Source organism: Pseudomonas agarici (assembly GCF_001543125.1).
Classification (GTDB): Bacteria; Pseudomonadota; Gammaproteobacteria; order Pseudomonadales; family Pseudomonadaceae; genus Aquipseudomonas; species Aquipseudomonas agarici.
The window spans coordinates 224,414-280,008 of the sequence record NZ_CP014135.1 but is presented as its reverse complement, the minus strand read 5'-3'; the positions used below and the strand labels follow the sequence as shown (position 1 = coordinate 280,008).

Sequence of the window (55,595 nt, the reverse complement as noted above, 5' to 3'; positions counted from 1 at the left end):
GATACCTGGGCCAGGCCCTTGGTGCACTCGCCAGCGACGTATTCGAAGTGCGGAGTGCCACCACGAATGACCGCGCCGAGGGCAATGATTGCCGAGAAATCGCCTTTCTGCGCGACTTTCTGCGCAACCAGCGGGATTTCGAAGGCGCCAGGCGCACGGATGAGGGTGATGTCGCTTTCGCTCACACCGTGACGAACCAGGGCGTCAACGGCACCGCTCACCAGGCTTTCGACAACAAAGCTGTTGAAGCGGCCGACCACCAGGGCATAGCGGCCTTTAGGGGCGATGAAGGTACCTTCGATGGTCTTCAGGGTCATTCGACAAATCTCTTAAAGAGCCGGGACACGCCAAAGTACGCGCCCCTCAGTGATATTTGAACCGCGAATAAAAAGCCGGCGCCAGCCAGGCTTTTATTCGGAGGGCACGTATTCTACTACTTCCAGGTCGAAACCGGATATCGCGTTGAACTTCATCGGCGCACTCATCAGGCGCATCTGCCGCACACCGAGGTCACGCAATATCTGCGAACCCGCCCCCACCGTGCTATAGGTGGTGGGGTTTTTCGTCGGCACAGAGTCGGCGCTTTCACGGATATGCGCCAGCAGCACATCGCCATCCAACGGATGTCCAAGCAGCAGCACCACGCCACTACCCGCCTCGGCCACGGCGGCCATAGCGGCCCGCAAACTCCAGCGGCCCGGTTGCTTGACCATCAACAGGTCGCGCAACGGGTCCATGTTGTGCACGCGCACCAGGGTCGGGACTTCGGCGCAGACATTGCCCAGAGTCAGAGCCAAGTGCACATCGCCTTCGACCGAATCACGATAGGTCACCAGGGTGAAATGGCCCAGCTCGCTGTCCAACGGTTGCTCGGCAATCCGCTGAACGGTACGTTCGTGGATCATCCGATAGTGGATCAAGTCGGCGATAGTACCGATCTTGATGTGGTGTTCAGCGGCAAAGGTTTCGAGTTCGGCGCGACGGGACATGGTGCCGTCGTCGTTCATCACTTCGCAGATCACGCCGCTGGGCTCGAAACCGGCCATGCGCGCCAGGTCGCAGGCAGCTTCGGTGTGGCCGGCGCGAGCCAGGGTGCCGCCCGGCTGGGCCATCAGCGGAAAGATGTGGCCAGGGCTGACGATGTCCTCGGCCTTGGCATCCTTGGCGGCCGCCGCTTGCACGGTACGGGCGCGGTCGGCGGCGGAAATGCCGGTTGTGACGCCTTCGCTGGCCTCGATCGACACGGTGAACTTGGTGCCAAAGCCCGAACCGTTGCGCGGCGCCATCAGCGGTAGCTTGAGCAATTCGCAACGCTCGCGGCTCATCGGCATACAGATCAGGCCACGGGCGTGCTTGGCCATAAAGTTGATGTGTGCAGGCGTGCAGCATTCGGCGGCCATGATCAGGTCGCCTTCGTTCTCGCGATCTTCATCATCCATGAGGATGACCATCTTGCCCTGGCGGATGTCTTCGACCAGTTCTTCAATCGTGTTGAGTCCCACGCGGCACCCCCTTTTCTTTCAAGACTTGAGATAGCCGTTGGCGGCCAGGAAACTTTCGCTGATGCCGCCGCTCGACGGCTCCGCAGCCTTGTTACCGAGCAACAGACGCTCCAGATAACGGGCCAGCAGATCGACTTCGAGGTTGACCCGACGTCCAGGACGATAGTCGGCCATGATCGTTTCGGCCAGGGTATGCGGGACGATGGTCAACTCGAACTCGGCGCCATTGACCGCGTTGACCGTCAGGCTGGTGCCGTCGACGGTGATCGAGCCTTTGTGGGCGATGTACTTGGCCAGGTCTTTCGGAGCACGGATGCGGAACTGGATCGCCCGGGCGTTTTCTTCACGGGCAACGACTTCGCCGACACCATCGACATGACCACTGACCAGATGACCACCCAGGCGGCTGGTTGGGGTCAGGGCCTTTTCCAGGTTGACCCGGCTACCGGCCTTCAATTCGTTGAATGCAGTGCAGTCCAGGGTTTCACGGCTGACGTCAGCCCAGAAACCGTCGCCCGGAAGCTCCACGGCGGTCAGGCACACACCGTTGACCGCGATGCTGTCACCGAGCTTGACGTCGCCCAGGTCGAGCTGGCCGGTTTCTACATAGACCCGCACATCGCCGCCTTTTGGGCTCAGCGCACGGATACTGCCGATGGATTCGATAATGCCGGTGAACATGAAATCCTCCTCGAGAACGAGCCAGCGCAGGGGCGCAAGGCGTGAATTATACGCCGGATGCCGGGTCAGGTATTGCGGTGACTCGCCAGTCATTGCCCACCGCGCGCATTTCAGTGATCTTCAACTGCGGGGCCTCGCTCATCTGCTCCAGCGGCCAATCCAGCAGCGGGCGCGCACGGGAACCGAGGAACTTTGCCGCGACAAATATCTGGTATTCGTCCACCAAGCCCTGGCGAGCAAAGGCTCCGGCCAAGCGCGGACCGGCCTCGACCAACAGTTCATTGACGCCACGGGCTGCCAATTGGCTCAGCAACTGGGGCAGGTCAACCTGGCCGTCGCTGCCCGGCACGCTCAGGACCTCGTGCCCTGCGGCCTGGTAGTCGGCGCTGACGGTCGCCGCGCACGTCACCACCAGCGCCGGACCTGCCTGGAAGAAAGCCGCGTCGAGCGGCACCCGCAGGCGCCCGTCGATCAGTACCCGCAACGGCGGCCGACGCTCGGCCAAGGCCGTCAGTTCGGGGTCCAGCCCCAGTTCGGCGGCACGCACGGTCAGCCGGGCATTATCGGCCAATACCGTATCGGCGCCGGTGAGCACCGCGCTGGCCTGAGCCCGAAGTCGTTGCACGGCGGAGCGCGCGGCAGGCCCGGTGATCCACTGGCTTTCACCACTGGCCATGGCGGTGCGACCGTCCAGGCTCATCGCCAGCTTGACTCGCACCCACGGCAGACCATGTTCCATACGCTTGAGGAAGCCCTGGTTGATCGCCCGCGCCTCGCCTTCGAGCACGCCGCTGAGCACCGTGACCCCGGCATCGGCCAGGTGCTTGAGACCACGTCCGGCGACCTGCGGATTGGGGTCCTGCATGGCCGCGACCACCCGGCCCACGCCAGCCTTGACCAGTGCGTCGGCGCACGGCGGTGTACGACCGAAGTGACTGCACGGCTCCAGCGTCACGTATGCCGTCGCGCCACGGGCGTTTTCGCCCGCCTCGCGCAAAGCGTGGACTTCGGCATGGGGCTCGCCGGCTCGCACGTGCCAACCTTCGCCGACCACTTCGCCGTCGCGCACAATCACGCAACCCACCCGTGGGTTAGGGTGCGTCGAGTAGCGCCCCTTACGGGCCAGCTCCAGGGCCCGGGCCATGTAGTGGGCATCGAGAATCGCCTGTTCGGTGGCAAGGCTCATTGATGGACGGGCTCCCGGGCGAGACGGTCGATCTCTTCACGGAACTCGTTGAGATCCTGGAAACGACGATAGACCGAAGCAAAGCGGATATAGGCGACTTCGTCGAGTTTCTGCAACTCGCTCATCACCAGCTCGCCGACGATCAACGACTTGACCTCGCGCTCGCCGGTCGCCCGCAGCTTGTGCTTGATATGCGCCAGCGCCGCTTCCAGGCGCTCGACACTCACCGGGCGTTTTTCCAAGGCCCGCTGCATACCGGCGCGCAGTTTTTCTTCGTCGAAGGGTTGGCGACTGCCGTCCTGCTTGATCAGGCGCGGCAAAACCAGTTCGGCGGTTTCAAAGGTAGTGAAACGCTCACCGCAGGCCAGGCATTCACGCCGGCGGCGCACCTGTTCGCCCTCGGCGACCAGACGCGAATCGATGACTTTGGTGTCGTTGGCACCACAGAAGGGACAGTGCATGGTGGCAGGCAACAAAAAATGGGAGGGTCATGGTAGCGCATCCCCGTGGCAAGACAAGCCATAGGGTTTGCGGTATACAGTCGGCGGACTAACGTTATTCCATCAGAACCACCGCTTTGCGCCTCAGTTGGAGTTGTAGATGTCAGTACGACCGCTTGTTTTGCTCAGCCTCGCCGGCCTGCTTGTCGCTTGCAGCGGCGCCCCCAAGCCCGAGCCGGCCCCGCCCCACCAGGTTCAGACAAAAAAACCGCTAAGTCCCTACGAAGAACTCGGCCCGCTGCCGGCTTTCCAACGCGAACTGAGCGGCACCCTGCTCGGCGTGCCGGCCAATGCCGAGGTCGAACTGGCGCTGCTGGTGATCGATGAGCGCGGTCGCCCGCAACAACTGCTGGCCAGCAGCAAGATCAACGGCACCGGCCAGGTGCTGCCGTTCCGCCTGCGCTTCAATCCGGAGGTGTTTCCGCCGGACAGTCGCGTCGAACTGCGCGGGCGCGCCAGCCAGTCCGGGCAACTGATCCTGCACCTGCCTTCGGTGTCGGTGGACCAGCCGACCACTCAGGCCATGGGTGAATTGCAATTCGTCAGCGCGCCTTGAATCCAGCACTCGACCCACTAGCGGCCTGTGTGGCTCAACCGCCGCTTTCGGCCCACCCGCCCCAGGCCTTATAGTTGCACCATCCCCCCCGCTCTTCGAGATTCCCGATGACTCAGGACACGCCCTACATCTTCGACGCCACCGCTCTGAACTTCGACCAGGCGGTGATCCAGAACTCGTTCCACAAGCCAGTGCTGGTGGATTTCTGGGCGCAATGGTGTGCGCCCTGCAAGGCCCTGATGCCGATGCTGCAACAGGTCGCCGAAAGCTATCAGGGCGAACTGCTGCTAGCCAAGGTCGACTGTGATGCCGAGCAGGACATCGTCGCCCGTTTCGGTATCCGCAGCCTGCCGACCGTGCTGTTGTTCAAGGACGGCCAGCCGGTAGACGGCTTCGCCGGTGCCCAGCCGGAGTCGGCGGTGCGCACCATGCTCGAACCCCATGTACAGCTGCCCGCGCCGGCCGCAGCCGATCCTTTCGAGCAGGCCCAGGCGCTGTTCGGGGAAGGCCGGATCGCCGACGCCGAAGCGACCCTGGTGGCGCTACTGAACGAAGACAACAGTAACCCTCAGGCATTGATCCTCTACGCTCGCTGCCTCGCCGAACGCGGTGCACTGGACGAAGCGCAGGCCGTACTCGATGCGGTCAAGGGTGACGAACATAAAGCTGCCCTGGCCGGTGCCAAGGCCCAGTTGACCTTCCTGCGCCAGGCCGCCGACCTGCCGGATACCGCCGACCTCAAAGCCCGCCTGGCCCAGGATCCACTGGACGACGAGGCCATCTATCAACTGGCAATCCAGCAACTGGCCCGCCAACAGTACGACGCCGCGTTGGATGCCTTGCTCAAACTGTTTACCCGTAATCGCGGCTACAGCGAAGGCCTACCCCACAAGACCCTGCTGCAAGTATTCGACCTGCTGGGCAACGACCATCCGCTGGTGACCACCTACCGACGCAAGTTGTTCGCGGCACTTTACTGAGCCACTTCACCCGATCTCGAACAGACAGATGCTGACGGCCCCGACGCTCAGGCGATCGCGAACCACGCGAGTGCGGGCGGGGTTCGTCGGTCGCCGCTGGGGGCCCCGCTCTTGAGGCCTGCCAAAAGCATCATCCATAAACATGTAACAAGACCGCCCCCAATAATACAAGACTGACTCCACCGACTTGAATTAAGGACAACCTCTCTCGATAGAAAAAATATCCCAGGATCGCGGCAATACCACCCGACAATGTACTTATTACAGTAACAATGGAAACAGAGCCACTCATAGCGCCCCAGGAAAAAGCGGAAAACCCGCCCAAATTCAAAAGACTTGCTCCGCACAACGTACCGAATGTTTTTAGTCTGATCGCTGCACGATCCCGCAAGAACTTCATAGCTTCCGGCAAGAGAAAAATGAAACCTACCGTGTAGCCAAGTGCGAGCATGTTGACCGGACCTAAAGAGGGCAATACGAACTTGCCTTGGATCCAGAAACTGGCGCCATAAAGCATTGCCGCCAGCAGTGCGTACCCCACCGACAACTTACTGTTCGACATGCGCTCAAACCCGGCCCCGTTAGCATTGCTACTGGCGAGCAATACACCGAAAAAGCAGGTTAGAATGCCAACAAACTGCCAGACTGATAGTGCATCGCCACCCAGCCAGGCCAACACTGTGGTGAAGACGCCGTAAGATGTCACCAGTGGTGCAACGACAGCGGTCTTGCCGATGGCGAAGGCCTTGGAAAGCGAAAGTGCCCCAATGACGGTGCATAACGAAGCCACACCCCCCAACAATACGACTATTGCGGAGGCAGAGATGATCTTTTCCCAATGATTGGAAAATGCAAGAATAATGATCGTCATCAGCAGCAACCCCAGCAGTTGGCCGAAAAGAACCGCTCGTTTGACCCCAACCGCTCGCGCGTTCATGCCAACCAAAAAATCCGTTCCGCCCCAAAAGACAGCCGCTAATAACCCTGCGAATACCTCCAAAGCAATAATCCTTTATTTTATTTTTTATTGCGCCAAACAGTAATTCATATGAGATCAAAAATCAAACATCTATAAAAGATGAAAACCGCCCTCTTTCCCTCCTTATTCAAGCAAGAACGTCAAGGAAACAGTTAATATTGCTAAAACAAAAGCAAAAATAACTCCACAGGTAATCTCCTACAACGCTCCAGCTAATTTCTCACAATAATCAACATTAACTTTAAAATTTTTTTTATAATAAAAATCCAAATTTCTATCGAGATTCTTGACTCAAGACTCGATATTTTTGCTGCGTGCGGCCTCTCGACACTTCATCAGGTCATGAAGGCTCTTGTTCTTGGAAAGGCGCCAGTGAACCGCGGCGTTCGCCGAACAGCTGGGGACGGCTGTTGCGCCGTGCCGAGGCGGCCTGCAGGGCCTGAAGGTCCTGGGGGGTAAGGCTGGACTTGCGGCTGGGGGCCGGGCTCGGTTCATTGCTGCGTGTGCTGAGATCACTGGCGCGCCGGCCCACATGGCCCGAGAGCTGGTTCCAAGCGGTATTACGGACCATTGGATATTGCCCACCATGTTGCTGGATGAACGCATTCAACGCTCCTGGGTCGCGCAGGATTGTAACCGGCCCATGCTCGCCTAGTTGCCGTGGCAAAATCAGCGTGGCGGGAAAGTTGTCTTTCAGATCACTTTGGGGGTTTCCCTGATCGGCACCATGGTGCACCAAGCGCCAAGCGGCGTTGCCTGGTTGGTCGAAATCGATGTCGGGACGCAGCCGTTCATTGATCTGATTAGCGATGCGCCGCTCCAGGGCCGTGATGTGGTCGGTCCCGCCATCCTTCGGGCCACCGGGCATGACGCCCGACAAGGGATCGCGTAGACCCGGTTGCGACAAGCGCCGGTTGGTTTGCTCGCCCACTTGCCCCCAATTGGGCATGATTACGAACAGGTCATAATCGGCCGTCAGCGGTTTGTCCTGGAGAGGATCGTCTGGTTGTCTCATGGGTGCCAGCACTTGCACCGCCTCTCCTCCATGCAGAATTTCGAACGATTTGCCGTTATCGGCGAGTCGGGCGGTGAACTCGGTAGAGTCGCCGGGGAGCGTGATCTTACGTGTGCCATCGCTCAACGGTGCATGCAGCCGGATCAAACCCTCGTCCTGCAGTAGCCCCAGACGCTCTTGCGGTAGCCGCAGCGCAATGGCCCTGGCGTGTTGCTTTTCCAGCACCGCCTTGATGTCTTGGTCTGCCTTTGCGATCGCTTCCGGTCCGCGGCCACGCACCTTGCTGAGCGCCTGTTGTACCGGAATGAAGCCGTAAAGCGGCCCCAGGTCGGAACTCTTACCCTTGATCTGTTGGCTCTTGGTCGGATGACCCTGTTCGACCAACGACCTGTTCAGTGGATCGAAAGGCCTGAAGGCGATCACGCAGTCATTTTCACGAGCAATGTGATGCAGCTTACGCAGGTGTTCGGCGGGAATGCCGGTATTGCCACCGACCTGTTGGATGCTGTGCTCAAGTACCTGTGTCGCGTCCATGGCTTGCGCCGGCGCGTGGACGTCCTCCGTGCCGCTGGAGCCAAAGGAGAAATTGGGGTTGAAAAGAGAATGATCGATCGGATTCATGAGCTGTCCTGAAAGCGTAGCCCCCCCGCAGAATAGGCAGCGGCTTTGCGGCCTTTGTCTGCGGCGCAGGTTTTAGCGAGCGTTTGACAGTAGATTCAGCAGGCTGGCCCGACCCATAGGAACGCCAGCCCTGCGGTCCGCCTACTTTTGAGTGGCGTCGTGAGGCTACTGGGTTCCAGCCATGCGTGATTGGTATTTCCTATCTGCGAGGGTAGTGAAGCTCCCCATTGATTTCGGTCGACCATTGGGGGTCAACATCGGCACACCCTCCGCTACAGCTTTTGCTAGCGCCTCAACGCTTTCAGCGGCCGCCCTGGTTTTGAATGTGCTCGCTTCGGTTAGGCGGTAGGTGCCTCCAAAGCCGAGGTCTTCGTCGCCAGCCAGGAAATAATCTTGGGGATGTAAACGCAGTCGACGGGTGGTCATGAGCATGGCGAGCCGACTTTCAACACCACATGGGCGAGCGCGGATACATTTCGTACAGAGCCTGATAGGGTTTGCGCACAACACTCCATACCCAGCTTCTTCGCAAAGCCAGAACCGGCGCTGTCGGCCTGCGCAACAAACCGCCCCACCTAACAGATGCCGTCCGTGAAGTCAGCAATACACCTGCTTAAGCATCGCTCCAACTATAGAGCGGCGAATCCGTCCCACTCACCACCTTGACCTCACCACAGTGGCGCAAGCGCACCAATAAGCGTTTGCCCGCCGCCACACTCCCGGTCAAGCCCTCCAATTGCCCCAGCAGTTGTGGACCGTCGATCTGCCCGGCTTGGCGCACCAAGTCCTTGGCCATCTGCCACACGGCATCGTCCTGGCTCATCGGCCTGGCCATCACCACTGGCTCCTGCCGTTTCTCCACCTGCAATTGCGCACCCAGCCGGGCCCAATCGCCGTCATCCAGCTCCACTGTCAAATCTACCGGCCACTCGCCGATGGTTCCGCGAATCCGCACCATAAACTTTCCTCAAAATCCTTGACCGAATAGCCCAGCAGGCATGCTCCCACGCGTCAGCCGGATCGCCAAGCAGGTGGTTGAAAGCGTAATAAATTGTTATAAGATCACATAACAAAATACCTTTTGTGGTTTCTGGAGAAACACTATGCGCCGCCTGCTTCTTGCCCTGCCTTTTGCTTTACTACCCTTGGTTGCCGCCCAGGCCGATGAAAAAGAACATGGCAGCCTTGGCGCTCACGAACATGGCGTCGCCCGCCTGAATGCGGCTCTGGACGCGCAAACCCTGGAACTGGAAGTGCAAAGCCCCGCGATGAATCTGCTGGGCTTCGAACACGCGGCTACCAGCGATGCTGACAAGGCCAAGGTCGCCGCCGTGCGCGCCCTGCTCGACAACCCGTTGGCGCTGTTCCAACTGCCCAAGGAGGCCGGTTGCGTAGTTGCCAACCAGGAACTGGAAAGCCCGTTGTTCGGTGATCCAGCCCCGGAAGACGCCCACCACGATGAAGAGGAGGATGACCACGCCAAGGGCACCGATGAACACCCGCATCATCACGACCACAGCGAAATTCACGCGCACTACCAATTCAACTGCGCCACACCGGCAGCGCTCAAGCAGCTCGACCTGACCCAGGTTTTCAAGACCTTCCCCGCCACACAAAAAATTCAGGTACAACTCATCTCGCCAGGCGGTCAGCAGGGTGTGGATGCGACGCCCAAGGCCGCTACCTTGCAGTTCTGATCCCTCTCCATTCCCGTTGGAATGGGCTTATGTGCGTCTGTGGGGGCGGTACCGGCTTGGGGCGGCGTTACGACGAAGTTTTTCGCGATCTCAAGGTCCCTTTCGCGGGCAAACACTGCTCCCACCACCCGTTCCACCTCCACCAAGAGCACACCATTTGTGAATCGGCCCCAATGACCCAAGCACTTATCGAACTGTCCGACCTGGGCTTCAATTGGCCCGGCCACCCGCCGTTGCTGGACATTCCCGCGTTCCGCCTGGAGCCCGGCGAAACCCTGTTTCTCAAGGGTCCCAGCGGCAGCGGCAAGACCACCCTGCTCGGCCTGCTGGGCGGCGTGCAGAAACCCAGCCGGGGCAGCATCCGCCTGCTCGGCCAGGAGCTGACCGAGCTCGGGGCCGGCGCCCGCGATCATTTTCGTGTCGATCACACTGGCTACATTTTCCAGCAGTTCAACCTGCTGCCGTTTCTCTCGGTGCGCGAGAATGTCGAACTGCCCTGTCGTTTTTCCAGGCTGCGCGCCAGCCGCGCCAGCCAGCGCCACGGCAGCATCGACCAGGCCGCCGCGACCCTGCTCGCCCATCTCGGTTTACAGGACCCCGCGCTGCTGGAACGGCGCGCCGACTCCCTGTCCATTGGCCAGCAGCAACGCGTCGCCGCTGCCCGCGCACTGATCGGCCAACCGGAGCTGGTAATCGCCGATGAGCCGACCTCGGCCCTTGATTACGACGCCCGCGAAGCTTTTATCCAATTGTTGTTCGCCGAATGCCGGGAAGCCGGCTCCAGTCTGCTGTTCGTCAGCCATGATCAAAGCCTGGCGCCACTGTTCGATCGTCACCTGTCCCTGGCCGACCTGAATCGCGCGACCGCGCCCGCGGAGGTTTGAGATGTATCTGTTACGACTGGCCCTGGCCAGCCTGGCTAACCGCCGCTTTACCGCCATTCTCACCGCCTTCGCCATCGCCCTTTCGGTCTGCCTGCTCCTGGCGGTGGAACGCGTGCGCACCGAAGCCCGCGCCAGCTTTGCCAGCACTATCAGCGGCACCGACCTGATCGTCGGCGCTCGCTCGGGCTCGGTTAACCTGCTGCTGTACTCGGTGTTTCGCATTGGTAACGCCACCAACAACATCCGCTGGGATAGCTTCGAGCACTTTGCCGGCAGCCCGCAGGTGAAGTGGGCCATCCCGATTTCCCTCGGCGACTCGCATCGCGGCTATCGGGTGATGGGCACCAACGAAGCCTACTTCGAGCATTATCAGTACGGTCACCAACAGCGCCTGGAACTGGCCGGCGGTCGCGCCTTCGCCAGCGATCCTTTCGAAGTGGTACTCGGCGCCGAAGTCGCCGATGCCTTGCACTACAAGCTCGGTGACCAACTGGTGCTGGCTCATGGCGTCGCGACAATCAGCCTGGTCAAGCACGACGACAAGCCGTTCACCGTGGTCGGTATCCTCAAGCGCACCGGAACCCCAGTGGACCGCACGCTGCATATCAGCCTCGGCGGCATGGAGGCGATCCATATCGACTGGCACAACGGCGTACCAGCCCACGGCGCCGGGCGGATCAGCGCCGACCAGGCGCGTAACATGGACCTCACGCCCCAGGCGATCACCGCCTTCATGCTCGGCCTCAAGAGCAAGATTGCGACTTTCGCCGTGCAGCGCGAGATCAACGAGTACCGGGGCGAGCCGATGCTGGCGATCCTTCCGGGGGTGGCCTTGCAGGAACTCTGGAGCCTGATGGGCACGGCGGAAAAAGCCCTGTTCGTAGTCTCGCTGTTTGTGGTGCTGACCGGCCTGATCGGCATGCTGACGGCGATTCTCACCAGCCTCAACGAGCGCCGCCGGGAGATGGCGATCCTGCGTTCGGTGGGTGCGCGGCCCTGGCATATCGCCAGTCTACTGGTGCTGGAAGCCTTTGCCCTGGCACTGTCCGGCGTGGTCGCCGGGCTGGGTCTGCTGTACCTGTGCATCGCCTTGGCCCAGGGTTATGTGCAGTCGAACTACGGGCTGTACCTGCCGTTGTCCTGGCCAAGCGAATATGAATGGAGGCTGCTTGGCGGTATCCTCGTCGCCGCCCTGTTGATGGGCAGCGTGCCGGCCTGGCGTGCCTATCGGCAATCCCTGAGCGATGGCCTGTCCATCCGTTTATGAGTGTTTGTGTGATGAAAAAACCTGTGTTGTCCCGCTTGCTGTTGGCGCTGCTGTTGTTGGCGGCTCTGCCGTCATGGGCCAAGGACGAACCGCGGGAGCTGGCCTGGCAGGAAATGATTCCGCCGGACGCGCCGCCGGAACTGCCGGATATGCGCCCGCTGCATGACTTGTCGCAGTTGGGCAACATGGACCCCGAGGCCGCTCCGGCGGCCAGGCAGAGCCTGCCGGACGCGCCGGTGGTCAAGGCCCTCGATGGCCAGCATGTGCGATTGCCCGGCTATATCGTGCCACTGGAGGTGAGCGAGGAAGGCCGCACCACCGAGTTCCTGCTGGTGCCGTATTTCGGTGCCTGCATCCATGTGCCGCCACCGCCGTCGAACCAGATCGTGCATGTGACCAGTGAGCTGGGGGTCAAGCTCGACGAGTTGTACCAGCCGTACTGGATCGAAGGCGAACTGCAGGTCAAGCCAAGCACCAGCGAGCTGGCGGATGCGGGGTACGGCATGGAGGCACAAAAGATCTATGTGTACGAGTTGCCGGAATAAGGCAATTGACCTTTCATTGAGCTGAGTCAAAGACTCGATCAGCTCGCTCTTTACCATTGACTCCAGTGAATTCGAAATGTCTTCTGGAGTCCTTCCATGCACAAATCCTTACTCAGCGCCGCCTTCGTTGCCCTCGCCTGCGCCGCCCCGCTTGCCCATGCCCATGAGGCTGGTGACATCATCGTTCGCGCCGGAGCGATCACGATCAATCCGAGCGCCGACAGCTCCAGCGTCAAGGTCGATCGCGGCCCGCTGGCCGGCGCCAATCTCGGTGGCAAGGCGACGATGGGCAGCGACACTCAGTTGGGCCTGAACTTCGCCTACATGGTCACCGATCACATCGGTCTCGAACTGCTGGCCGCGAGTCCGTTCGAACATGACGTGAAGCTCAAGAACACCGCGCTAGGCGCCGCCAACGGCAAACTCGGCACCCTCAAGCACCTGCCACCGACCCTCAGCGTGGTGTACTACCCGCTCGACCACAAGTCGGCGCTCCAGCCTTACCTCGGTGCTGGCATCAACTACACCTGGATCTACGACGAGCATGTCGGCAGCGAAGCCAGCGCCGCTGGTTTCGACAATTTCCGTGCGAAGAATTCTTGGGGGCTGTCCTGGCAGGTCGGTGCCGACTATATGCTCACCGACAAATTGATGCTCAACGCCCAGATCCGCTACATCGACATCGACACCACGGCCTACGTGGACAACAACGCAGTGGCGGGCGGCACCCGCGCCAAGGTCAATGTCGATGTGGACCCGATGGTTTACATGGTCGGCCTGGGCTACAAGTTCTAAGCGGTATCAGCGCCCCAGCAACCGCGCCAGTCCCACGCCGATCGGCGTCGGTTCGGGAAAGGCGAAGCGCTCCAGCAGACGCTGGTTGTTCGCCCGGGAATGACGGATATCGCCGCAGCGTGCCGGGGCATACGTCACGGGGGGCAACGGGCCGACGACTTCGCTCAGGACCTGCAGCATCTGCTTGAGGCTGGTGGAGCGGTTCAAACCAACGTTAATCGCACCTTCGTGCACCTGCGGCGCTTCGAGCGCCTGTACCAGGACGTTCACCAGGTCGCCGACGTAGATGAAATCGCGGGTCTGCTCGCCATCGCCAAACACGGTGATCGGCAGGCCTTTCTCGGCGCGTTCGCTGAAGATGCTGATGACCCCGGAATACGGCGAGGACGGATTCTGGCGCGGCCCGAAAACATTGAAAAAACGGAAGATCACCGGCTCCAGGGCATGCTGGCGTCGATAGAAATCGAAATAGTATTCGCTCGCCAGCTTGTCCACCGCATACGGTGTCAGCGGTGCCTTGGGCGTGTCTTCGACAATCGACTCACCTTCGCCGTTGTTACCATAGACCGCAGCGCTGGAGGCGAAGATTACCCGCTTCACCCCCGCCTCGCGCATGGCTTCGCAAACATTCAGGCTACCCACAAAATTGCTCCGGTGCGTGCGCACCGGATCATCCACCGAGGCTTGTACCGATGCCACCGCCGCCAGGTGCACCACGGCCTGACAACCGACCATGGCCCGGACAACCTGCGCGGCATCGGCGACATCGCCCTCGATCAGCTCGACTCGCGGGTTGTCCAGGGCGAGGTTGCTACGCTTGCCGGTGGACAGGTCGTCCAGCACACGAATCGAGTAACCTTTGGCTAACAGCAGCTCGGCCAGGTTGGAACCAATGAAACCGGCCCCGCCGGTGATCAGAATCGGCGTATCAGCCATGACGATAGAACCTGTCCAGTAAAGCCGGCAGCCCGGCGCGCCAGGCGCGCGGTTTGATGCCGAAGGTATGGAGGATTTTCTTGCACGCCAGCACCGCATGCTGCGGTTCTTCAACGGCATCCGGGCGAGCCGCGTGGGCCTGGGCGCTCGGCGCCTCGATCGCCAGCGGATGGAAATTGCGCGCCTCGCCGAGGATCGCCTGGCCCAATGCCAGTGGCGTCGTCGCCTCATGGCCGGCATAGTGATAGGTGCCCCACAGCGGCGCCGCACAGTCGAGTTGCTTGAGCACCGAAATAATCACTCGGGCGGCATCGTCCACCGGCGTCGGGTTGCCGCGCCGATCATCGGCCATCAGCAATTCTTCGGGACGCTCGGCGCGAGCCAGGAAACGTCCCAGCGTGCCGTCGATGCTATCGTCCAACAACCAGCCGAAACGCAGCAGCACATGTTGCGGACAGGTCGCGCGCACGCTCTGTTCGATGCGCCACAGCGCCTGGCCGCGCAGGCCGAGAGGAATCGGTTCGTCTTTTTCGCTGTAAGCGGTCGCCCGCGAACCATCGAACACCCGATAGCTGGACGGTTGCACCAGGACGATATTGTGATGCTGGCACAATTCGGCCAGACGCTCGATCGCGCGTTCCTGGCTGGACAGCCGTGTTTCGCTGACAGCCTCCGCCTGGAACCAGTCGAAATAGTAAGCAAGGTTGATCAACGCATTCGGGCGGGTGTCATCGAGCAATTGCGTCAGGCTCGCGGCATCCCAGCCGTCTTGCGGCGGGCGGGGGGCGAGGAAATCGATGTCTTCCTCCGCACCCAGGCGAATCAGCGCCTGCCCGAGGGCATTCCCGCCACCCAATAACATAAGGCGCATTCGCATAGAGTCAGCAGGCTCAGGTCTGTTCAGAACAATGGCGGTTTGTGGAAGAACCGAGGTTTTCCCGTTGGCAACCGCCACAATCGTTGCATTTTGCGGGTTTTGGATGCAGCCGTCACGGGGAAAGTGCCCGCAGAGTGCTTATCAGTGCAGAAAGATCACAGTGGCTGACTCAAATCCCCATTCAGCTTGCAACTTGTCCACGGCGCCCGCATAAAGTGAAGTATGAACCTTCCCGAACCGACCCCCGACGCTCTGGCGGCGTTTCATCCGGCCGTCAGTGCCTGGTTTCGCAACACCTTCCCGGACGTCACCGCCGCCCAGGCCCGTGCCTGGCCGTTGATACGCGAGCGCCAGTCGACGCTGATCGCCGCGCCCACGGGTTCGGGCAAGACCCTCACGGCCTTTCTCGCGGTCATTGATGAGCTGGTGCGACAGGGCCTGGATCAAGGCGGCAGGCTGCCGGCTGAAACCCTTATCGTCTATGTCTCGCCGCTCAAGGCGCTGTCCAACGATATTCGTATCAATCTGCAGGAGCCGTTGGCCGGCATCACCGCCGAACTCGAACACCAGGGCCTGCCCCCGTTGTCGATCAGCACGGCGGTGCGCACCGGCGATACGCCGCAGAAAGATCGCACGCAGATGCGCAAGAACGCGCCGCATATCCTGGTCACCACCCCCGAATCGCTCTATGTGCTGCTCGGCTCCGACTCGGGACGGCGCATGCTTGCCACCACCCGCACGGTCATCGTCGACGAAATCCATGCGATTGCCGCCAGCAAGCGCGGCAGTCACCTGGCCTTGAGCCTCGAACGCCTGCAGGCGCTGTGCCACGAGCCACTGCTGCGCATTGGCCTTTCCGCCACGCAAAAACCCATCGATGGGGTGTCGCGCTTCCTGGTGGGCAGCGAACGCCCCTGCGCGATCATCGATATTGGCCATGCCCGCCCACGGGACCTGGCCATCGAAGTACTGCCGGTGCCGCTGGGGCCGGTGATGGCCAACGACGTCTGGGAGCTGGTCTACAAGCGTCTCGCCGAACTGGCCCAGGCACATCGCACCACCCTGGTGTTCGTCAATACCCGGCGCCTGGCCGAACGGCTGGCCAAGCATGTGAGCGAACGCCTGGGCAAGGATGCGGTGGCCGCCCACCACGGTAGCCTGGCCAAGGAACAGCGCCTGGAGGCCGAACAACGACTCAAGCGCGGCGAGCTTCGGGTGCTGATTGCCACGGCTTCGCTGGAGCTGGGCATCGATATCGGCGAGGTCGAGCTGGTCTGCCAAATTGGCTCGCCAGGCTCTATTTCGGCGTTTTTGCAACGGGTCGGGCGCTCCGGCCACCAGATCGACGGAACGCCCAAGGGCCGCCTGTTCCCGACCTCGCGCGATGACCTGATCGAATGCGCCGCGCTGCTCGACTGCGTTCGCCGGGGCGAGCTGGACACCTTGCTGATTCCCCGAGCGCCGCTGGATGTACTGGCACAGCAGATCGTCGCCGAAGTCAGTTGTCAGGAGTGGCAGGAAGCCCCGCTGTTGGATCTGATCCGCCGTGCCAGCCCCTATGCCGGGCTCGACGAATCACATTATCAGGCCTTGCTGCGGATGCTCGCCGAGGGTTTCAACAGTCGCCAGGGGCTGCGCAGCGCCTATCTGCATCGGGATGCGATGACACGCACCTTGCGTGGCCGACGCGGCAGTCAACTAACGGCGCTCACCAGCGGCGGGACCATTCCGGACAACGCCGACTATGCCGTGCTGCTGGAACCCCAGGCCCTGAATATCGGCAGCGTCAACGAAGACTTCGCGATCGAAAGCATTCCCGGCGATGTGTTCCAGTTGGGCAACAGTTCCTATCGGATCCTGCGCGTCGAAACCGGCAAGGTACGGGTCGAGGACGCCCATGGTCAGCCGCCCAGCATTCCGTTCTGGCTGGGCGAAGCGCCAGGACGCAGTCACGAACTGTCTTTCGCCGTGGCACGCCTGCACGGTCAGCTCGATGAGCGACTGGCAGCCACGCCCGGCAACTTGCAGCCCAGCATCGACTGGTTGTGCGACAGCCTCGGTCTGGAACTGGCCTGTGCCGAACAGATCGTCGAATACCTCGCCCGTACCCGATTGGCCCTGGGTGCCCTGCCGTCCCAGGAGACCCTGGTGATGGAGCGGTTTTTCGACGAATCCGGCGGCACTCAATTGATCATCCACACGCTGTTCGGCAGCCGGATCAACCGTGCCTGGGGCCTGGCCTTGCGCAAGCGCTTCTGTCGCACTTTCAATTTCGAATTGCAGGCCGCCGCGAGCGAGAATGCCATTATTCTGTCGCTGTCCACCAGCCACAGCTTTGCCCTGGATGAGGTCTGGCGTTATCTGCGCAGCAACAGTGCCGAGCAGATCCTCGTCCAGGCGGTCCTCGACGCGCCACTGTTCGGCGTGCGTTGGCGCTGGAGTGCCGGGGTCGCGCTGGCATTGCCGCGCTTTGTCGGCGGGCGCAAGGTGCCACCACAAATCCAGCGGATGAAAGGCGAAGACCTGACAGCCTGCGTCTTCCCGGACCAGATCGCCTGCCTGGAAAACCTCGCTGGCGAGCGCGAGATTCCCGATCACCCGCTGGTGGAGCAGACGCTCGACGATTGCCTGCACGAAGCCATGGACTGTGACGGTTGGCTGGCCCTGCTGCGCCGGATGGAAGCCGGCGAGGTGCGGCTGATTGCTCGCGATCTGCCGGCGCCGTCGCCGCTGGCGGCGCAAATCCTCAACGCCAAACCCTATGCCTTTCTCGACGATGCGCCCCTGGAAGAACGGCGGACCCAGGCCGTGCTCAATCGGCGCTGGAGCGACCCGAGCAGCACCGACGACCTCGGCGCGCTGGATCATGAGGCCATCGTCGCAGTCGGCGCCGAAGCCTGGCCGCAACCCAACGGCACCGACGAAATGCATGAGGCGCTCATGAGCCTCGCCGTGATCAGCGATACCGAGGCGCACGCCAATGACCGCTGGCCGGACTGGCTCGAAGCCCTGGCCGCCAGCGGTCGCGCCACCTGCCTGTGGGTCGACGACCGGCGGTTTTGGGTCGCCCTGGAGCGCCTGACCTGCCTGCAAGCGCTTTATCCGCACGCCACGCCACAATCGCGGTTGCAGCCACCGACGGACTTCGCTCAAGCCTGGGAGGCCGACGTCGCCGCCGTCGAAGTGGTCCGCGCCCGTCTCAGCGGTTTTGGCCCGCTGTCACTGCGTGAGATCGCCAGCCCCCTGGGGTTGGCCGAGGGGCAATTGGCCCAGGCCCTGGCGAAACTGGAAAGCGAAGGCTATGTGCTGCGTGGGCAATTCAGTCCTGCGGCGACGTCGGAGCAATGGTGCGAACGGCATCTGTTGGCCCGCATCCACCGCTACACGGTCAAGCGCCTGCGGCGGGAGATCGAACCCGTGGCTTTGCAGGATTTCATGCGTTTCCTGTTCGACTGGCAGCACCTGTCCAGCGTCAGCCAAGCCCAGGGCAGTGCTGCGTTGCCAATGATTGTCAGCCAGCTCGAAGGCTACGCGGCCGCCGCCGGGGCCTGGGACAGCGATCTGCTGAGCGCTCGCCTGAAGGATTATTCGTCGACCTGGCTGGATGAACTGTGTCGTTCGGGCAAGCTGGTCTGGAGGCGTCTGAACGCCCGTAACAAGGCCGCCAATACGACACTGCGCAGCACGCCGGTCGTGTTGCTGCCGCGCAGTCAGGCGTTGCTGTGGGGCAGCCTGGCGCAACAGACTGCGGTCGAGGAACTGTCGCCGCGAACCTTGAAAGTTCACGCGGCCCTGAGCGAGCACGGCGCACTGTTCTTCGATGAATTGCTGCATGAGGCTCACCTGCTGCCGACCGAGCTGGAGACCGCGTTGCAGGAACTGGTGGGCGCCGGCCTGGTGAACGCCGACAGTTTCGCCGGGCTGCGAGCACTGATCACCCCGGCCAGTAAACGTCAGGCGCGCGCCGGTCGACGCGGGCGCGGAGCGTTTGTCGGCGGAATGGACGATGCCGGGCGCTGGGCATTGCTGCGACGGCCCTCAACGACCGCTGTCGGCGGCGAACGACTGCCGGAGGAAACCCTCGAGCAGGTCGCCATGACGTTGCTGCGTCGTTATGGCGTGGTGTTCTGGCGCTTGCTGGAACGGGAAGCCGAATGGTTGCCGAGCTGGCGCGATTTGTTGCGCACGCTGCATCGACTGGAAGCCCGTGGCGAAATTCGCGGCGGACGTTTTGTCAGCGGGCTGGCCGGCGAACAGTTCGCCTTGCCCGAAGCCATTGCGCTGCTGCGCGAGGTGCGCCGCCGCCCCCTGGACGGCAGCCTGGTGGCGGTGTGTGGCGCCGACCCGCTGAACCTCGCCGGCACGCTGTTACCGGGCAACAAGGTTCCGGCGCTGGCGGGCAATCGGCTGGTGTATCGCGATGGAGTACCGGTGGCAGCCGAAGTCGCGGGCAAGCAGGTGTTCTGGTTGGAACTGCAGCAGCAGACGGCGGCCGAGGTCCGGCAGAAACTGGTCCAGCATCGCGGGCCTTGAACAGGCGCCAGCGGCGAGCGGTTGCGGGTCAGGTGGGCCAAAGCCGGGGGTCAGGATGAGCCATCGAACATCCTGGCGAGTTCGGGCATGGTCGCGACAAAGCCGAGCGGCTCGGCCTCGCGACGGATAGCACGCAAGCATTCGACGCTCGAACGATCCCCGTTGCGCAGCCAATGCGCCGCCGCGCCAATCAAGCGCACATGGTGGCGGATCCAGGCACAGGAGGCCGACTCGGAGAGAGTCGCCATCTGTTGCCCGTGGTTGACCGCCTGCTCGATATCACCCGCCAGCAGGCAGACTTCGGCGGCGCTTACCCGGAACTGCAAGACATTGTGAGCCAGGCACGCCTGGTCAAGCAGCGCCTCGCCCCGCGCCAGCGCCTGACGTTTCAGGGCCTCGTCGTCGAGTATCAAGGCCAGGCTGGCGTAGACCCACGGGCCGATATAGCGTTGCAGGCCAAAGCGTTCGACCCGCTCCACCGCCGCCATGATCAGACCCCGCGCCCGGTCTCGCTCGCCCTGACGCAGCGCCACCCGCGCCATGCCTTCCAGCAGGATCGCCTCAAAACGACTGGCGCCGAGATGACGCGCCTGTTCAAGGGCCTCGGACAACGCCTGCCCCGCTTCAGCATCGCGACCGGCGGCCGACAGCACCCAAGTAGCGGTCAGGCGGGAAAACACCTCCGCTCGGTGGTTGCCGATTCTGCGACTGCTCTCGATGGCCTCAACGGCATCGCGCAATGCCTGTTCCGGATGACCTAAGTAAAACTGTACCGAGCCCCGCGCACTGCGATTGCCCGCCTCCACTTGCACCAGCTCATGGCGCTCGCACAAGCGTACACACTGATCGAATACTTCATAGGCGGTCTGCAGGCTGCCCTGGGCATAGTAGGAGTCGCCAATGCCACTGAGTGCCTTGGCCTGGGTTTCGAGGTGCAGACCGATGCGGGCAAAGGACAGCGACTCTTCGTGCAGGCGACGGCACTCGACATAGTCGCCACGCGGGAAATAGATGTTGCCGCGCAAGTGATACAACCGGGCCAGTGCCGTATGCGCCTGCAAGACCTGAGCGAGGGGCAGTGTCTGCTCGATCAGCCGCTCTTCTTCGTCCAGGCAATCGAGGGTGTTCAGCACCGCGGCCAATCCTAACGCCGCCTCGATCCGTTCTTCGTCTCGCACGGCCAGCGTCAGTGCCTGCTGGAAACTGTCACGCGCCTCGACGGTCCGTCCCAGGCCAGAACACGCCTGGGCGCGGAGCAAGGCCAGCTCGAAACTGGCCCCTGCCCGCTCGCCCCGACTGGCCGCCTGCGCTCCCAGGGCAAGGACACTGTCGTACTGGCAGGCCTGTAGCTTCTCGAACATGGCGGCCAGCAACGCATCGAAGGCCTCCGGCGCATTGGCCCGCCACAAATGCTGAGCGTGCAATACCCGGTCGCGCTGGCGATAGAGCGTCGCCACCGCACGGTGCAACGCTTCACGCAGCGCCTGCGGCATCGCGTCGTAGAGGCAGTGCATGACCAGGTCGTGGACAAACATATAGCTACCCGGCTCGACCTCCCGCAACAGGCTTTGGCGCCATTGCGCTTCAGGAACGTAGTCGGGTTTACCCAGCGCCTCGCGCCAGAGCGCCAGGTCGAAGCGATTGCCGAGTACGGCGGCGTAATGCAGGGCCCGCCGCTGTTCAGGGGTAAACCGCTCCACCCGTGTCTGCACCAAATGCCGCAGGCTGTCCGGGAGCACGCCTTCCTGACTCGACAACAGTTGCGTGAGGTACAACGGATTACCCTGGGCTCGCGCCACGCAGTCGGCACGATAGCCGGGATCGATCTCGGAAAACTGCTCCGCCAGCACGCTCGCCTCTCGTGCGCGGATCGGTGCGATATCGAGCAGGCTCATGGGGTTGGCGCAGTGCGAGCGTAGCTGGCTTTCCAGCGGGTCGCCCTCGGGACGGGAGGTCAACAGCCAGACGATCGGGGCCTCGTCGGTATCGTTAAGTAGCTTGCCGAGCAGGGCGAAGAGCGTTGTATCACCCCAGTGCAGGTCTTCAATGGCAATCAGCAAAGGTTGCCGTACCGCGATCCGCAGCAGCAGCTGCAGCAACGCATTGAACAGACCTTGTCTCCGCGCCTCATTGCTCATCGCCGCATACAGTGCCAATTGCGCCTTGAACGACTCGCCAGCCGGATGCACGCCGGTCAGCATCTGCAGGAACATCAACGACTCCGCAGACAACTTCAAACCCATTGCTGCCGCTTCCAGTACCGGCCCGCTCATGGGCGCGGAGCCCCCTGGCGCCAGTAGGCTGCAGGCCAGTTGGCCGAGGGGCCAGAGGCCATGGTCCATGCCAAAATCCAACACATCGCCACGATGGCAGGCGAAACCGCCCTGGCGCGCCATCTCGAAAAACTCGCTGACCAGCCGCGTCTTGCCGATGCCAGCCATGCCACGCAGGTAGACCACATGGCCGTCCTGGCATTCTTGGGTAGCCTCGATCACTCCTTTGAACTGTAGTATTTCTATTGCCCGGCCCACCAGGGGCCGCAGCGCATGCTCATCAAAACGGCGCAGACGCTGGCATTTGCGATAGGTGGGAAGCACCGCCTCAGCCGCTGCAAACTCGAACCGCAGGGACAGTTGCTCCACCAGGTTGTGCGCGACATACACCGGGGCATTGCCATGCTGCACGGGAAACGCCTGATGAATCAGAGCGAGCGCCTCGGCAGGTATCACCTCGACATCGCGACTCTCGCGAACCAATCGCACGGCAATTCCATATCCCGCCGGCACGAACTGCTCACGGCTCAAGGCCAGGGCGCAGAGCAAAGCCCGCTCGCTGTCACTGCGATACGCCTGTGGCGAACCGAAGTGGGCGATGACCAGCCCCGACGCGCCAGCGACCGGCACCCCACCGAACTGGCGGATTAACCGCTCGATTTCCTCGGCAAACAACAGCGGCGATGCCGATGCGCGACTATCGCTTAACGGCTCCGTGGCGAAGCACAACTCCAGCACATAGCGGATGACCGCATATTCCACCGCCTGCGCGCCAAGCACGCTGTCGTGCAATGCGCTAAGGGTCTGCTCGATCTCGCCCAGCGCGGCGGCGCCTGATCGCCCGAGCAAGGCGCTGACATCGAGGTCGAAGGCGCTGGCCAGGTGACGGGCCGTGCGATACAGCACCGGCTTGCCCGTTTCGGCGCGCTTGATGGAGGCGATGGACACACACAGGTGGCGATTCAGGCAGGCCTCGGCGAGGGTTTCCTGGCTCAGACCATGCTGTTTGCGCAATCCTTTCAACAACGTACCGTCGAGCAGAACGCGGCCGTCGGAAATCACCGACTCAGGCTTGCTCGTGGCGGAAAACGAAGGGTTCATGGAGTCCATGTCGATAGCCCCGGCCGCCCTGTCAGCCAGGACCGGCACGCCAATAAACGCACAAACGGATGTCGAAATCAGCGACTGCCAAGTCGTAATGACCTGGCAGCCGGTCGAGTGTACCCCAGCACCCTGGCAGCCTTCACTGGATGAATCGACTGTCTGGTCATTGGTTGATACTAAAATGATACCAAACTGACACCACTCTGGACTGTCTCACCCGTCCCACTCTTCCGATACTGGCCTCGTCAGTTGGAACCAATTGATACAACCTGGACGGAAGGGAAAGACGATGAGCAACGACATCGGTGGTTCGCAGTTGCTGGGACGCGGTTTGAACAAACTGGATTGGGCCAGCGAAAGCAAGGAATGCCAGAAAGTCGGGGATACCGAAAGCGCAAAGCGCACGGTGACCTACGACAACAAGCCCTACAGCATTGGCCAGCACGTCACGCTGGACCCGATGAGCAAGGAAGACTATTTCACGGAAAGCTTTTCGTCTCACGAGGAGTATGAAAAGCACACTCAGTCGAGTGTCCAGGCCAAGGGCAGCTACGGCGCCTTCTCCGCCGGTTTCAAGGCCACGTTCGGCAGCGACATCAGCCAACTCGAAGAACGCGAAGCCGCCATCTACAGCCACACCGTGCGCTTATGGAAACTGACCCTGGCGGTCAACCCGGACAACGCCACCGAGGTGTTCAAGAACCGCGTCAAGGAACTGCCCCATACCTTCGATCCGGCTGACGCCAAGACCTTTTTTAATTTCTTCGTCGACTTCGGCGCCGATATCGTCAACGAAGTACTCGTTGGTGGCTCGCTGAACTATGCCATGACCGCGTCCAAAAGCTACCTCAGTAACAAGACCAGCCTCAAGGCGATGGTCGAGGCGGAATACGGTGCGTTTGTCAGCGCCACGGCCTCGACCGAGATCAAGGAAGAAGTCAAACGGCACCTGGCCAATCGCAACAGCCGGCTAACCACCTCCGGCGGCACTCACTCCATCAGCTTCAGTTCGCTGACGCCCCGCGACTACAGCGCCGATTTCGCCGCGTGGCGCAAATCCCTGCCTGACAGCCCGCGCGTCGTCGAACTGAAGCTGGCGCCCGTGTTTCTCTTCGTCAGGGAAGGCTCGACTCGCAATGCCCTGGAAGAAGCCTACCAGTGGTACACCAGCTACAAGGCGGAGATCGACGCGAACTGGGCCGAATCGGTGATCGTTCTCGGCCGCGCCACCCGCCAGTCCTCGCTCAATGCCGCGACCAACGGCCCGGCCTTGCGTGCCGTGTTCATCGACAACAAAAGTAAGAACACCAGCGAAAGCTTCCACTATCCACCCGCCGCCGACGCCCCGACCGACGCCTTCGACCAGTTCTGGGATGCCCTGGCGCTATTGCTGAAACAGAAGAGTGGGCACAAGCTGTTGCTGGCCACGGAGCGCTGGCCACGGGATGCGCGCTACTATCCGGGTCGCGCCATGCGCGAAGCGTTACTGGACAACGGTGCCAGCGACAAGACCCTCAAGCGCTGGGAAAGCCTGGCCAAACATATGCAGCCCAATCAGGGGGCTGGCCTGACGTATGCGCTGGCGGGCAACGACCTGGAAGTACCGGGTGTCGATGGCCTGATCGCCGGCTTCGGCAAGCCGGGGTATGACCTCAATCCACGGGTAAAGATCAGCGCGCGCCTGTCCCATGACTCCCTCGGCAAGGTGAAACTGGTCCAGACCGGCAAAACCATCGAAGACACACAAACCATCCTCTATCGGGTACGTAACAATACGGGCGATCATCCGGCGCTGGCCGTTGACCCGCAAAACAAGACCCGAGTGGTCATGCAGGCTCCGGACACGAGCAATCCCGGACAACTCTGGTACATGCCGGAGCTGGAAAAACCCTATCCGGAAATCAATAACCCGATCCTGCTGATCAACTACGAGACCGGCAGTTGCCTGCAGGGCATGCTCGATCACGGCGATTGCCGGCTTCACCCCATCAAGCCGGGTCGGCAGGAGGATGACGTGATCTGGGACCGGCGCGGCGGCGACGTCTTTCACCTGCTGATGGTGTACTACCATATGCGCAGCCTGTGCCTGACCCAAGTGGAGAAACGTGCGGCGGTCCGCCCATGGCGTGAGCCCCATGGCATGGATTGGTTGCGCGAGCAACAACAGCCACATCGCTAAAGGCGGTCACGGTCGGTCTGGCATGCTTGCCGGACCGACCGTTTGCACAACCGGCCTCCTTTGCAGGCCCCGACATGAGCGGTCTTTCCATGTTGCAATTTTTCAACAGCATTCCCTTTATCGAAGATGGCGCTGAGTCGCCGCTCGACACCCGCACGTTCCCGTTCCTGTACAACGACCAGGGCCTGGCGATCCCCAGCCGCGAGGCTCGAGGTCGACGAATCGCGCCAGCGCCCGACCGGCCCGAACTGCAAAGGGGGGAAAAATACACTGACATCCGTTGGAAAACCCGCGAGGTGCCGACGGCATCCGGTTCCTATGAAATCAAGGAGTTCGATTTCCACGCCAAAGAGGTGTACTACGAGCCGCTGTGGGCGACCGAGGAAACCGCTCAAGCCTTCGGCATGACCCTGCTCAAGAGCGGCGAATGCATTCGCTTCGAATACGACAGGCTGATCCTGGCACAGTACACCTACGGCAAGTGGGCCGGTCACCAATCGCCCTACCTCGGGCCGGCACGCCAGCGCGAGCTACTGACCTACAACCCGACCGACCTGGAGTACCACGACTTCGCCCACGTGTTCTTTGCTCGCTACAGCCGGCTGCCGCTGGTGATCAGCGTGGCACGCTGGCGGCCCTACGTAAGCGAGATTTCCCTGGCGGACCTGTGGGTCAAGCCCGGCGAGGCTCTGGTGCTCGCGCCCAAGACCTTTCCCAAGGCACCGCACGAGCGAGCGCCGGACAGCGAGAAGCGACTGAAGATCGTCGATATGCACGGCAACCGCAACTCGGCGCTGGCCTGCCGGTTCAACGAGGGCGAGGATTGCCTGGCAACCGAAACCATTCTGGCCAACCCCGAATTGATGACCTCCGAGCTCGGCAAGCCGCACTACCACGAGGAGAAAACGCCAACCCGACATGAGCCGCCGCCGGGGTATGGCACTGAGCTATAGAGATCTCATTCGTGCAACCACCGAAACTGCTAGTGGCCTGCACGATCAGTTGGTTAGCTCAAGAGCCCGTGGCCAAGGCGCTCAACGCGGGCCACTACGACCCAAATGCCGAGCTATCGGCAACCCTCTCCATTGATAATGGCCATTGCGGCGTCCAGCCCCCGCGGAACTTCAACCACCGGGAGGGTGACAGGCCGAAGGTTTTAGTGAAATGACGGGTCATATGACTCTGGTCGAAGAACCCAGCATTGGTGGCCGCTTCTGTTAACGACTCCCCATTGGCCAGACTGTTTTTAACCAGATCCAACCGGCGCATCGTCAAATATCGATGGGGGCTGGTTCCGAATAGCGCCCTGAAGTCTCGCGACAGTGCCCACCGATCGCGGCCGACACTGTCAGCCAACGCTTCAATGGTGATGGAGCGATCGATAGCGTCGTGGATAAACTCCCTCGCACGTTCCGCCGCGATGTAATCATACGAGTGTGTCGAGGCAGGAAAGCCATGCGCATCACTCAAAGCCATTGCCAAGTCAAAGAGCGCATCGTCCTCTTGCAGCGGATCCTGCGGATAATCAACCGCATGCAAGAGCGTTTTGGTGGCGCTAAACAAGCGAGGATCCGTGGAAATACCGTCCGGCACGAAGGGAAGTGGTTTACCGCCCAATACCCGTTGGATCAATGCAGGCTCTATTTGAAGAGCCTGATAAATCACTCCAGCTTCATTAGCGGCGGCGCCGGAGTGGTCTTCGTCGGGATGCAGTACAAAGGTGCTGCCCGGAAGGCTGTGACGAATAGCGCCTCGATACGCAATGTTGTGAACCCCCGATAGCGTCCGGCCTATCGAGTAAGTGTCATGACGGTGAGGGCTGGTACCATTCGTAGACAAGAATCCTTCAATGCGTTCGATTTTGCCGGTACACGTGATTCGGCACACTGTGTCTTTATGATGGGCGAACGAATACATTGTTCCTCCTTGGGCCATCTCGATAGAAACAACATCCTTTTAAACTATTGAAAAACGCCGATAGCGGAATCTAGCACTCCACCAACGGGGGAAACAACCCGTTACTGAAAGCCTGTGCATCGCCTCAAAAAGCACCGAATACGCCCTAGTAAAATTGATAGTTTATTTTAAATTCATAATTATCAGACAGGTGAAATTTCGCACAAACGTACAATACGCTTTGCGTGAATGTCAGGTAGCTTGAGTAAAGGCTCGACCTGAAGTGAAGACTTGATCGTTGGATCGATACCAAGCAACAAAAATGATGGCCGGTTATCAGCTTTGTCAGGCAATAACGTGCATGCCGCACATGCCAAGCACTCAAGGAGACGAAAAATGGTATTTCCGGCGGATAAAGTATGAGCGCGAACTCACATCAGGCCAGAGTAGCGATACTCGGATCGGGGAGCATCGGTGTCGACCTGACGTTTAAAGTCTTGGCCTCCAGGAATCTACAACTAGCATTTATAGTAGGGCGCAATCAATATAGCGAAGGACTTAGGGTTGCGAAGAATGCTGGCGTAGAGACCTCAAGTGACGGCATTGATTTCCTCAAAGAGAACACTCGGCATTTCGATATGGTTTTTGACGCCACATCCGCCAAAGCACATGTATCGAATAACGATTTCTTCAAAGAAAATGGCATCTTTGCTATTGATTTAACCCCGGCCAAGCTGGGCACGCTATGTGTTCCATCGATTAATTTGCAAGGCATCGAAAACACCCAAAATGTAAACCTGATAACCTGTGGCGGACAAGCCAGTATCCCTCTGGCATACGCATTGGCCCAAGCCGTAGAAGCAATCGAATATCTAGAAGTGGTTTCCACCATTTCATCGCGCAGTGCTGGTATCGCTACCCGTGAAAATATAAATGAATATCTGGTAACCACTGAATATGCGCTGGCGAAATTCAGTGGAGCTCAGCACACCAAAGCCATCCTGAATATCAATCCCGCCGACCCAGGAATTTGCATGCAGACCACCTTGTATGCACGTGCCACTTACAAAGACTTCAGAGTGGTTGAGCAAAAGTTGGAGGACATGGTCAAAAAAATCCAGTCTTATGTCCCAGGTTATCAACTGGTTCTGCAACCGATTGAAAATAACGGATATATCACGCTCAGCCTGACAGTACATGGCAGTGGCGATTACTTGCCAAGTTATGCAGGCAATCTTGACATCATCAATTGTGCGGCCATTGCTGTCGCAGAGCATAAATATGCATCCATTAGATAAAAAGCCCGGCGCATTGGTCATTATCAGTGATTCCACTTTAAGAGATGGGAACCATGCGATACGCCATCAACTGACGGTGAATCAAGTCTCTGGTTATGCCGCTGCCGCCGAAAAAGCCTGCATCGACATTGTGGAAGTGGGCCACGGAAACGGGCTGGGCGGCTCATCCAGCCTGTTGGGGCACTCGGCGGCGTCGGACCGGGAAATGCTTGAAGCTGCACGGGCCCAACTGGTGCGCAGCTTATTGGGGGTGCACTTTATTCCCGGCCTGGGTAAGTCCGCGGATATCGCCATGGCACTCGAGATTGGCGTGGATGTAGTGCGTGTTGCCAGCCATTGCACGGAGGCCAACATCACCGCACGGTTCATAGAACAAACCAGGACGGCGGGTAAAACAGCCTACGGTGTGTTGATGATGGCACATATGGCGAGCCCTGAGAAACTACTCGAGCAGGCACAATTGATGGAGCGATACGGTGCCGATGCCGTGATCATGATGGACAGCGCCGGCTACTCCAGCCCGAATATGGTCCGTGAAAGGGTTCGCCTGCTGACCGAGCACTTGAACATTCAAGTGGGTTTTCATGGGCATAACAATCTGAGTGTCGCGGTAGCTAACACCTTGGTGGCCGTGGAAGAGGGGGCATCGATTGTGGACGGATGCATCCAAGGGTTCGGCGCAGGGGCGGGCAATACACAACTGGAACCCCTGGTGGCCATTCTGCAGCGTAGCGGCGTCGCGGTTGCCACTTCGTTTGAACGCATAGCCGAACTGGTGGAGGACGCTGGGAAGTGCTTGCAACCAGCGACACCGCACATACAGATTTCAAACATTGCCAGTGGCTTATATGGGCTGTTCTCCGGTTATGTGCCACACGTTCAACGTGCTGCCAGGAAATTTGGAGTCAATGAATTCGAACTCTACAAGCGATTGGCTGACAGGAAGCTGGTGGCAGGTCAGGAAGATGTCATCGTCGAGGAAGCCAGTCGCCTGGCGACCGAGGACAGTTTCAACAAGATGACCAAAGCCAGCGAGGCGCTGGGGTGATCCTGAAATTCCGCTCCTGAGTGAGCATCGCTAATGTGCGCGAAAAAAAAGCACGCGTTGAGTAAGAAACCTGCGAGGTTGTTATGTCTGGATTGAATGAGCACGGCTTCGGCAGTTGGAGCGACGTACCGAGGGAAGTTCTGAATGAGCACATCGAACGCCAGATCGTTTCCGGCGATCAGTTGATGATGGCTAAGCTCTTTTTAAAGAAAGATGCATTTGTCGGTTTACACAGCCATCCCAACGAACAGTTCACCTATATTCTTTCCGGTAAAGTTTTATTTCGTTACGGGGTGAATATGGAGAACGAAGTAATTGTTGCTGCCGGAGAAGTATTGCATATACCGGCCAATATTCCTCATAGCGCCCTTTGTCTGGAAGATGCCATCGATCTGGACGTGTTCACACCGCTGCGTGAGGACTGGTTGACGGCGAGCGGTAACGATTACTTCTCGGGTCGAACGCAAACGGAGCCTTGACTTGTTGATGAGGGGATGGTCCCGACGACGGTCTATCCCTTTACGGATGTATCCGCTTAATGATCCGCTACGCGGGAATTTTCCACCAGAGATCTAAGTTTCAATAGGCAACTATCGATAGACAGCTTATAAAAAAACATGTCTCCGTCGCCAGCTACATTTCATAGACCAATCCTTATCGGCAAGAACAGGAGTGTAATCGACGAGCGGTAGCTACGCCTACATTGACGAGTGAAAATGCTCTTCTAGTCTTCGTGGGCGAGAAAACGTTTAAGTGTGTACTTGTACGTCTTGCTTCGATTGTAAAACCACATAACCACATAATGAGGTGAAATCATGGGCAACAATAATTCCGATGATAAAAGTCAAACTTCTTACACCCTGACGCACGCGCATGTAGAGCTACTGAAAAAACGCCTGGACGAGCTTAAGGGGAAAGAATTGAAGGCAGACGATGATATTTTTAGTGGCGTTGGCGGAGGGGATGATGTTACTTCCTGGAGAGTAGCCGGTTACTACAATAAAAACTGACTCAATATCGCCACCGCATGTTAGCCTCCCCTTATGCTTGCCACAGCGAGGGGGGGGGGCCCGTGTAAGGAATACATACCTATGAACGAAAAAACATGGAGCGGCATTCAAACCTTTATTGACAGGGACCTTTCACTTGATAAAAATGATAGTGTAACCATCGCATTTTCTAGCCATTGTACCGAAAGCGCTGCATGGCTTTCCGTTGCCCTCGACGAGCGTAAAATAACTAACACACAAGTCCCTTTCAAGGAAATCATAGATCATGATTTTCCGGTGCGATTAAAACAAAGCCAAGCGAAACCTCCGTCCTTCGGCGGTAAATATGTTGTTATTACGCTGGAAGAAAGCACACTTTCGCACACAACGACTATAAGGCGCTCACTTGATGATTTCGCCACTTCAAATAATGTATGTATACAAATCATGGGAGGAAATCACTTCTTTTTTGAATCCGTACCATACTCACCGGCCAGCCTCTTGCACAAGAAAAACCTGACTCTACTTTCACACTTAGTAAAAGAAAAAAATATATCAATACAAACAGAGTCAGGAACGAGATTGGAGGTCACTCTGGATAACACAAAATTTGACTGGATTTGCAATAGTGGATTAATCGATGATGAGAAAATCGTAATCCTTCCAGCGGGAGAGATTGCAACTTACCCAGCAAACGTCAACGGGGTTTTGATCGCAAACTATGCTCTACACGTTAACAGCCCGATTGAGTTTCCAACCAATTTAAATACAACTCCGGTTAAAATAATCATTGAAAATTCGGTAGCTAAGAGCTGGTATTGCGAAAACCTCGACACTCAATTGTTTCTGAACGAGTATTTCGAGGAAAACTTAGCTAGAAATGTTGGAGAACTGGGCATAGGGACGAACCCTGGCGCTCTTTACCCAACCGGAACAAACAGTCATTTGGATGAGCGGCGCTGCGGCGTCCATATTGGATTTGGACAGCATAATCAGGAAGCAAACGTATCATATAATTGCGGGCATCACCTGGATCTTATCTGCGCAGACGGAACAATAAATTGCGAAAACGGTTTAGCAATCAACCTGCAAAACTTTGAACTTCTTTCCGTTGTTGACGAACATCATTTTAGAAGCCAGGACGTATTTCCCGTATCAGAATCCGGCACCCGGAGCTGCTGCGGAACCAACTCTAAGAGTCACGTAAGCTGTAAAACGCTTTGATAGTCATGTGATGATTTCTCTGATGTGCCTGACGCAACATGGCACACTCTCGAAACATCGCCGCAAGCAGTATAAATATTCGGTTCAGAAAGAAGTTTTTGGCTACATCGAGGAGATTACGCAGAGGCTGCTCGGGGACCAGGAAGAGGAAATGCAGTAGGACAATGACTCTCTCAGTGGGGGCTAAATTTTTGACGGCCTTTCAGGGCTTTGATCACGACCTCACGATGGCGTCGGACTTGAGCCATCTTGCAGCGCATTTTTCTATGACGCTTGCTGTTGAGTACAAACAGGCCCAGCAGCGGAAACAACACCGCGAGAAACCAGGTGAGTTGATCAGCCATATAGTGGGCTGCTGACAGTGGACTCAACAGGCAGATCACCAGCACACCGACGATACCCCAAACCCATTGAGGCCTCCCGCGCAAGACCATGAAATGGCTGTGTACGATGATCAATGCAAACAGGCTTTCTATTAGTAATATGTATACACCAGTGTCCTCTTGATAAAAGTTATCCGTTATCAAGGAGATGGAAAATAAAACAGATGCAATAGCCGCCAAAAAAACGCCAATAAACACAGGAAAATAAAAAACCAGAAATCGACGAAAATCCATCAAAACAATCATGATTCGAACTCCTCGTACAACCCAATCGCAACGGACTTCACATTTCCTGAAAGTGCACTACCCGTCAAACTGACAGATGCGCCAACTGCATCGACTATCTGAGTAATCGTTGCACGTTGAATTTGCGTCGGTGTAAACCGCTTGGAGAACTCACCAGACAACTGCTTGAGCTTGATCATTTTTGATGTCAATCCTGGATGCTGGAGGCTTAACAGCTCTCTCGTCAGCTTCGCACGCTCTTGGCGAGAAAGCCCCCTGAGCACTTCCTGCGTGCTTTTACCGGTAGCAGCCTTAGTCACGCCCATCAATCTGACGGTGGCCAACGACGCCGTACCGACACCAGCAAGCGACACGGCATCCAAAGCGATCATGGTATATCGATACCAATCGTTGCTATCCAGCCAATCATTCCTTTGGGGATCGTTGATTTCATTGCGTATGCGGCGCCCTCCAACCAAGCACTGCACGCTACTAGCCGCTGCGGCGGCATAGCCAACTGCAGCCACTAGCGAGCTGGCACCCGCAGTGAAAGGTATCGCTACAGTTCCGCTAGAAACCACTATCCAACCAATCACCGCTCCCGTACAAGCCAACGCCGTATTCACGGCCTCCATTACCAAGCGCGATTCCCGAGGTTGTGCCTGCAACTCCCGCATAAACTCAATCGGAGCAACGTATCGTGGAGCCTCACGCAAAACGATCTTCTTCGGCGCAATACTGCAAATCGGCTGAAAATCACGCAGCGTCACCACGGAAAAATCACTTTCGATATACACCACACCAGCACCGACTATCGTTGGGTCGGCATCAATGACCTGAAACAGGCGCCGCACATTCATCTGACTCTCTACCCGCTGGCGGGTATTGCGGTGAGCACTGGGCACGCCGCTCTTCAATAACTCGGAAATCATTGCAACCACTCCCTGACATCCTCAGAAAAGTAGGAGCATAGGCAGCCAACCCAAGATAAAATGTAGGACACATCGGCAATATAAGTGAGATAGATCCCGCTCAAGTCTCAACATCTTGTCGCTACCACCTCGTTGATAACAAAGTTCATTCCGGCGCCACTTTCGGCGGATATCAACGATAGGTAAGTTATATGACAAGCGATATGTTTTTAAAACTGGGGGATATCAAGGGTGAGTCCCGAGACCAGCAGCACAAGGATGAAATCGATATAAACACCCTACGCTGGACCATGAGTCAGTCCGGCACCATGCACACCGGCAGTGGCGGCGGTGCCGGTAAAGTCAGCATAGGCAACCTAAGCATCGGCAAGTTCATGGATAGATCCTCGCCCAACCTGATGGCCGCCTGCTCGTCGGGCAAGCACTACCCCGAAGCTACTCTCTCGGTACGCAAGGCGAGCGGCAGCAACCCGCTGGAGTATGTAGTCCTCAAGCTCAAGGAAGTGATGGTGTCGAGTTACTCTACCGAAGGCGAACCAGCAGATGATATTTTGCACGAGGTCATCTCTCTCAACTTCGCCAGAGTCGAGGTTAGCTACCAACCCCAAAACGCCGACGGCGGCAAGGACGGCGGAATCATCAAGTACGGTTGGAATATTCGTGAGAATGTGAAAATCTGAAGCTCTTTTTCCAGAAACAGGCCGTTTTCGTGCAATGACGGCTGTGCGTTGGAGAGCCTCGGCCCCTGTATCTCCGGTTACCAACCTGCGCACAGCTGCCACCCATTCGCTTGGTAACGAACGTGGCAGCTATCATCCAGATACGGGAGCCAATCATGCATACGTTCAATACCTCCCCTACCTCAGCGTTCAATACGTCTCATAAAAATGCCACTTGTGAGTACGCGAGCGGGATGCGCTATGACTGATCACACTGAGGTCAAAACCCTTGAGATCGTTACCTTTGGTGGTTGCGGCGCAGATGATCTACCGCTGTTTCGGGTCAATGCTGGCGTGCCATTGGTACAGGCGCTTGAGCAGGCACCCAACCTGCTGTACTGCGCAAAACATCTTGCACCGGATGCGGCGATGGAGCCGGAAGCCAAGAGACAGGCATGGGCTTCGCATTACCTGTGTGAGATGAGCAAAGCTATTGTTGACGATATTTCTCAGCGCTTTCTGACTCCCGACCCATAACGCCTCTCATTGCGGCCCCCGTTGCAGGACACAGAAATATCGACTCCATAAACAACAAACCCGCAGAGATCATCTGCAGGTTTATCTGCTTTCAAGCGACGAAAGAATCGTCCTAGAACGGAATATCATCATCAAAGCTGTCGAAATCCGGAGCCGGCTGCGGTGCGGTCTGCTGGGGAGCCGGACGCGATTGCTGTGGGGCCGACTGCTGCGGGCGCGGCGCCTGTTGGCGAGGGGCTTGCTGGCGTGGCGCGGACTGATCGTAGCTGCCACCACCTTGTTGGTCGCCCTGTTGCGGACGGCCGCCCAGCAGCTGCATGGTGCCCTGCATGTCGACGATAATCTCGGTGGTGTAGCGTTTGATGCCGTCTTTTTCCCACTCGCGGGTTTGCAGCTTGCCTTCGATGTAGACCTGCGAACCCTTGCGCAGGTACTCACCGGCAATCTCGGCGACCTTACCGAACATCGATACGCGGTGCCATTCGGTTTTTTCGACTTTCTGACCGGTCTGCTTGTCGGTCCATTGTTCGCTGGTCGCCAGACTCAGGTTGGTCACGGCGTTACCGTTGGGCAGGTAGCGAACTTCGGGATCCTGGCCGCAAGTGCCGACCAATATGACTTTGTTAACCCCACGGGCCATAACATTCTCCTAGGCTTCGCACGTTTGCGCCACTGGCTCATTGACCAGGCGCTCAAGGGTCGTGCGATCCAACAATTCGGTGTCTAATTTGATGTAAATGGCGGCCTCTTCGACCACCACCACTGCATCTGTTACCCCTACGACGGCCAACAAGCGCTCGACCAGACCGGCTTCGCGGATCGCCTCGGGCGATAACGGCAAACGCAGGCTCGTCACATAGGGAGGTTCGCGCATGGTAACAGCAAAGGCCAGCCAGAGGGCAGCCAGAGCGGCACACCCAAGGAATACTGCCGACAAGCCGCCATGCTGGAACATCCAGCCACCCAGAATACCGCCGAGTGCCGAGCCAAGGAACTGGCTGGTGGAGTACACCCCCATCGCCGTGCCCTTGCCGCCAGCCGGTGAAACCTTGCTGATCAGCGACGGCAGCGAAGCTTCCAGCAGGTTGAAGGCGATGAAGAACACCACCGTACCGATTACCAGGGCCCGTAAACTGTCGCCGAACTCCCAGAAGAATAGCTCAGTGACCATCAAAGTCGTCACGGCGCCGAGTAAAACTCGTTTCATTTTGCGTTTCTTCTCGCCGTAGATGATGAAGGGGATCATGGCGAAGAAAGAAATCAGTAAGGCGGTCAGGTACACCCACCAGTGTTGCTCTTTGGGCAGGCCGGCCTTTTCAACCAACGCCAGCGGCAAAGCGACGAAGCTCGACATCAGCATCGCGTGCAATACGAAGATCCCCAGGTCCAGGCGCAGCAGGTCCGGGTGCTTGAGCGTCGGGATCAACGCCTGGCGCGCCACCCCGGACTCGCGATGCTGCAACGGTCCGGTGGACTTGGGCACCATGAAGGCGACGATCAGGATACCCACCAGCGCCATCCCGCCGGTCGCCAGGAACAGCCCCGACAGGCCGAAGACACGGGTCAGCAAGGGGCCGACGACCATCGCCACGGCAAACGACAGACCGATGGTCATGCCAATCATGGCCATGGCCTTGGTCCGGTGCTGTTCGCGGGTGAGGTCCGAGAGCAAGGCCATGACCGCTGCGGAAATCGCTCCGGCACCTTGCAGGACCCGACCGGCGATCACCCCCCAGATCGAGTCGGCGTTGGCCGCCAACACGCTGCCGAGGGCAAACACGATCAGTCCCAGATAGATCACCGGGCGTCGGCCGATACGGTCGGAAATGATCCCGAACGGAATCTGGAACAATGCCTGGGTCAACCCATAGGCGCCGATGGCCAAGCCGATCAGTGCCGGTGTCGCTCCGGCCAGATCCATCCCGTAAGTAGCCAGGACCGGCAAGACCATGAACATACCGAGCATGCGAAACGCGAACACCAGGGCCAGACCACTTGCCGCGCGGGTCTCGCCGCCACTCATGCGTTCGCTGTGGGGATCGTGCATGGAAAAACCTCGTGTGAACCGGCAGCGATTCTATCAGTCCCATCGTTTGAGGGGGTATAGGACGACGCTTTGTCGTGAACTCGTTCGGCATCTTGTCATGCAAGTCTGTAATACTGTGCGGCGACAGTGTGCATCCATCCAGTATTTAGCCTTATACTCCTGCGTTTACCGCCTGCCGCGCGAGGCAACCTTGGACAAGATCCTGATTCGTGGGGCTCGAACCCACAACTTGAAAAATATCGACCTGACCCTGCCCCGGGACAAACTGATCGTGATTACCGGTCTATCCGGGTCCGGCAAGTCTTCCCTGGCATTCGATACCTTGTATGCCGAAGGCCAGCGCCGCTACGTAGAATCGCTGTCGGCCTACGCCCGACAATTTCTGTCGATGATGGAAAAGCCCGACGTCGATACCATCGAAGGCCTCTCGCCGGCCATTTCCATCGAGCAGAAATCGACCTCGCACAACCCACGTTCGACGGTCGGTACCATCACCGAGATCTACGACTACCTGCGTCTGCTGTATGCCCGCGTGGGTATGCCGCGCTGTCCGGACCACGATATCCCGCTGGAGGCGCAGACCGTCAGCCAGATGGTCGATCTGGTCCTGGCTCAGCCCGAAGGCGCCAAGCTGATGCTGTTGGCACCCGTGGTCCGCGAACGCAAGGGCGAACACCTGTCGGTGTTCGAGGAATTGCGAGCCCAGGGCTTTGTCCGGGCGCGGGTCAATGGCCGGCTCTGCGAGCTGGATGAAGTGCCCAAGCTCGACAAACAGAAGAAGCACTCCATCGATGTGGTGGTGGACCGCTTCAAAGTTCGCGGCGATCTGCAACAACGCCTGGCCGAATCCTTCGAAACCGCGCTGAAACTGGCGGACGGCATCGCGCTGGTGGCACCGATGGACGACGAGCCGGGCGAGGAAATGATTTTCTCCGCGCGCTTCGCCTGCCCGATCTGCGGCCACGCCATCAGCGAGCTGGAACCCAAGCTGTTCTCCTTCAACAACCCGGCCGGGGCCTGCCCGACGTGTGATGGCCTGGGGGTAAAGCAGTTCTTCGACATCAAACGCCTGGTCAATGGCGAACTGACCCTGGCCGAAGGCGCGATACGCGGCTGGGACCGGCGCAATGTCTATTACTTCCAGATGCTCGGGTCGCTGGCGTCCCACTACGGCTTCGGCCTGGAGGTGCCATTCAACACGTTGCCGGCGGACCAGCAAAAGCTGCTGCTGCAAGGCAGCGGCAGCCAGAACGTCGACTTCAAGTACCTTAACGACCGAGGCGACATCGTCAAGCGTTCGCACCCGTTCGAAGGCATCGTGCCAAACCTGGAGCGGCGCTACCGTGAAACCGAATCGGCCACCGTGCGCGAGGAGCTGGCCAAGCTCCTCAGCACCCAGCCGTGCCCGGATTGCCGCGGCACTCGCCTGCGTCGCGAGGCCCGGCATGTGTGGGTCGGGGAGAAGACCCTGCCCGCCGTGACCAACTTGCCGATCGGCGATGCCACCGACTACTTCGGCACGCTTAAACTGACCGGACGGCGCGGGGAAATTGCCGAGAAGATCCTTAAGGAAATTCGCGAGCGCCTGCAATTCCTGGTCAACGTCGGCCTCGATTACTTGACCCTCGACCGCAGCGCCGACACCCTGTCCGGCGGCGAAGCCCAGCGCATTCGTCTGGCCAGCCAGATCGGCGCCGGCCTGGTCGGGGTGATGTACATCCTCGACGAGCCGTCCATCGGCCTCCATCAGCGCGACAACGACCGCCTGCTGGGCACCCTGAAGCACCTGCGTGATATCGGCAACACGGTGATCGTCGTCGAACACGATGAGGACGCCATTCGTCTGGCTGATTACGTGGTGGATATCGGCCCGGGCGCCGGTGTCCATGGCGGACATATCGTCGCCCAGGGCACGGCAGCCGAAGTCATGGCACATCCTGATTCCCTGACAGGCAAGTACCTGTCGGGCCGGATGAAGATCGCGATCCCAGCCAAACGCACGCCACGCAACAAAAAGCTGTCGCTGACCGTCAAGGGCGCCCGCGGCAATAACCTGCGCAATGTCGACCTGGAGATTCCGATCGGCCTGCTGACCTGCGTGACTGGTGTGTCCGGCTCGGGCAAGTCGACGCTGATCAACAACACCCTGTTTCCCCTCAGTGCCACCGCCCTCAATGGTGCGACGACACTGGAAGCCGCGGCTCACGACAGCATCAACGGCCTGCAGCACCTGGACAAGGTGGTGGATATCGATCAAAGCCCCATCGGGCGCACCCCGCGTTCGAACCCCGCGACCTATACCGGCCTGTTCACACCTATTCGCGAGTTGTTCGCCGGGGTACCGGAATCCCGCTCCCGAGGCTATGGGCCGGGGCGCTTTTCGTTCAATGTCAAGGGCGGGCGCTGTGAAGCCTGCCAGGGCGATGGTCTGATCAAGGTAGAGATGCACTTCCTGCCGGACATCTACGTCCCATGCGATGTCTGCAAGAGCAAGCGCTACAACCGCGAAACCCTGGAAATCAAGTACAAGGGTAAGAGCATCCACGAGGTGCTGGAGATGACCATCGAGGAGGCACGGGAGTTCTTCGACGCGGTGCCGGCCCTGTCGCGCAAGCTGCAGACGCTGAAGGACGTCGGCCTGTCGTACATCAAGCTGGGCCAGTCGGCGACGACCTTATCCGGCGGCGAGGCACAGCGGGTCAAGCTGTCACGCGAGCTGTCCAAGCGCGACACCGGCAAGACGCTGTATATCCTCGACGAGCCGACCACCGGCCTGCACTTCGCGGATATCCAGCAACTCCTAGATGTACTTCACCGCCTGCGCGACCATGGCAATACCGTGGTGGTAATCGAGCACAACCTGGATGTGATCAAGACCGCCGATTGGCTGGTGGACCTGGGTCCCGAAGGCGGCTCAAAAGGTGGCCAGATCATCGCGGTGGGGACTCCGGAGCAGGTAGCGCAAATGCCGCAGTCATACACCGGCCACTATCTCAAACCGTTGTTGCTTCGCGACCGGGCGTAAACCGCGACTAACAAAAAGCCCCACGAACCTGATAGGTCAGTGGGGCTTTTTGTTGGTCGGCATCAGAACTGCGATTGCAGATAGTTTTCCAGACCAATGGACTGGATCAGACCCAATTGTTTCTCCAACCAGTAGGTGTGATCTTCTTCGGTGTCGGCCAACTGCACACGCAGGATCTCACGAGTCACATAGTCCTTGTGCTGCTCGCAGAGCTTGATGCCCTTGCACAGAGCGGCACGTACCTTGTGTTCAAGGCGCAAATCACTGGCAAGCATCTCAGGCACCGTGGTACCAGTATCGAGTTCGTCAGGGCGCATGCGTGGTGTGCCTTCAAGCATCAGAATTCGACGGATCAAGGCATCGGCGTGTTGCGCCTCTTCTTCCATTTCGTGATTGATGCGCTCGTAGAGCTTGCTCAAGCCCCAGTCCTCATACATCCGCGAATGAATGAAATATTGATCACGGGCCGCCAGTTCACCTGTCAGCAACGTGTTGAGGTAATCGATTACGTCCGGGTGACCTTGCATCGCCCCACATCTCCCTGCTTGAAAGGTTGTAGTTTGAACCAAGCCGACCGGAAGGTCACTGCAAAAGCAGCAGGAAAATGAAAAATAATAGAGAAAAATCGTCGAACAGAAGCGAAAAGCCGCCCAAATGCGGGCGGCTCTGCTTCTCGTTTAGACTTACTTAAGCACTACGCCCAACGCCTTTGTGATGCGTTCCCCATAAGCCGGGTCGGCTTTGAAGAAGTGCTGCAACTGACGCTGCACCACATCATCGGAAACGCCTGCCATGGCGCCGGCAATGTTGTTGATCAGCACGGTTCTCTGCTCCTCATTCATCAGCCGGAACAGCGCACCGGCATGACTGAAGTAGTCGTTATCCTCGCGATGATTGTAACGATCCGCCGCACCGCTCAGAGCCAAGGCCGGCTCAGCGTAGCGAGGGGCTTGTTTCGGCGCATCGGCGTAACTGTTGGGCTCATAGTTCGGTGCGGCGCCACCGTTGCTGCCAAGGGCCATGGAACCGTCACGCTGGTAGCTGTTGACCGGGCTCAGCGGCGCGTTCACCGGCAGGTATTGGTGATTGGTGCCAATACGGTAGCGATGGGCATCAGCATAGGCAAATACGCGACCTTGCAGCATGCGGTCCGGAGACAAGCCGACACCTGGCACCATATTGCTTGGGGCGAATGCCGCCTGTTCGACTTCGGCAAAGTAGTTCAGCGGATTGCGATTCAATTCCAGCTCACCGACCTCGATCAATGGGAACTCTTTCTGCGACCAGGTCTTGGTCACGTCGAACGGGTTCTCATAATGCGCTGCTGCCTGGGCCTCGGTCATGAGTTGAATGTATACGCCCCACTTCGGGAACTCACCGCGTTCGATAGCGCTGAACAGATCGCGCTGCGCGTAGTCGGGGTCCGTACCCGCAAGGCGTGCGGCATCGGCCGGCGTCAGGTTCTTGATACCCTGCTTTGTCTTGTAATGCCATTTCACCCAGTGACGCTCACCCTTGGCGCTGATCAAGCTGTAGGTGTGGCTACCGAAGCCGTGCATATAACGGTAACCGTCCGGGATCCCGCGATCGGAGAACAAGATGGTGATCTGGTGCAACGCCTCGGGTGAGTGCGACCAAAAGTCCCACACTGCCTGCGCGCTCTTCAGGTTGCTTTGTGGCAGACGTTTCTGGGTGTGAATAAAGTCTGGAAACTTCAGCGGATCGCGAATGAAGAACACTGGCGTGTTGTTGCCAACGATGTCCCAGTTACCTTCTTCGGTGTAGAACTTCAGGGCGAAACCACGTGGGTCGCGCTCGGTATCCGCCGAACCCCGCTCACCGCCCACGGTGGAGAAACGCAGGAACGTCGGGGTCTGCTTACCCACGAATTCGAACAACTTGGCGCTGGTGTATTGGGTAATGTCCTTCGAGACGGTGAAAGTCCCGTAGGCGCCCGAACCTTTGGCATGTACGCGACGTTCCGGGATGTTTTCGCGATTGAAATGGGCGAGCTTCTCGAGCAGGTGAAAATCGTCGAGTAGTAGCGGGCCGCGCGGCCCTGCGGAACGGGAGTTTTGGTTATCAGTAACGGGGACACCGCTGGCGGTAGTAAGCGTTTTGTTCTGGCTCATGCTCATCCTTCCTCTCTCGGTTTTGGTACTGCCGGCTAATCGGCTGGGAGGGAGTATTGACCAAGAACATGACAGCTACAAATTCATTAAACAATATAAACAAATAGTCGAAAACTATTAAAAATCAAAATCTTGATAGCGAACACAAAAAACCGGGCACTAGGCCCGGTTCTTCGTTTCAGACTGACGTTTTACTCGGCAGATACGGCTTCGCCGGCAGTAGCACGATCAACCAATTCGACGTAAGCCATAGGCGCATTGTCGCCAGCACGGAAACCGCACTTGAGGATGCGCAGATAGCCACCCTCACGGGTAGCGTAACGCTTGCCCAGATCATTGAAGAGCTTACCAACGATAGCTTTCGAACGAGTACGATCAAAAGCCAGACGGCGGTTTGCCAAGCTGTCTACCTTGGCCAGAGTGATCAGCGGCTCGGCTACGCGGCGCAATTCTTTGGCTTTTGGCAGAGTCGTTTTGATCAGCTCGTGCTCGAACAGCGACACCGCCATGTTTTGAAACATGGCCTTGCGGTGCGAGCTGGTACGGCTCAGGTGACGACCACTTTTACGATGACGCATGGTTCATTCCTTACCAAACATTACGTTCGGTGATTACGACGATCAGGCAGTCGCCTTGTCGTCCTTCTTAAGACTTGCAGGCGGCCAGTTGTCGAGGCGCATGCCGAGGGACAGACCGCGGGAGGCCAGAACGTCCTTGATTTCAGTCAAGGATTTCTTGCCCAGGTTCGGAGTCTTCAACAGCTCTACTTCGGTACGCTGAATCAGGTCGCCGATGTAGTAGATGTTTTCCGCCTTAAGGCAGTTAGCCGAACGTACAGTCAGTTCCAGATCGTCAACCGGGCGAAGCAGGATCGGATCGATCTCGTCTTCCTGCTCGATAACCACTGGCTCACTGTCACCCTTGAGGTCGACGAACGCAGCCAACTGCTGTTGCAGGATGGTTGCAGCGCGCCGGATAGCCTCTTCAGGGTCCAGGGTACCGTTGGTTTCCAGATCAATAACCAGTTTGTCCAGGTTGGTGCGCTGCTCGACACGGGCGTTTTCCACCACGTAGGCGATACGGCGAACCGGGCTGAACGAAGAGTCAAGCTGCAAGCGACCAATGCTGCGGCTTTCGTCTTCATCGCTCTGACGCGAGTCTGCTGGTTCATAACCACGACCACGAGCTACGGTGAGCCTCATGTTCAAGGCGCCGTTAGACGCCAGGTTGGCGATTACGTGATCGGGGTTAACGATCTCGACATCATGATCCAGCTGAATATCGGCAGCGGTAACCACCCCCGAACCCTTCTTCGACAAGGTCAGCGTAACTTCGTCACGACCGTGCAGCTTGATAGCCAGACCTTTAAGGTTCAACAGGATTTCAATGACATCTTCCTGTACACCTTCGATGGCGCTGTACTCATGGAGCACACCGTCAATCTCGGCCTCGACTACTGCACAGCCAGGCATTGAGGACAACAGAATGCGGCGCAGCGCGTTGCCCAGGGTGTGGCCAAAACCACGCTCGAGAGGCTCGAGGGTAATCTTAGCGCGGGTTGGACTGACAACCTGCACATCAATGTGACGGGGTGTCAGGAACTCATTTACCGAAATCTGCATGGATGCACCTATTTTCTAGCCCTTACTTGGAGTAGAGCTCGACAATCAGGCTTTCGTTGATGTCGGCGGAGAGGTCACTACGAGCAGGAACGTTCTTGAAAACGCCCGACTTCTTCTCAGTGTCCACTTCTACCCATTCTACGCGGCCACGCTGGGCACACAGATCGAGAGCCTGGACAATACGCAGTTGATTCTTAGCTTTCTCACGAATAGCCACCACGTCACCAGCACGAACCTGGTAGGACGGGACGTTTACGGTTTTGCCGTTAACGCTGATCGACTTGTGCGATACCAGTTGACGGGATTCGGCACGAGTCGAACCAAAGCCCATACGGTATACGACGTTGTCCAGACGGCATTCGAGCAGCTGCAGCAGGTTTTCACCCGTTGCGCCTTTACGGCCGGCGGCTTCTTTGTAGTAGCCGCTGAACTGACGCTCAAGAACGCCATAAATACGACGGACCTTCTGCTTTTCACGCAGCTGGGTGCCGTAGTCGGATTGGCGACCGCGGCGCTGGCCGTGGATGCCAGGTGCTGCTTCGATGTTGCACTTGGATTCGATAGCGCGCACGCCGCTCTTCAGAAAGAGATCGGTGCCTTCGCGACGAGCCAGTTTGCATTTTGGACCAATGTAACGAGCCATTCTTTACAATCTCCTGGATTACACGCGGCGCTTCTTCGGCGGACGGCACCCGTTATGCGGGATTGGCGTCACGTCGGTGATGCTGGCGATCTTATAGCCACAGCCGTTCAATGCACGGACAGCGGACTCACGACCTGGACCTGGACCCTTGACATTGACGTCGAGGTTTTTCAGGCCGTATTCCAGCGCAGCTTGACCAGCACGCTCAGCAGCTACTTGAGCAGCAAACGGGGTGGACTTGCGGGAACCGCGGAAACCCGAACCACCGGAGGTAGCCCAGGAAAGAGCGTTACCTTGACGGTCGGTGATGGTCACGATGGTGTTGTTGAAAGACGCGTGGATGTGGGCGATGCCATCAACCACTGTCTTTTTAATTTTCTTACGAGGACGAGCAGCAGGTTTTGCCATGACTAGATTCCTGTCGATTCGCTGGTGCGATTACTTGCGGATCGGCTTACGCGGACCTTTGCGAGTACGCGCGTTGGTCTTGGTACGCTGACCGCGTACTGGCAGACCACGACGATGGCGCAGACCGCGATAGCAGCCCAGGTCCATCAAGCGTTTGATTTTCATGTTGACTTCGCGACGCAGGTCACCTTCAGTGGTGAACTTCGCCACTTCGCCACGCAGCTGTTCAATCTGCTCGTCGCTCAGATCCTTGATCTTTGCGGCTGGGTTGACCCCAGTCACTGCGCAAATTTTCTGCGCAGTAGTGCGACCAACACCATAGATGTAGGTCAGCGAGATAACAGTGTGCTTGTTATCTGGAATGTTAACGCCTGCAATACGGGCCATTCAGTGGGACTCCAATTGACAGCTACCTACGCCCCGGAAGCCAAGAAATAGGGCGCGAGATAATATCGCTGTAATAACAAATAATCAACCCAGCAGCGCACTAGCTGCTGGGCTTCAAGCGGATCACACTCAGCCTTGGCGCTGTTTGTGACGCGGTTCCGCGCTGCAAATTACTCGAACAACACCTTCGCGGCGAATAATCTTGCAGTTACGGCACAGCTTTTTCACCGATGCACGAACTTTCATCACCAACTCCTCGAACCTTATGGGGTACTTCAGCGCAGCATGCCGCTGCCGTAGCCCTTCAGGTTGGCTTTCTTCATCAGGGATTCATACTGGTGCGAAACGAGGTGCGATTGCACTTGGGACATAAAGTCCATCACAACCACGACCACGATCAGCAACGAGGTCCCGCCAAGGTAGAACGGAACGTTTGCCGCAACCACCAGGAACTGGGGCAGCAAGCACACGGCCGTCATATAAAGAGCACCGAACATGGTCAAACGGGTCAGAACGCCATCAATGTAGCGCGCCGACTGCTCGCCTGGACGAATGCCCGGAATAAAGGCACCGGACTTCTTCAGGTTTTCCGCTACGTCTTTCGGATTGAACATCAACGCCGTATAGAAGAAGCAGAAGAAAATAATCCCTGCACTAAACAGCAGAATATTCAACGGCTGACCAGGAGCGATCGACTGCGAGATGTCCTGTAACCAGCCCATACCTTCAGACTGACCGAACCAGGCACCCAACGAAGCCGGGAACAGCAAAATGCTGCTCGCGAAGATAGCAGGAATTACACCGGCCATATTCACTTTCAGCGGCAAGTGGCTTGTCTGCGCAGCGAAAACCTTACGGCCCTGCTGACGCTTGGCGTAGTGAACAGCAATACGACGCTGGCCACGCTCAATGAACACCACGAAACCGATGATCGCCACCGCCAGCAAACCGATGGCAACCAGGGCGAAGATGTTGATATCCCCCTGACGTGCAGACTCGAAGGACTGCCCGATCGCTCTCGGAAGACCGGCAACGATACCCGAAAAAATCAACATCGAGATACCGTTACCCACACCGCGCTCTGTAATCTGCTCACCCAGCCACATCATGAACATCGCGCCAGCCACGAATGTGGACACCGCGACGAAATGGAAGCCGAAGTCATTAGTAAAAGAGACGCCCTGACCAGCCAGACCAATGGACATGCCAATGGCCTGGACAAGGGCTAGGACAACGGTGCCATAGCGGGTGTATTGGCTGATCTTGCGACGACCAGCCTCACCTTCCTTCTTCAACTGCTCCAACTGCGGACTGACGGCGGTCATCAGCTGCATGATGATCGATGCCGAAATGTACGGCATGATCCCCAATGCAAAGATACTCATCCGCTCCAGCGCGCCGCCGGAAAACATGTTGAACAAGCTAAGAATGGTCCCCTCATTCTGTCGAAACAGGTCCGCCAGCCGGTCCGGGTTGATACCTGGAACTGGGATGTGTGCGCCTATCCGGTAGACGATAATCGCCAGGAATAGAAAACGCAGTCGAGCCCAGAGCTCGGATAACCCGCCTTTGCTGAGCGCTGAGAGAGCACCTTGCTTAGCCATTTATTCCTCGAACTTGCCGCCAGCTGCTTCGATAGCCGCACGCGCACCTTTGGTGGCGGCGATACCCTTGATAGTTACAGCGCGAGTCACTTCGCCCGACAGCATGATTTTCACACGCTGTACGTTCTGGTTGATCACGTTGGCATCTTTCAGGGACTGCACGGTCACGATGTCGCCTTCCACCTTGGCCAACTCGGACAGACGCACTTCTGCGCGATCCATGGCCTTCAGGGACACGAAACCGAATTTCGGCAGGCGACGATGCAGCGGCTGTTGACCGCCTTCAAAGCCTGGAGCGATGGTGCCACCGGAGCGAGAGGTCTGACCTTTGTGACCACGGCCACCTGTCTTACCCAAACCGCTACCGATACCACGGCCCGGACGATGCTTTTCGCGACGGGAACCCGGCGCTGGACTCAGATCATTGAGTTTCATCGATTAACCCTCGACACGCAGCATGTAGTAAGCCTTGTTGATCATCCCGCGATTCTCGGGAGTATCCTGGACTTCTACAGTGTGACCGATGCGACGCAGCCCCAAACCCTTAACGCACAATTTGTGGTTAGGGATACGACCGGTCATGCTTTTGATCAGCGTTACTTTTACGGTTGCCATGATCACAGGATCTCCACTGTAGTTTTGCCGCGTTTGGCAGCAATGGACTCAGGGGACTGCATGGTTTTCAAACCCTTGAAAGTGGCATGAACCACGTTTACCGGGTTGGTCGAACCGTAGCACTTGGCCAGGACGTTCTGAACACCGGCTACTTCGAGGACAGCACGCATAGCGCCGCCAGCGATGATACCGGTACCTTCAGAAGCAGGCTGCATGTAAACCTTGGAAGCGCCGTGGGCGGACTTCATGGCGTACTGCAACGTGGTGCCGTTCAGATCCACTTGGATCATGTTGCGGCGAGCAGCCTCCATAGCCTTCTGGATCGCAGCAGGCACTTCACGCGACTTGCCACGGCCGAAGCCCACACGGCCCTTACCATCACCCACCACGGTCAACGCGGTGAAAGTGAAGATACGGCCACCTTTAACGGTTTTGGCTACGCGGTTAACTTGAACCAGCTTCTCGATGTAGCCTTCGTCGCGCTTTTGGTCGTTATTTGACATAACTTAGAACTCCAGCCCAGCTTCACGAGCAGCATCAGCCAGCGCCTTGACGCGACCATGGTACTTGAAGCCAGAGCGGTCGAAAGCCACCTGCGAGACACCTGCGGCTTTAGCACGCGAAGCGACCAGCTGGCCAACCTTAGTGGCCGCGTCGATGTTGCCAGTGGCACCATCACGCAGTTCTTTATCCAAAGTCGAAGCACTTGCCAGGACTTTGTTGCCGTCGGCCGAAATGACCTGGGCGTAGATGTGCTGCGAAGAGCGGAACACGCAGAGACGCACGACTTCGAGTTCGTGCATTTTCAGGCGTGCTTTGCGAGCGCGACGCAGTCGAGTAACTTTTTTGTCGGTCATTTGCTATGCCCTACTTCTTCTTGGCTTCTTTACGACGGACGACTTCGTCCGCGTAGCGCACACCTTTGCCTTTGTACGGCTCTGGTGGACGGAAGTCGCGGATCTCGGCGGCCACTTGACCTACCAGCTGCTTGTCGATGCCCTTGATCAGGATATCGGTCTGGCTAGGAGTCTCAGCGGTGATGCCTTCCGGCAGTTCGTAATCCACTGGGTGCGAGAAGCCAAGAGCCAGGTTCAGCACCGTGCCTTTTGCTTGCGCCTTGTAACCAACACCAACCAGCTGGAGCTTGCGCTCGAAGCCTTGGCTTACGCCTTGGACCATGTTGTTTACCAACGCACGAGTGGTACCAGCCATTGCGCGAGTTTGTTGATCGCCATTGCGAGCAGCGAAACGCAGCTCACCAGCTTCTTCGACAATCTCAACGGACGAATGGATGTTCAGTTCGAGAGTGCCCTTGGCACCCTTCACCGAAAGCTGTTGGCCGGCGAATTTTACTTCGACACCAGCTGGCAGCTTAACGGGGTTCTTAGCGACGCGAGACATGCTTATCCCCCCTTAGAACACAGTGCAAAGAACTTCGCCGCCGACACCGGCGGCGCGCGCAGCACGATCAGTCATCACACCCTTGTTGGTGGAGACGATAGACACGCCCAGGCCGCCACGAACTTTCGGCAGGTCTTCGACGGACTTGTACTGACGCAGGCCTGGACGGCTAACGCGCTTCACTTCCTCGATGACCGGACGGCCTTCGAAGTACTTCAGCTCAATGGACAACGACGGCTTGGCGTCGGCGGTGATCTGAAAACCCGCGATGTAACCTTCGTCCTTCAGGACTTTTGCTACAGCCACCTTCAGCGTAGAAGACGGCATGCTTACGACGGACTTTTCAGCCATCTGGGCATTACGGATTCGAGTTAGCATGTCCGCTAACGGGTCCTGCATACTCATGGGCTAGATGCTCCTGATACAAAAAAAATGAGCCTTGCGGCTGCAACTGTCGCCGAGGTACTCCGCGCGCAAAAAAGCGCGGGCTCAGGCGAGCCGGTCATTCTAGACACACCCCAGAAATGAATCAAGCCCCAAAAGGGGCTTGATTCATACTCAAACTCACCAACGGTCGGGTTCTTACGATTCCGACCGCGACGACTTGGGCAGTACGACTTACCAGCTGGCCTTGACCAGACCTGGTACGTCACCACGCATCGCGGCTTCACGCAGCTTGTTACGGCCGAGACCGAACTTGCGGTAAACGCCGTGCGGACGACCGGTGATACGGCAGCGGTTACGCATGCGCGAGGCACTGGCGTCACGTGGCTGCTTCTGCAGGGCTATGGAGGCTTCCCAACGCGCTTCTGGACTTGCGTTCAGATCGACGATGATTGCTTTGAGCGCTGCACGCTTGACGGCGTACTTGGCGACGGTGAGCTGACGCTTCAGCTCACGGTTTTTCATGCTCTTCTTGGCCATTTTCCTACTCCAATCAGTTGCGGAACGGGAATTTGAAAGCACGCAGCAATGCGCGACCTTCTTCATCCGATTTGGCAGTGGTGGTCAGGGTAATGTCCAGACCGCGCAGAGCATCGATCTTGTCGTAATCGATTTCCGGGAAAATGATCTGCTCTTTCACGCCCATGCTGTAGTTGCCACGACCATCGAAGGACTTGGCATTCAGGCCGCGGAAGTCGCGAACCCGAGGCAGGGAGATCGACAGCAGACGATCCAGGAACTCGTACATACGATCGCGACGCAGAGTCACTTTGACGCCGATCGGCCAACCTTCGCGGACCTTGAAGCCAGCGATGGATTTGCGAGCGTGAGTCACGACGACTTTCTGGCCGGTGATCTTTTCCAAGTCAGCCACAGCGTGCTCGATGACTTTTTTGTCACCGATCGCTTCGCCCAAACCCATGTTCAGGGTGATCTTGGTAATGCGCGGAACTTCCATCACGTTCACCAGCTTAAGTTCTTCCTTAAGCTTGGGAGCGATTTCCTTCCGATAAATCTCTTTCAGTCGTGCCATGGTCTTCTACCTAGCAGTGTTCAAGCATCAACCGCTTTTTGGGTCGACTTGAAGACACGAATTTTTTTGCCGTCTTCTACTTTGAAACCAACGCGATCAGCTTTATTGGTTTCGCCGTTGAAAATGGCGACGTTGGAAGCGTGCAGTGGCGCTTCTTTTTCGACGATACCGCCTTGTACGCCCGACATCGGGTTAGGCTTGGTATGACGCTTGACCAGGTTCAAGCCACCGACGACCAGACGGTCGTCAGCGAGAACCTTAAGCACCTTACCGCGCTTACCTTTGTCTTTGCCGGCGATCACGATGATCTCGTCGTCACGACGAATCTTTTGCATGTCGGATCTCCTTACAGCACTTCTGGGGCGAGCGAGACGATCTTCATGAACTTCTCGGTACGAAGTTCACGGGTCACTGGCCCAAAGATACGGGTGCCGATCGGCTCTTGCTTGTTGTTCAACAGAACAGCAGCGTTGCCATCAAAGCGGATAATGGAGCCATCAGCACGACGCACGCCGTGACGGGTGCGGACTACGACAGCAGTCATCACCTGGCCTTTCTTTACCTTACCGCGAGGAATGGCTTCCTTGACGGTCACTTTGATGATGTCACCGATACCCGCGTAACGACGATGGGAGCCACCCAGCACCTTGATGCACATAACGCGGCGAGCGCCGCTGTTATCGGCCACATCGAGCATGGATTGAGTCTGAATCATATAATTTCTCCGACCCCTAGCCCTTAGACTTCCACAGCGCGTTCGAGAACATCAACCAGTGCCCAAGATTTGGTCTTGGCCAGCGGACGAGTTTCACGAATAGTGACTTTGTCGCCGATATGGCACTGATTGGTTTCGTCGTGTGCGTGCAGCTTAGTCGAACGCTTAACGTATTTACCGTAGATCGGGTGCTTGACGCGACGCTCGATCAGAACGGTGATGGTTTTGTCCATCTTGTCGCTGACAACACGGCCAGTCAGCGTACGGACAGTCTTTTCGGCTTCAGCCATGATCACTTACCTGCCTGCTGGTTGAGCACAGTCTTCACGCGAGCGATGTCACGCTTAACTTGCGAGAGCAGATGAGACTGCCCCAACTGGCCAGTTGCTTTCTGCATGCGCAGATTGAACTGGTCGCGCAGCAGGCCGAGCAGTTGCTCGTTCAGCTGCTGTGCGGATTTTTCACGAAGTTCGTTCGCTTTCATCACATCACCGTCCGTTTAACAAAGGAGGTGGCGAGCGGCAGCTTTGCAGCAGCCAGGGCGAAAGCCTCACGCGCCAGCTCTTCAGAAACGCCTTCGATTTCATACAGGACTTTGCCTGGCTGAATCTGGGCTACCCAGTACTCCACGTTACCCTTACCTTTACCCATCCGAACTTCGAGTGGCTTCTTGGAAATAGGCTTGTCCGGGAATACACGGATCCAGATCTTACCGCCACGTTTTACGTGACGAGTCAGGGCACGACGTGCCGATTCGATCTGGCGAGCGGTGAGACGACCGCGAGCAACAGACTTCAGCGCGAACTCGCCGAAGCTGACCTTGCTACCGCGCAGCGCCAGACCACGGTTGTGGCCGGTCATCTGCTTGCGGAACTTCGTACGCTTTGGTTGCAACATTTGGCGTACCCCTTACTTAGCAGCTTTTTTACGAGGCGCTGGTGCTTGTGGCTTCAGCTCTTCTTGGCGACCACCAATTACTTCGCCTTTGAAGATCCAAACCTTCACACCGATCACACCGTAAGTGGTGTGAGCTTCGTAGGTGGCATAGTCGATATCGGCACGCAGGGTGTGCAGTGGCACACGACCTTCGCGATACCATTCAGTACGTGCGATTTCAGCACCGCCGAGACGACCGCTCACTTGGATTTTGATGCCTTTGGCACCAATGCGCATTGCGTTCTGTACGGCACGCTTCATAGCGCGACGGAACATTACACGACGCTCCAGCTGCTGAGCCACGCTCTGCGCAACCAGCATACCGTCGAGCTCCGGTTTACGGATCTCTTCGATATTGATGTGCACAGGCACACCCATTTGCTTGGTCAGGTCCTGACGCAGTTTCTCAACATCTTCACCTTTCTTCCCGATAACGATACCTGGACGAGCGGTGTGGATGGTGATGCGTGCAGTTTGAGCCGGACGATGGATATCGATACGGCTTACGGACGCGCTTTTTAGTTTGTCTTGGAGGTACTCACGCACATTCAGATCTGCGAGCAAATAGTCCGCATAAGTCCGACCGTCTGCGTACCAGACGGAGGTGTGCTCCTTGACGATTCCCAGGCGAATGCCAATGGGATGTACTTTCTGACCCATCTCTTCGACTCCGTTACTTGTCAGCAACCTTGACAGTGATATGGCAAGACCGCTTGACGATGCGATCAGCACGGCCTTTGGCACGCGGCATGATGCGCTTCAGCGAACGCCCTTCGTTGACGAAAACGGTGCTGACTTTCAGGTCATCAACGTCTGCGCCTTCGTTATGCTCGGCGTTGGCTACGGCCGACTCCAGCACTTTTTTCATGATCTCGGCGGCTTTCTTACTGCTAAAAGCCAACAGGTTGAGCGCTTCGCCCACCTTCTTCCCGCGGATCTGGTCGGCGACCAAGCGGGCTTTCTGGGCGGAGATTCGAGCGCCCGACAACTTAGCGGCTACTTCCATCGTTCCTTACCCCTTAACGCTTGGCTTTCTTGTCTGCCACGTGCCCACGATAAGTGCGGGTACCGGCAAACTCGCCTAGTTTGTGACCGACCATGTCTTCGTTCACGAGAACTGGGACATGTTGACGACCGTTATGTACAGCGATGGTCAGACCGACCATTTGTGGCAGGATCATGGAACGGCGCGACCAGGTCTTAACTGGTTTGCGATCGTTCTTTTCCGCCGCCACTTCGATCTTCTTCAGTAGGTGAAGATCAATAAAAGGACCTTTTTTCAGAGAACGTGGCACTGTCGTATCCCTCTATTTACTTGCGACGACGGACGATCATTTTGTCGGTACGCTTATTACCACGAGTCTTCGCGCCCTTAGTCGGGAAGCCCCACGGCGATACCGGATGACGACCACCAGAGGTACGACCTTCACCACCACCATGTGGGTGGTCAACCGGGTTCATGGCAACACCACGAACGGTTGGGCGAACGCCACGCCAGCGTTTGGCACCTGCTTTACCCAGCGAACGCAGGCTGTGCTCGGAGTTCGAGACTTCGCCCAGGGTCGCACGGCATTCAGCCAGGACTTTACGCATTTCACCGGAACGCAGACGCAGGGTAACGTACACGCCTTCACGAGCGATCAGCTGAGCCGAAGCACCAGCGGAACGAGCGATTTGCGCGCCTTTACCTGGCTTCAATTCGATGCCGTGTACGGTGCTACCAACTGGAATGTTACGCAGCTGCAAAGCGTTACCCGGCTTGATCGGCGCCAGGGCCCCTGCGATCAACTGGTCGCCGGCACTCACCCCCTTAGGGGCGATGATGTAGCGGCGCTCGCCGTCTGCGTACAGCAGCAGTGCGATGTGAGCAGTACGGTTTGGATCGTATTCGATACGTTCGACAGTGGCAGCGATGCCATCTTTGTCGTTACGACGGAAGTCGACCAGACGATAATGCTGCTTATGACCACCACCGATGTGACGAGTGGTAATGCGGCCATTGTTGTTACGACCACCAGACTTCGACTTTTTCTCGAGCAGCGGTGCGTGAGGAGCGCCTTTATGCAGCTCCTGATTGACCACCTTGACCACAAAACGGCGGCCAGGGGAAGTCGGTTTGCATTTAACGATTGCCATGATGCACCCCTTCCTTACTCAGCACTGCTGCTGAAATCGAGATCTTGGCCTGGCTGAAGGGAGATGATCGCCTTCTTCCAGTCATTACGCTTGCCCAGACCGCGAGCAGTGCGCTTGCTTTTACCCAGAACGTTCAGGGTAGTCACACGCTCTACTTTCACGCTGAACAGGCTTTCGACGGCCTTCTTGATTTCCAGCTTGGTTGCGTCAGTAGCAACCTTGAAAACGAACTGACCTTTTTTGTCTGCCAGAACCGTAGCCTTCTCGGAAACGTGCGGGCCAAGCAGAACTTTAAATACGCGTTCCTGGTTCATCCCAGCAGCTCCTCGAATTTCTTCACGGCCGACACGGTGATCAACACCTTGTCGTATGCGATCAGACTAACTGGATCGGAACCCTGTACGTCGCGGACATCTACGTGTGGCAGGTTGCGAGCAGCCAGGTACAGATTCTGATCAACAGCGTCAGACACGATCAGAACGTCGGTCAGACTCATGTCAGCCAGTTTGCTCAGCAGATCTTTGGTTTTCGGGGTTTCAACAGCGAAATCCTGAACAACCACCAGACGTTCAGTACGCACCAGCTCAGCAAGGATGGAACGCATTGCTGCGCGATACATCTTCTTGTTCAGCTTCTGGGAGTGATCCTGAGGACGCGCTGCGAAAGTGGTACCGCCGCCGCGCCAGATTGGGCTACGAATAGTACCGGCACGAGCACGGCCAGTACCTTTCTGACGCCATGGGCGCTTGCCACCACCGGAAACATCGGAACGGGTCTTTTGCTGCTTGCTACCTTGACGGCCGCCGGCCATATAGGCCACGACTGCTTGGTGAACCAGCGTCTCGTTGAATTCGCCGCCAAATGTCAGTTCGGAAACTTCGATCGCTTGAGCGTCATTTACATTTAATTGCATGTCAGCTTCCCCTTAACCGCGAGCCTTGGCTGCCGGACGTACAACCAGGTTGCCGCCAGTAGCGCCAGGAACAGCGCCCTTGACCAACAACAGATTGCGTTCAGCGTCCACGCGCACTACTTCAAGGGACTGCACGGTCACGCGCTCAGCGCCCATATGACCGGACATTTTCTTGCCCTTGAATACACGACCAGGAGTCTGGCACTGGCCGATAGAGCCTGGAACGCGGTGGGATACGGAGTTACCGTGGGTGTTATCTTGCCCGCGGAAATTCCAACGCTTGATCGTACCCTGGAAGCCTTTACCTTTGGACTGACCGGTCACATCGACCAGTTGGCCAGCAGCGAAGATTTCAGTGCTGATCAGATCGCCGGCCTGGTATTCGCCTTCTGCAAGGCGGAATTCCGTTACGGTACGACCAGCGGCAACGTTCGCTTTAGCGAAGTGGCCAGCTTGAGCGGCTGTAACACGCGAAGCACGACGCTCGCCGACAGTCACTTGCACTGCACGGTAGCCATCAGTTTCTTCAGTCTTGAACTGGGTGACGCGATTCGGCTCGATCTCAATGACCGTGACCGGAATGGAGACACCTTCTTCGGTGAAAATACGGGTCATACCGCATTTACGACCGACTACACCAATAGTCATGTTGTAAACCTCATGAGTGTACGGGGCTTTCACCCGCTATGGCCGCCCATTTCAGAGCGTTACACGACTAAGACCGAGTCTTAGCCGAGGCTGATCTGCACTTCCACACCTGCCGCAAGATCAAGCTTCATCAGCGCATCGACGGTTTTATCCGTTGGCTGGACGATGTCCAGTACACGCTTATGAGTACGGATCTCGTATTGGTCACGCGCGTCTTTGTTGACGTGCGGGGAGACCAGGACGGTAAACCGCTCTTTACGGGTAGGCAGTGGAATTGGACCACGCACTTGAGCACCAGTACGTTTCGCGGTTTCCACGATTTCCTGGGTGGATTGGTCGATCAGGCGATGGTCAAAAGCCTTCAACCTGATACGGATTTGCTGATTTTGCATTGGATTTCAGACTCCGGCTGCTATTCCCACCGAGCGCAATACGCCCGTTAAAAGGAGGCGCAATTCTATAGACGAGCCATATAGGTGTCAACCTAATAAAAAACCCCCGCTAGGCGGGGGTTTTTTAAAGCATCGAAGCTATCTCAATGAGACGCTTACTCGATGATTTTGGCTACGACGCCAGCGCCGACGG

The 55,595-nt window shown here is 57.9% G+C and carries 64 protein-coding genes (1 of these 64 cut by a window edge); 18 read left to right on the top strand and 46 right to left on the bottom strand.

The window, feature by feature from the left end:
* The 5 genes from ribH to nrdR all read right to left on the bottom strand — a co-directional run.
* Positions 1-317: the 5' portion of a 6,7-dimethyl-8-ribityllumazine synthase gene (gene ribH / locus AWM79_RS01305; protein WP_017123284.1), read on the bottom strand. The gene continues 160 nt to the left of window position 1, outside the view; the window shows 317 of its 477 coding nt (coding positions 1-317); the start codon lies at positions 315-317; its stop codon lies off the left edge, out of view.
* 93 nt (positions 318-410) lie between these two features.
* Positions 411-1,502, bottom strand: coding sequence for a bifunctional 3,4-dihydroxy-2-butanone-4-phosphate synthase/GTP cyclohydrolase II (gene ribBA, locus AWM79_RS01300; protein WP_017129924.1), 1,092 nt, complete (start codon positions 1,500-1,502; stop codon positions 411-413).
* 18 nt (positions 1,503-1,520) lie between these two features.
* Positions 1,521-2,183 carry a riboflavin synthase gene (locus AWM79_RS01295; RefSeq protein WP_017129923.1) on the bottom strand — a complete coding sequence of 221 codons (663 nt, stop codon included), beginning with the start codon at positions 2,181-2,183 and terminating at the stop codon, positions 1,521-1,523.
* A gap of 46 nt (positions 2,184-2,229) precedes the next feature.
* Positions 2,230-3,369 carry a bifunctional diaminohydroxyphosphoribosylaminopyrimidine deaminase/5-amino-6-(5-phosphoribosylamino)uracil reductase RibD gene (ribD, locus tag AWM79_RS01290; protein ID WP_060781965.1) on the bottom strand — a complete coding sequence of 380 codons (1,140 nt, stop codon included), beginning with the start codon at positions 3,367-3,369 and terminating at the stop codon, positions 2,230-2,232.
* Positions 3,366-3,830, bottom strand: a complete 465-nt coding sequence (gene nrdR / locus AWM79_RS01285; RefSeq protein ID WP_017129921.1) for a transcriptional regulator NrdR — start codon at positions 3,828-3,830, stop codon at positions 3,366-3,368. Before nrdR ends, ribD begins: the two co-directional genes overlap by 4 nt.
* A 139-nt stretch (positions 3,831-3,969) precedes the next feature.
* Between nrdR and AWM79_RS01280 the strand changes: the two genes are divergently transcribed.
* Positions 3,970-4,425: a YbaY family lipoprotein gene (locus AWM79_RS01280; protein WP_017129920.1), complete on the top strand. Its 456-nt coding sequence runs from the start codon at positions 3,970-3,972 to the stop codon at positions 4,423-4,425.
* Between the two features lie 107 nt (positions 4,426-4,532).
* Entirely contained in the window at positions 4,533-5,405 is an 873-nt protein-coding gene (gene trxA, locus AWM79_RS01275) for a thioredoxin (protein ID WP_060781964.1), read from the top strand.
* Positions 5,406-5,535: 130 nt separating this feature from the next.
* Here the strand turns inward: trxA and AWM79_RS01270 are convergent, their stop codons facing one another.
* The 3 genes from AWM79_RS01270 to AWM79_RS01255 form a co-directional block, all read right to left on the bottom strand.
* Positions 5,536-6,405 (bottom strand): DMT family transporter, encoded by an 870-nt coding sequence (locus tag AWM79_RS01270; RefSeq protein WP_060781963.1) that lies wholly within the window; start codon positions 6,403-6,405, stop codon positions 5,536-5,538.
* Between the two features lie 319 nt (positions 6,406-6,724).
* Complete coding sequence (locus AWM79_RS01265; RefSeq protein ID WP_060781962.1) at positions 6,725-8,020, bottom strand: anthrax toxin-like adenylyl cyclase domain-containing protein; 1,296 nt, start codon at positions 8,018-8,020, stop codon at positions 6,725-6,727.
* Positions 8,021-8,633: 613 nt separating this feature from the next.
* The gene (locus AWM79_RS01255) at positions 8,634-8,978 is read right to left on the bottom strand and encodes a hypothetical protein (protein WP_017129916.1); all 345 of its coding nucleotides are present in this window, start codon (positions 8,976-8,978) and stop codon (positions 8,634-8,636) included.
* Positions 8,979-9,123: 145 nt separating this feature from the next.
* On the opposite strand from AWM79_RS01255, the gene AWM79_RS01250 reads away from it, so the two are divergent.
* The 5 genes from AWM79_RS01250 to AWM79_RS01230 all read left to right on the top strand — a co-directional run bounded on the left by AWM79_RS01250 (position 9,124) and on the right by AWM79_RS01230 (position 13,208).
* Positions 9,124-9,717 carry a DUF2796 domain-containing protein gene (locus tag AWM79_RS01250; protein WP_060781961.1) on the top strand — a complete coding sequence of 198 codons (594 nt, stop codon included), beginning with the start codon at positions 9,124-9,126 and terminating at the stop codon, positions 9,715-9,717.
* Between the two features lie 173 nt (positions 9,718-9,890).
* Positions 9,891-10,601 carry an ABC transporter ATP-binding protein gene (locus AWM79_RS01245; protein WP_060783922.1) on the top strand — a complete coding sequence of 237 codons (711 nt, stop codon included), beginning with the start codon at positions 9,891-9,893 and terminating at the stop codon, positions 10,599-10,601.
* Between the two features lies 1 nt (position 10,602).
* Positions 10,603-11,868, top strand: coding sequence for an ABC transporter permease (locus tag AWM79_RS01240; RefSeq protein WP_060781960.1), 1,266 nt, complete (start codon positions 10,603-10,605; stop codon positions 11,866-11,868).
* A 26-nt stretch (positions 11,869-11,894) separates the two neighbouring features.
* Positions 11,895-12,413 carry a DUF3299 domain-containing protein gene (locus AWM79_RS01235; RefSeq protein WP_425262053.1) on the top strand — a complete coding sequence of 173 codons (519 nt, stop codon included), beginning with the start codon at positions 11,895-11,897 and terminating at the stop codon, positions 12,411-12,413.
* A 96-nt stretch (positions 12,414-12,509) separates the two neighbouring features.
* On the top strand, positions 12,510-13,208 hold the full coding sequence (locus tag AWM79_RS01230) for an OmpW/AlkL family protein (RefSeq protein ID WP_017129911.1): 699 nt from the start codon (positions 12,510-12,512) through the stop codon (positions 13,206-13,208).
* A 6-nt stretch (positions 13,209-13,214) separates the two neighbouring features.
* Here the strand turns inward: AWM79_RS01230 and AWM79_RS01225 are convergent, their stop codons facing one another.
* Both AWM79_RS01225 and AWM79_RS01220 read right to left on the bottom strand, forming a co-directional pair.
* Positions 13,215-14,144, bottom strand: a complete 930-nt coding sequence (locus AWM79_RS01225; protein ID WP_017129910.1) for an NAD-dependent epimerase/dehydratase family protein — start codon at positions 14,142-14,144, stop codon at positions 13,215-13,217.
* Positions 14,137-15,021, bottom strand: coding sequence for a sugar nucleotide-binding protein (locus AWM79_RS01220; protein WP_167375411.1), 885 nt, complete (start codon positions 15,019-15,021; stop codon positions 14,137-14,139). The genes AWM79_RS01225 and AWM79_RS01220 overlap by 8 nt, the downstream gene beginning before the upstream one ends.
* Positions 15,022-15,243: 222 nt before the next feature.
* On the opposite strand from AWM79_RS01220, the gene AWM79_RS01215 reads away from it, so the two are divergent.
* Positions 15,244-19,554 (top strand): DEAD/DEAH box helicase, encoded by a 4,311-nt coding sequence (locus AWM79_RS01215; RefSeq protein WP_060781958.1) that lies wholly within the window; start codon positions 15,244-15,246, stop codon positions 19,552-19,554.
* 50 nt (positions 19,555-19,604) lie between these two features.
* Here the strand turns inward: AWM79_RS01215 and AWM79_RS01210 are convergent, their stop codons facing one another.
* Complete coding sequence (locus AWM79_RS01210) at positions 19,605-22,937, bottom strand: ATP-binding protein (RefSeq protein WP_060781957.1); 3,333 nt, start codon at positions 22,935-22,937, stop codon at positions 19,605-19,607.
* Positions 22,938-23,220: 283 nt separating this feature from the next.
* On the opposite strand from AWM79_RS01210, the gene AWM79_RS01205 reads away from it, so the two are divergent.
* Together AWM79_RS01205 and AWM79_RS01200 are read left to right on the top strand one after the other, a co-directional pair.
* A complete protein-coding gene (locus AWM79_RS01205) occupies positions 23,221-25,110 on the top strand; it encodes an MAC/perforin domain-containing protein (RefSeq protein WP_060781956.1) in 1,890 nt (629 codons plus the stop codon).
* Between the two features lie 89 nt (positions 25,111-25,199).
* Positions 25,200-26,063, top strand: a complete 864-nt coding sequence (locus AWM79_RS01200; RefSeq protein WP_060781955.1) for a hypothetical protein — start codon at positions 25,200-25,202, stop codon at positions 26,061-26,063.
* A 94-nt stretch (positions 26,064-26,157) separates the two neighbouring features.
* Here the strand turns inward: AWM79_RS01200 and AWM79_RS01195 are convergent, their stop codons facing one another.
* Positions 26,158-27,027, bottom strand: a complete 870-nt coding sequence (locus tag AWM79_RS01195; protein ID WP_017129904.1) for a helix-turn-helix transcriptional regulator — start codon at positions 27,025-27,027, stop codon at positions 26,158-26,160.
* Between the two features lie 398 nt (positions 27,028-27,425).
* Between AWM79_RS01195 and AWM79_RS01190 the strand changes: the two genes are divergently transcribed.
* From AWM79_RS01190 to AWM79_RS24780, 5 genes are all read left to right on the top strand, one after another.
* A complete protein-coding gene (locus AWM79_RS01190; RefSeq protein ID WP_017129903.1) occupies positions 27,426-28,304 on the top strand; it encodes an acetaldehyde dehydrogenase (acetylating) in 879 nt (292 codons plus the stop codon).
* Positions 28,288-29,352, top strand: a complete 1,065-nt coding sequence (dmpG, locus tag AWM79_RS01185) for a 4-hydroxy-2-oxovalerate aldolase (RefSeq protein WP_086009287.1) — start codon at positions 28,288-28,290, stop codon at positions 29,350-29,352. The genes AWM79_RS01190 and dmpG overlap by 17 nt, the downstream gene beginning before the upstream one ends.
* An 83-nt stretch (positions 29,353-29,435) precedes the next feature.
* Positions 29,436-29,831, top strand: a complete 396-nt coding sequence (locus tag AWM79_RS01180) for a cupin domain-containing protein (protein WP_017129901.1) — start codon at positions 29,436-29,438, stop codon at positions 29,829-29,831.
* A 336-nt stretch (positions 29,832-30,167) separates the two neighbouring features.
* Complete coding sequence (locus tag AWM79_RS01175; protein WP_017129900.1) at positions 30,168-30,362, top strand: hypothetical protein; 195 nt, start codon at positions 30,168-30,170, stop codon at positions 30,360-30,362.
* Between the two features lie 81 nt (positions 30,363-30,443).
* Entirely contained in the window at positions 30,444-31,565 is a 1,122-nt protein-coding gene (locus AWM79_RS24780) for a M29 family metallopeptidase (RefSeq protein ID WP_143063252.1), read from the top strand.
* Positions 31,566-31,738: 173 nt separating this feature from the next.
* Here AWM79_RS24780 and AWM79_RS01170 read toward each other — a convergent pair whose 3' ends face one another.
* Both AWM79_RS01170 and AWM79_RS01165 read right to left on the bottom strand, forming a co-directional pair.
* A complete protein-coding gene (locus tag AWM79_RS01170) occupies positions 31,739-32,194 on the bottom strand; it encodes a hypothetical protein (protein ID WP_017129897.1) in 456 nt (151 codons plus the stop codon).
* Positions 32,191-33,105, bottom strand: coding sequence for an Ssp4 family T6SS effector (locus tag AWM79_RS01165; RefSeq protein ID WP_060781954.1), 915 nt, complete (start codon positions 33,103-33,105; stop codon positions 32,191-32,193). The genes AWM79_RS01170 and AWM79_RS01165 overlap by 4 nt, the downstream gene beginning before the upstream one ends.
* Positions 33,106-33,296: 191 nt before the next feature.
* Here AWM79_RS01165 and AWM79_RS01160 point away from each other — a divergent pair, with 191 nt between their 5' ends.
* Positions 33,297-33,785 carry an Hcp family type VI secretion system effector gene (locus AWM79_RS01160; protein ID WP_060781953.1) on the top strand — a complete coding sequence of 163 codons (489 nt, stop codon included), beginning with the start codon at positions 33,297-33,299 and terminating at the stop codon, positions 33,783-33,785.
* A 240-nt stretch (positions 33,786-34,025) separates the two neighbouring features.
* The gene (locus AWM79_RS01155; protein WP_060781952.1) at positions 34,026-34,301 is read left to right on the top strand and encodes a DUF3077 domain-containing protein; all 276 of its coding nucleotides are present in this window, start codon (positions 34,026-34,028) and stop codon (positions 34,299-34,301) included.
* 112 nt (positions 34,302-34,413) lie between these two features.
* Here the strand turns inward: AWM79_RS01155 and AWM79_RS01150 are convergent, their stop codons facing one another.
* Entirely contained in the window at positions 34,414-34,941 is a 528-nt protein-coding gene (locus AWM79_RS01150) for a single-stranded DNA-binding protein (RefSeq protein WP_017129892.1), read from the bottom strand.
* Between the two features lie 9 nt (positions 34,942-34,950).
* On the bottom strand, positions 34,951-36,348 hold the full coding sequence (locus AWM79_RS01145) for an MFS transporter (RefSeq protein ID WP_017129891.1): 1,398 nt from the start codon (positions 36,346-36,348) through the stop codon (positions 34,951-34,953).
* Between the two features lie 190 nt (positions 36,349-36,538).
* Between AWM79_RS01145 and uvrA the strand changes: the two genes are divergently transcribed.
* On the top strand, positions 36,539-39,373 hold the full coding sequence (gene uvrA / locus AWM79_RS01140) for an excinuclease ABC subunit UvrA (protein ID WP_060781951.1): 2,835 nt from the start codon (positions 36,539-36,541) through the stop codon (positions 39,371-39,373).
* Between the two features lie 62 nt (positions 39,374-39,435).
* Here the strand turns inward: uvrA and bfr are convergent, their stop codons facing one another.
* The 30 genes from bfr to rpsJ all read right to left on the bottom strand — a co-directional run bounded on the left by bfr (position 39,436) and on the right by rpsJ (position 55,402).
* Positions 39,436-39,900, bottom strand: a complete 465-nt coding sequence (gene bfr, locus AWM79_RS01135; RefSeq protein ID WP_060781950.1) for a bacterioferritin — start codon at positions 39,898-39,900, stop codon at positions 39,436-39,438.
* Positions 39,901-40,056: 156 nt separating this feature from the next.
* Positions 40,057-41,505, bottom strand: coding sequence for a catalase (locus AWM79_RS01130; protein WP_060781949.1), 1,449 nt, complete (start codon positions 41,503-41,505; stop codon positions 40,057-40,059).
* Positions 41,506-41,696: 191 nt separating this feature from the next.
* Positions 41,697-42,083 carry a 50S ribosomal protein L17 gene (gene rplQ, locus AWM79_RS01125; protein WP_017123254.1) on the bottom strand — a complete coding sequence of 129 codons (387 nt, stop codon included), beginning with the start codon at positions 42,081-42,083 and terminating at the stop codon, positions 41,697-41,699.
* A 42-nt stretch (positions 42,084-42,125) separates the two neighbouring features.
* Entirely contained in the window at positions 42,126-43,127 is a 1,002-nt protein-coding gene (locus tag AWM79_RS01120) for a DNA-directed RNA polymerase subunit alpha (protein ID WP_017129886.1), read from the bottom strand.
* Positions 43,128-43,149: 22 nt separating this feature from the next.
* Complete coding sequence (gene rpsD, locus AWM79_RS01115; protein WP_017123253.1) at positions 43,150-43,770, bottom strand: 30S ribosomal protein S4; 621 nt, start codon at positions 43,768-43,770, stop codon at positions 43,150-43,152.
* An 18-nt stretch (positions 43,771-43,788) separates the two neighbouring features.
* Positions 43,789-44,178: a 30S ribosomal protein S11 gene (rpsK, locus tag AWM79_RS01110; protein ID WP_007924177.1), complete on the bottom strand. Its 390-nt coding sequence runs from the start codon at positions 44,176-44,178 to the stop codon at positions 43,789-43,791.
* A 30-nt stretch (positions 44,179-44,208) separates the two neighbouring features.
* Complete coding sequence (gene rpsM, locus AWM79_RS01105; protein WP_017129885.1) at positions 44,209-44,565, bottom strand: 30S ribosomal protein S13; 357 nt, start codon at positions 44,563-44,565, stop codon at positions 44,209-44,211.
* 129 nt (positions 44,566-44,694) lie between these two features.
* A complete protein-coding gene (gene rpmJ / locus AWM79_RS24025) occupies positions 44,695-44,811 on the bottom strand; it encodes a 50S ribosomal protein L36 (protein WP_002555468.1) in 117 nt (38 codons plus the stop codon).
* 29 nt (positions 44,812-44,840) lie between these two features.
* A complete protein-coding gene (gene secY / locus AWM79_RS01100; RefSeq protein ID WP_017129884.1) occupies positions 44,841-46,169 on the bottom strand; it encodes a preprotein translocase subunit SecY in 1,329 nt (442 codons plus the stop codon).
* Entirely contained in the window at positions 46,170-46,604 is a 435-nt protein-coding gene (gene rplO / locus AWM79_RS01095) for a 50S ribosomal protein L15 (protein ID WP_007924183.1), read from the bottom strand.
* A 3-nt stretch (positions 46,605-46,607) separates the two neighbouring features.
* The gene (rpmD, locus tag AWM79_RS01090; RefSeq protein WP_003176408.1) at positions 46,608-46,784 is read right to left on the bottom strand and encodes a 50S ribosomal protein L30; all 177 of its coding nucleotides are present in this window, start codon (positions 46,782-46,784) and stop codon (positions 46,608-46,610) included.
* Positions 46,785-46,786: 2 nt separating this feature from the next.
* Positions 46,787-47,287 (bottom strand): 30S ribosomal protein S5, encoded by a 501-nt coding sequence (gene rpsE, locus AWM79_RS01085; RefSeq protein WP_017129883.1) that lies wholly within the window; start codon positions 47,285-47,287, stop codon positions 46,787-46,789.
* Between the two features lie 3 nt (positions 47,288-47,290).
* Complete coding sequence (gene rplR, locus AWM79_RS01080) at positions 47,291-47,641, bottom strand: 50S ribosomal protein L18 (protein WP_010443919.1); 351 nt, start codon at positions 47,639-47,641, stop codon at positions 47,291-47,293.
* A gap of 10 nt (positions 47,642-47,651) precedes the next feature.
* Complete coding sequence (rplF, locus tag AWM79_RS01075) at positions 47,652-48,185, bottom strand: 50S ribosomal protein L6 (RefSeq protein ID WP_003176412.1); 534 nt, start codon at positions 48,183-48,185, stop codon at positions 47,652-47,654.
* 12 nt (positions 48,186-48,197) lie between these two features.
* Positions 48,198-48,590 (bottom strand): 30S ribosomal protein S8, encoded by a 393-nt coding sequence (gene rpsH / locus AWM79_RS01070; protein WP_017129882.1) that lies wholly within the window; start codon positions 48,588-48,590, stop codon positions 48,198-48,200.
* A gap of 213 nt (positions 48,591-48,803) precedes the next feature.
* Positions 48,804-49,109 carry a 30S ribosomal protein S14 gene (gene rpsN / locus AWM79_RS01065; RefSeq protein WP_017129881.1) on the bottom strand — a complete coding sequence of 102 codons (306 nt, stop codon included), beginning with the start codon at positions 49,107-49,109 and terminating at the stop codon, positions 48,804-48,806.
* Between the two features lie 13 nt (positions 49,110-49,122).
* Positions 49,123-49,662, bottom strand: a complete 540-nt coding sequence (rplE, locus tag AWM79_RS01060; protein WP_017129880.1) for a 50S ribosomal protein L5 — start codon at positions 49,660-49,662, stop codon at positions 49,123-49,125.
* A gap of 20 nt (positions 49,663-49,682) precedes the next feature.
* A complete protein-coding gene (gene rplX, locus AWM79_RS01055) occupies positions 49,683-49,997 on the bottom strand; it encodes a 50S ribosomal protein L24 (protein ID WP_007896770.1) in 315 nt (104 codons plus the stop codon).
* Between the two features lie 11 nt (positions 49,998-50,008).
* On the bottom strand, positions 50,009-50,377 hold the full coding sequence (gene rplN / locus AWM79_RS01050) for a 50S ribosomal protein L14 (protein WP_002555479.1): 369 nt from the start codon (positions 50,375-50,377) through the stop codon (positions 50,009-50,011).
* A 23-nt stretch (positions 50,378-50,400) separates the two neighbouring features.
* Complete coding sequence (rpsQ, locus tag AWM79_RS01045) at positions 50,401-50,667, bottom strand: 30S ribosomal protein S17 (protein ID WP_003176419.1); 267 nt, start codon at positions 50,665-50,667, stop codon at positions 50,401-50,403.
* A 2-nt stretch (positions 50,668-50,669) separates the two neighbouring features.
* Positions 50,670-50,861 carry a 50S ribosomal protein L29 gene (gene rpmC / locus AWM79_RS01040; RefSeq protein WP_002555481.1) on the bottom strand — a complete coding sequence of 64 codons (192 nt, stop codon included), beginning with the start codon at positions 50,859-50,861 and terminating at the stop codon, positions 50,670-50,672.
* Entirely contained in the window at positions 50,861-51,274 is a 414-nt protein-coding gene (gene rplP, locus AWM79_RS01035; protein ID WP_003228729.1) for a 50S ribosomal protein L16, read from the bottom strand. The genes rpmC and rplP overlap by 1 nt, the downstream gene beginning before the upstream one ends.
* A 12-nt stretch (positions 51,275-51,286) precedes the next feature.
* On the bottom strand, positions 51,287-51,973 hold the full coding sequence (rpsC, locus tag AWM79_RS01030) for a 30S ribosomal protein S3 (RefSeq protein WP_007924192.1): 687 nt from the start codon (positions 51,971-51,973) through the stop codon (positions 51,287-51,289).
* A 13-nt stretch (positions 51,974-51,986) separates the two neighbouring features.
* Positions 51,987-52,319 carry a 50S ribosomal protein L22 gene (rplV, locus tag AWM79_RS01025; protein WP_003103908.1) on the bottom strand — a complete coding sequence of 111 codons (333 nt, stop codon included), beginning with the start codon at positions 52,317-52,319 and terminating at the stop codon, positions 51,987-51,989.
* 13 nt (positions 52,320-52,332) lie between these two features.
* Positions 52,333-52,608, bottom strand: a complete 276-nt coding sequence (gene rpsS / locus AWM79_RS01020; RefSeq protein ID WP_002555486.1) for a 30S ribosomal protein S19 — start codon at positions 52,606-52,608, stop codon at positions 52,333-52,335.
* Between the two features lie 16 nt (positions 52,609-52,624).
* Positions 52,625-53,449: a 50S ribosomal protein L2 gene (gene rplB / locus AWM79_RS01015; RefSeq protein ID WP_003186055.1), complete on the bottom strand. Its 825-nt coding sequence runs from the start codon at positions 53,447-53,449 to the stop codon at positions 52,625-52,627.
* Positions 53,450-53,463: 14 nt separating this feature from the next.
* A complete protein-coding gene (gene rplW, locus AWM79_RS01010; RefSeq protein WP_017129879.1) occupies positions 53,464-53,763 on the bottom strand; it encodes a 50S ribosomal protein L23 in 300 nt (99 codons plus the stop codon).
* Positions 53,760-54,362, bottom strand: coding sequence for a 50S ribosomal protein L4 (gene rplD / locus AWM79_RS01005; protein ID WP_060781948.1), 603 nt, complete (start codon positions 54,360-54,362; stop codon positions 53,760-53,762). The genes rplW and rplD overlap by 4 nt, the downstream gene beginning before the upstream one ends.
* 12 nt (positions 54,363-54,374) lie before the next feature.
* Positions 54,375-55,010, bottom strand: coding sequence for a 50S ribosomal protein L3 (gene rplC / locus AWM79_RS01000; RefSeq protein WP_017129877.1), 636 nt, complete (start codon positions 55,008-55,010; stop codon positions 54,375-54,377).
* 80 nt (positions 55,011-55,090) lie between these two features.
* Positions 55,091-55,402, bottom strand: a complete 312-nt coding sequence (gene rpsJ / locus AWM79_RS00995) for a 30S ribosomal protein S10 (protein ID WP_003186070.1) — start codon at positions 55,400-55,402, stop codon at positions 55,091-55,093.
* Between the last annotated feature and the right edge of the window lie 193 nt (positions 55,403-55,595).

Coding starts and splice junctions, on each gene's coding strand:
- AWM79_RS01295 (WP_017129923.1), bottom strand. CDS start 2,183: ATGTTCACCGGCATTATCGAATCCATCGGCAGTATCCGTGCGCTGAGC.
- ribD (WP_060781965.1), bottom strand. CDS start 3,369: ATGAGCCTTGCCACCGAACAGGCGATTCTCGATGCCCACTACATGGCC.
- nrdR (WP_017129921.1), bottom strand. CDS start 3,830: ATGCACTGTCCCTTCTGTGGTGCCAACGACACCAAAGTCATCGATTCG.
- AWM79_RS01280 (WP_017129920.1), top strand. CDS start 3,970: ATGTCAGTACGACCGCTTGTTTTGCTCAGCCTCGCCGGCCTGCTTGTC.
- trxA (WP_060781964.1), top strand. CDS start 4,533: ATGACTCAGGACACGCCCTACATCTTCGACGCCACCGCTCTGAACTTC.
- AWM79_RS01265 (WP_060781962.1), bottom strand. CDS start 8,020: ATGAATCCGATCGATCATTCTCTTTTCAACCCCAATTTCTCCTTTGGC.
- AWM79_RS01255 (WP_017129916.1), bottom strand. CDS start 8,978: ATGGTGCGGATTCGCGGAACCATCGGCGAGTGGCCGGTAGATTTGACA.
- AWM79_RS01250 (WP_060781961.1), top strand. CDS start 9,124: ATGCGCCGCCTGCTTCTTGCCCTGCCTTTTGCTTTACTACCCTTGGTT.
- AWM79_RS01245 (WP_060783922.1), top strand. CDS start 9,891: ATGACCCAAGCACTTATCGAACTGTCCGACCTGGGCTTCAATTGGCCC.
- AWM79_RS01240 (WP_060781960.1), top strand. CDS start 10,603: ATGTATCTGTTACGACTGGCCCTGGCCAGCCTGGCTAACCGCCGCTTT.
- AWM79_RS01230 (WP_017129911.1), top strand. CDS start 12,510: ATGCACAAATCCTTACTCAGCGCCGCCTTCGTTGCCCTCGCCTGCGCC.
- AWM79_RS01225 (WP_017129910.1), bottom strand. CDS start 14,144: ATGGCTGATACGCCGATTCTGATCACCGGCGGGGCCGGTTTCATTGGT.
- AWM79_RS01220 (WP_167375411.1), bottom strand. CDS start 15,021: ATGCGAATGCGCCTTATGTTATTGGGTGGCGGGAATGCCCTCGGGCAG.
- AWM79_RS01215 (WP_060781958.1), top strand. CDS start 15,244: ATGAACCTTCCCGAACCGACCCCCGACGCTCTGGCGGCGTTTCATCCG.
- AWM79_RS01210 (WP_060781957.1), bottom strand. CDS start 22,937: ATGGACTCCATGAACCCTTCGTTTTCCGCCACGAGCAAGCCTGAGTCG.
- AWM79_RS01205 (WP_060781956.1), top strand. CDS start 23,221: ATGAGCAACGACATCGGTGGTTCGCAGTTGCTGGGACGCGGTTTGAAC.
- AWM79_RS01200 (WP_060781955.1), top strand. CDS start 25,200: ATGTTGCAATTTTTCAACAGCATTCCCTTTATCGAAGATGGCGCTGAG.
- AWM79_RS01195 (WP_017129904.1), bottom strand. CDS start 27,027: ATGTATTCGTTCGCCCATCATAAAGACACAGTGTGCCGAATCACGTGT.
- AWM79_RS01190 (WP_017129903.1), top strand. CDS start 27,426: ATGAGCGCGAACTCACATCAGGCCAGAGTAGCGATACTCGGATCGGGG.
- dmpG (WP_086009287.1), top strand. CDS start 28,288: ATGCATCCATTAGATAAAAAGCCCGGCGCATTGGTCATTATCAGTGAT.
- AWM79_RS01180 (WP_017129901.1), top strand. CDS start 29,436: ATGTCTGGATTGAATGAGCACGGCTTCGGCAGTTGGAGCGACGTACCG.
- AWM79_RS01175 (WP_017129900.1), top strand. CDS start 30,168: ATGGGCAACAATAATTCCGATGATAAAAGTCAAACTTCTTACACCCTG.
- AWM79_RS24780 (WP_143063252.1), top strand. CDS start 30,444: ATGAACGAAAAAACATGGAGCGGCATTCAAACCTTTATTGACAGGGAC.
- AWM79_RS01170 (WP_017129897.1), bottom strand. CDS start 32,194: ATGATTGTTTTGATGGATTTTCGTCGATTTCTGGTTTTTTATTTTCCT.
- AWM79_RS01165 (WP_060781954.1), bottom strand. CDS start 33,105: ATGATTTCCGAGTTATTGAAGAGCGGCGTGCCCAGTGCTCACCGCAAT.
- AWM79_RS01160 (WP_060781953.1), top strand. CDS start 33,297: ATGACAAGCGATATGTTTTTAAAACTGGGGGATATCAAGGGTGAGTCC.
- AWM79_RS01155 (WP_060781952.1), top strand. CDS start 34,026: ATGACTGATCACACTGAGGTCAAAACCCTTGAGATCGTTACCTTTGGT.
- AWM79_RS01150 (WP_017129892.1), bottom strand. CDS start 34,941: ATGGCCCGTGGGGTTAACAAAGTCATATTGGTCGGCACTTGCGGCCAG.
- AWM79_RS01145 (WP_017129891.1), bottom strand. CDS start 36,348: ATGCACGATCCCCACAGCGAACGCATGAGTGGCGGCGAGACCCGCGCG.
- bfr (WP_060781950.1), bottom strand. CDS start 39,900: ATGCAAGGTCACCCGGACGTAATCGATTACCTCAACACGTTGCTGACA.
- AWM79_RS01130 (WP_060781949.1), bottom strand. CDS start 41,505: ATGAGCCAGAACAAAACGCTTACTACCGCCAGCGGTGTCCCCGTTACT.
- rplQ (WP_017123254.1), bottom strand. CDS start 42,083: ATGCGTCATCGTAAAAGTGGTCGTCACCTGAGCCGTACCAGCTCGCAC.
- AWM79_RS01120 (WP_017129886.1), bottom strand. CDS start 43,127: ATGCAGATTTCGGTAAATGAGTTCCTGACACCCCGTCACATTGATGTG.
- rpsD (WP_017123253.1), bottom strand. CDS start 43,770: ATGGCTCGTTACATTGGTCCAAAATGCAAACTGGCTCGTCGCGAAGGC.
- rpsK (WP_007924177.1), bottom strand. CDS start 44,178: ATGGCAAAACCTGCTGCTCGTCCTCGTAAGAAAATTAAAAAGACAGTG.
- rpsM (WP_017129885.1), bottom strand. CDS start 44,565: ATGGCCCGTATTGCAGGCGTTAACATTCCAGATAACAAGCACACTGTT.
- rpmJ (WP_002555468.1), bottom strand. CDS start 44,811: ATGAAAGTTCGTGCATCGGTGAAAAAGCTGTGCCGTAACTGCAAGATT.
- secY (WP_017129884.1), bottom strand. CDS start 46,169: ATGGCTAAGCAAGGTGCTCTCTCAGCGCTCAGCAAAGGCGGGTTATCC.
- rplO (WP_007924183.1), bottom strand. CDS start 46,604: ATGAAACTCAATGATCTGAGTCCAGCGCCGGGTTCCCGTCGCGAAAAG.
- rpmD (WP_003176408.1), bottom strand. CDS start 46,784: ATGGCAACCGTAAAAGTAACGCTGATCAAAAGCATGACCGGTCGTATC.
- rpsE (WP_017129883.1), bottom strand. CDS start 47,287: ATGTCAAATAACGACCAAAAGCGCGACGAAGGCTACATCGAGAAGCTG.
- rplR (WP_010443919.1), bottom strand. CDS start 47,641: ATGACCGACAAAAAAGTTACTCGACTGCGTCGCGCTCGCAAAGCACGC.
- rplF (WP_003176412.1), bottom strand. CDS start 48,185: ATGTCTCGCGTCGCTAAGAACCCCGTTAAGCTGCCAGCTGGTGTCGAA.
- rpsH (WP_017129882.1), bottom strand. CDS start 48,590: ATGAGTATGCAGGACCCGTTAGCGGACATGCTAACTCGAATCCGTAAT.
- rpsN (WP_017129881.1), bottom strand. CDS start 49,109: ATGGCCAAGAAGAGCATGAAAAACCGTGAGCTGAAGCGTCAGCTCACC.
- rplE (WP_017129880.1), bottom strand. CDS start 49,662: ATGGCACGACTGAAAGAGATTTATCGGAAGGAAATCGCTCCCAAGCTT.
- rplX (WP_007896770.1), bottom strand. CDS start 49,997: ATGCAAAAGATTCGTCGTGACGACGAGATCATCGTGATCGCCGGCAAA.
- rplN (WP_002555479.1), bottom strand. CDS start 50,377: ATGATTCAGACTCAATCCATGCTCGATGTGGCCGATAACAGCGGCGCT.
- rpsQ (WP_003176419.1), bottom strand. CDS start 50,667: ATGGCTGAAGCCGAAAAGACTGTCCGTACGCTGACTGGCCGTGTTGTC.
- rpmC (WP_002555481.1), bottom strand. CDS start 50,861: ATGAAAGCGAACGAACTTCGTGAAAAATCCGCACAGCAGCTGAACGAG.
- rplP (WP_003228729.1), bottom strand. CDS start 51,274: ATGTTGCAACCAAAGCGTACGAAGTTCCGCAAGCAGATGACCGGCCAC.
- rpsC (WP_007924192.1), bottom strand. CDS start 51,973: ATGGGTCAGAAAGTACATCCCATTGGCATTCGCCTGGGAATCGTCAAG.
- rplV (WP_003103908.1), bottom strand. CDS start 52,319: ATGGAAGTAGCCGCTAAGTTGTCGGGCGCTCGAATCTCCGCCCAGAAA.
- rplB (WP_003186055.1), bottom strand. CDS start 53,449: ATGGCAATCGTTAAATGCAAACCGACTTCCCCTGGCCGCCGTTTTGTG.
- rplW (WP_017129879.1), bottom strand. CDS start 53,763: ATGAACCAGGAACGCGTATTTAAAGTTCTGCTTGGCCCGCACGTTTCC.
- rplD (WP_060781948.1), bottom strand. CDS start 54,362: ATGCAATTAAATGTAAATGACGCTCAAGCGATCGAAGTTTCCGAACTG.
- rplC (WP_017129877.1), bottom strand. CDS start 55,010: ATGACTATTGGTGTAGTCGGTCGTAAATGCGGTATGACCCGTATTTTC.
- rpsJ (WP_003186070.1), bottom strand. CDS start 55,402: ATGCAAAATCAGCAAATCCGTATCAGGTTGAAGGCTTTTGACCATCGC.